The 57,671-nt window shown below is 60.7% G+C and carries 55 protein-coding genes and 1 tRNA gene (1 of these 56 running past the window's edge); 14 read left to right on the top strand and 42 right to left on the bottom strand.

Annotation, left to right across the window (positions count from 1 at the left end; all coding sequences use genetic code 11):
• Window positions 1-411: 411 nt before the first annotated feature.
• The 22 genes from NTZ43_02440 to NTZ43_02545 form a co-directional block, all read right to left on the bottom strand.
• Window positions 412-485, bottom strand: a tRNA-Lys gene (locus NTZ43_02440).
• Between the two features lie 296 nt (window positions 486-781).
• Window positions 782-1,783 (bottom strand): NAD-dependent epimerase/dehydratase family protein, encoded by a 1,002-nt coding sequence (locus NTZ43_02445; GenBank protein MCX5766070.1) that lies wholly within the window; start codon window positions 1,781-1,783, stop codon window positions 782-784.
• A gap of 99 nt (window positions 1,784-1,882) precedes the next feature.
• On the bottom strand, window positions 1,883-2,830 hold the full coding sequence (locus NTZ43_02450; protein ID MCX5766071.1) for a hypothetical protein: 948 nt from the start codon (window positions 2,828-2,830) through the stop codon (window positions 1,883-1,885).
• A gap of 747 nt (window positions 2,831-3,577) precedes the next feature.
• Window positions 3,578-4,288, bottom strand: a complete 711-nt coding sequence (locus NTZ43_02455; GenBank protein MCX5766072.1) for an SDR family NAD(P)-dependent oxidoreductase — start codon at window positions 4,286-4,288, stop codon at window positions 3,578-3,580.
• A 288-nt stretch (window positions 4,289-4,576) separates the two neighbouring features.
• Window positions 4,577-5,479, bottom strand: coding sequence for a GHMP kinase (locus tag NTZ43_02460; GenBank protein MCX5766073.1), 903 nt, complete (start codon window positions 5,477-5,479; stop codon window positions 4,577-4,579).
• 185 nt (window positions 5,480-5,664) lie between these two features.
• Window positions 5,665-6,882: an HAD-IIIA family hydrolase gene (locus tag NTZ43_02465; GenBank protein MCX5766074.1), complete on the bottom strand. Its 1,218-nt coding sequence runs from the start codon at window positions 6,880-6,882 to the stop codon at window positions 5,665-5,667.
• Between the two features lie 23 nt (window positions 6,883-6,905).
• A complete protein-coding gene (locus NTZ43_02470) occupies window positions 6,906-7,775 on the bottom strand; it encodes an NAD(P)-dependent oxidoreductase (GenBank protein ID MCX5766075.1) in 870 nt (289 codons plus the stop codon).
• A 5-nt stretch (window positions 7,776-7,780) separates the two neighbouring features.
• Window positions 7,781-8,329, bottom strand: a complete 549-nt coding sequence (locus NTZ43_02475; GenBank protein MCX5766076.1) for a dTDP-4-dehydrorhamnose 3,5-epimerase family protein — start codon at window positions 8,327-8,329, stop codon at window positions 7,781-7,783.
• A complete protein-coding gene (locus NTZ43_02480; GenBank protein MCX5766077.1) occupies window positions 8,326-9,570 on the bottom strand; it encodes a class I SAM-dependent methyltransferase in 1,245 nt (414 codons plus the stop codon). The genes NTZ43_02475 and NTZ43_02480 overlap by 4 nt, the downstream gene beginning before the upstream one ends.
• Window positions 9,567-10,610, bottom strand: a complete 1,044-nt coding sequence (locus NTZ43_02485; GenBank protein ID MCX5766078.1) for an NAD(P)-dependent oxidoreductase — start codon at window positions 10,608-10,610, stop codon at window positions 9,567-9,569. Before NTZ43_02485 ends, NTZ43_02480 begins: the two co-directional genes overlap by 4 nt.
• Window positions 10,607-11,149 carry an SIS domain-containing protein gene (locus NTZ43_02490; GenBank protein ID MCX5766079.1) on the bottom strand — a complete coding sequence of 181 codons (543 nt, stop codon included), beginning with the start codon at window positions 11,147-11,149 and terminating at the stop codon, window positions 10,607-10,609. The genes NTZ43_02485 and NTZ43_02490 overlap by 4 nt, the downstream gene beginning before the upstream one ends.
• Before the next feature lie 134 nt (window positions 11,150-11,283).
• Entirely contained in the window at window positions 11,284-12,267 is a 984-nt protein-coding gene (locus NTZ43_02495) for a hypothetical protein (GenBank protein ID MCX5766080.1), read from the bottom strand.
• Window positions 12,264-13,202, bottom strand: coding sequence for a glycosyltransferase family A protein (locus NTZ43_02500; GenBank protein ID MCX5766081.1), 939 nt, complete (start codon window positions 13,200-13,202; stop codon window positions 12,264-12,266). Before NTZ43_02500 ends, NTZ43_02495 begins: the two co-directional genes overlap by 4 nt.
• Entirely contained in the window at window positions 13,199-14,704 is a 1,506-nt protein-coding gene (locus NTZ43_02505; GenBank protein ID MCX5766082.1) for a hypothetical protein, read from the bottom strand. The genes NTZ43_02500 and NTZ43_02505 overlap by 4 nt, the downstream gene beginning before the upstream one ends.
• Window positions 14,705-14,841: 137 nt before the next feature.
• Window positions 14,842-15,762, bottom strand: a complete 921-nt coding sequence (locus tag NTZ43_02510; GenBank protein MCX5766083.1) for a hypothetical protein — start codon at window positions 15,760-15,762, stop codon at window positions 14,842-14,844.
• Entirely contained in the window at window positions 15,762-16,325 is a 564-nt protein-coding gene (locus tag NTZ43_02515) for a GNAT family N-acetyltransferase (protein ID MCX5766084.1), read from the bottom strand. Before NTZ43_02515 ends, NTZ43_02510 begins: the two co-directional genes overlap by 1 nt.
• 240 nt (window positions 16,326-16,565) lie before the next feature.
• The gene (gene pseF / locus NTZ43_02520) at window positions 16,566-17,333 is read right to left on the bottom strand and encodes a pseudaminic acid cytidylyltransferase (GenBank protein ID MCX5766085.1); all 768 of its coding nucleotides are present in this window, start codon (window positions 17,331-17,333) and stop codon (window positions 16,566-16,568) included.
• Entirely contained in the window at window positions 17,330-18,487 is a 1,158-nt protein-coding gene (gene pseC, locus NTZ43_02525; protein MCX5766086.1) for a UDP-4-amino-4,6-dideoxy-N-acetyl-beta-L-altrosamine transaminase, read from the bottom strand. Before pseC ends, pseF begins: the two co-directional genes overlap by 4 nt.
• Window positions 18,484-19,521, bottom strand: coding sequence for a UDP-N-acetylglucosamine 4,6-dehydratase (inverting) (gene pseB, locus NTZ43_02530; GenBank protein ID MCX5766087.1), 1,038 nt, complete (start codon window positions 19,519-19,521; stop codon window positions 18,484-18,486). The genes pseC and pseB overlap by 4 nt, the downstream gene beginning before the upstream one ends.
• Window positions 19,518-21,377, bottom strand: a complete 1,860-nt coding sequence (locus NTZ43_02535) for an ABC transporter ATP-binding protein (protein MCX5766088.1) — start codon at window positions 21,375-21,377, stop codon at window positions 19,518-19,520. The genes pseB and NTZ43_02535 overlap by 4 nt, the downstream gene beginning before the upstream one ends.
• Entirely contained in the window at window positions 21,370-21,891 is a 522-nt protein-coding gene (locus NTZ43_02540) for a hypothetical protein (protein ID MCX5766089.1), read from the bottom strand. Before NTZ43_02540 ends, NTZ43_02535 begins: the two co-directional genes overlap by 8 nt.
• A gap of 141 nt (window positions 21,892-22,032) precedes the next feature.
• Complete coding sequence (locus NTZ43_02545) at window positions 22,033-22,353, bottom strand: MarR family EPS-associated transcriptional regulator (GenBank protein MCX5766090.1); 321 nt, start codon at window positions 22,351-22,353, stop codon at window positions 22,033-22,035.
• Between the two features lie 191 nt (window positions 22,354-22,544).
• Between NTZ43_02545 and NTZ43_02550 the strand changes: the two genes are divergently transcribed.
• Window positions 22,545-23,471, top strand: a complete 927-nt coding sequence (locus NTZ43_02550) for an alpha-1,2-fucosyltransferase (protein MCX5766091.1) — start codon at window positions 22,545-22,547, stop codon at window positions 23,469-23,471.
• Between the two features lie 55 nt (window positions 23,472-23,526).
• On the opposite strand, the gene NTZ43_02555 is transcribed toward NTZ43_02550, so the two are convergent.
• Window positions 23,527-24,030, bottom strand: a complete 504-nt coding sequence (locus tag NTZ43_02555; GenBank protein MCX5766092.1) for a hypothetical protein — start codon at window positions 24,028-24,030, stop codon at window positions 23,527-23,529.
• A 138-nt stretch (window positions 24,031-24,168) separates the two neighbouring features.
• Complete coding sequence (gene wecB / locus NTZ43_02560; GenBank protein MCX5766093.1) at window positions 24,169-25,236, bottom strand: UDP-N-acetylglucosamine 2-epimerase (non-hydrolyzing); 1,068 nt, start codon at window positions 25,234-25,236, stop codon at window positions 24,169-24,171.
• A gap of 220 nt (window positions 25,237-25,456) precedes the next feature.
• Here wecB and NTZ43_02565 point away from each other — a divergent pair, with 220 nt between their 5' ends.
• Complete coding sequence (locus NTZ43_02565) at window positions 25,457-26,698, top strand: glycosyltransferase (protein ID MCX5766094.1); 1,242 nt, start codon at window positions 25,457-25,459, stop codon at window positions 26,696-26,698.
• A gap of 6 nt (window positions 26,699-26,704) precedes the next feature.
• Here NTZ43_02565 and NTZ43_02570 read toward each other — a convergent pair whose 3' ends face one another.
• Both NTZ43_02570 and NTZ43_02575 read right to left on the bottom strand, forming a co-directional pair.
• Window positions 26,705-28,114: a phospholipid carrier-dependent glycosyltransferase gene (locus tag NTZ43_02570; protein MCX5766095.1), complete on the bottom strand. Its 1,410-nt coding sequence runs from the start codon at window positions 28,112-28,114 to the stop codon at window positions 26,705-26,707.
• A gap of 37 nt (window positions 28,115-28,151) precedes the next feature.
• Window positions 28,152-29,924 carry a nucleoside-diphosphate sugar epimerase/dehydratase gene (locus NTZ43_02575; protein MCX5766096.1) on the bottom strand — a complete coding sequence of 591 codons (1,773 nt, stop codon included), beginning with the start codon at window positions 29,922-29,924 and terminating at the stop codon, window positions 28,152-28,154.
• Between the two features lie 289 nt (window positions 29,925-30,213).
• Between NTZ43_02575 and NTZ43_02580 the strand changes: the two genes are divergently transcribed.
• Window positions 30,214-30,855 carry a sugar transferase gene (locus NTZ43_02580; protein MCX5766097.1) on the top strand — a complete coding sequence of 214 codons (642 nt, stop codon included), beginning with the start codon at window positions 30,214-30,216 and terminating at the stop codon, window positions 30,853-30,855.
• Between the two features lie 46 nt (window positions 30,856-30,901).
• Here the strand turns inward: NTZ43_02580 and NTZ43_02585 are convergent, their stop codons facing one another.
• Window positions 30,902-31,591, bottom strand: a complete 690-nt coding sequence (locus NTZ43_02585; protein MCX5766098.1) for a hypothetical protein — start codon at window positions 31,589-31,591, stop codon at window positions 30,902-30,904.
• On the opposite strand from NTZ43_02585, the gene NTZ43_02590 reads away from it, so the two are divergent.
• From NTZ43_02590 to NTZ43_02615, 6 genes are read left to right on the top strand one after another with little or no spacing between them, the layout of a single operon-like run.
• Window positions 31,584-32,012 carry a DegT/DnrJ/EryC1/StrS family aminotransferase gene (locus NTZ43_02590; protein MCX5766099.1) on the top strand — a complete coding sequence of 143 codons (429 nt, stop codon included), beginning with the start codon at window positions 31,584-31,586 and terminating at the stop codon, window positions 32,010-32,012. The two genes, NTZ43_02585 and NTZ43_02590, sit on opposite strands and share 8 nt — an antisense overlap.
• Complete coding sequence (locus NTZ43_02595; protein MCX5766100.1) at window positions 32,009-33,043, top strand: thiamine pyrophosphate-dependent dehydrogenase E1 component subunit alpha; 1,035 nt, start codon at window positions 32,009-32,011, stop codon at window positions 33,041-33,043. Before NTZ43_02590 ends, NTZ43_02595 begins: the two co-directional genes overlap by 4 nt.
• On the top strand, window positions 33,040-34,029 hold the full coding sequence (locus NTZ43_02600; protein ID MCX5766101.1) for an alpha-ketoacid dehydrogenase subunit beta: 990 nt from the start codon (window positions 33,040-33,042) through the stop codon (window positions 34,027-34,029). Before NTZ43_02595 ends, NTZ43_02600 begins: the two co-directional genes overlap by 4 nt.
• An 8-nt stretch (window positions 34,030-34,037) precedes the next feature.
• Complete coding sequence (locus NTZ43_02605) at window positions 34,038-35,159, top strand: glycosyltransferase (GenBank protein ID MCX5766102.1); 1,122 nt, start codon at window positions 34,038-34,040, stop codon at window positions 35,157-35,159.
• Window positions 35,149-35,841: a class I SAM-dependent methyltransferase gene (locus NTZ43_02610; protein ID MCX5766103.1), complete on the top strand. Its 693-nt coding sequence runs from the start codon at window positions 35,149-35,151 to the stop codon at window positions 35,839-35,841. Before NTZ43_02605 ends, NTZ43_02610 begins: the two co-directional genes overlap by 11 nt.
• Window positions 35,835-37,214, top strand: coding sequence for a hypothetical protein (locus tag NTZ43_02615; GenBank protein MCX5766104.1), 1,380 nt, complete (start codon window positions 35,835-35,837; stop codon window positions 37,212-37,214). Before NTZ43_02610 ends, NTZ43_02615 begins: the two co-directional genes overlap by 7 nt.
• On the opposite strand, the gene NTZ43_02620 is transcribed toward NTZ43_02615, so the two are convergent.
• The 9 genes from NTZ43_02620 to ffh form a co-directional block, all read right to left on the bottom strand.
• A complete protein-coding gene (locus NTZ43_02620; GenBank protein MCX5766105.1) occupies window positions 37,211-39,052 on the bottom strand; it encodes an O-antigen ligase family protein in 1,842 nt (613 codons plus the stop codon). The two genes, NTZ43_02615 and NTZ43_02620, sit on opposite strands and share 4 nt — an antisense overlap.
• A gap of 99 nt (window positions 39,053-39,151) precedes the next feature.
• Entirely contained in the window at window positions 39,152-39,631 is a 480-nt protein-coding gene (locus NTZ43_02625; protein ID MCX5766106.1) for a hypothetical protein, read from the bottom strand.
• A gap of 128 nt (window positions 39,632-39,759) precedes the next feature.
• Entirely contained in the window at window positions 39,760-43,017 is a 3,258-nt protein-coding gene (locus NTZ43_02630; protein ID MCX5766107.1) for a hypothetical protein, read from the bottom strand.
• A gap of 306 nt (window positions 43,018-43,323) precedes the next feature.
• Complete coding sequence (locus NTZ43_02635; protein ID MCX5766108.1) at window positions 43,324-43,947, bottom strand: ribonuclease HII; 624 nt, start codon at window positions 43,945-43,947, stop codon at window positions 43,324-43,326.
• Between the two features lie 37 nt (window positions 43,948-43,984).
• On the bottom strand, window positions 43,985-44,359 hold the full coding sequence (rplS, locus tag NTZ43_02640; GenBank protein MCX5766109.1) for a 50S ribosomal protein L19: 375 nt from the start codon (window positions 44,357-44,359) through the stop codon (window positions 43,985-43,987).
• Between the two features lie 229 nt (window positions 44,360-44,588).
• A complete protein-coding gene (trmD, locus tag NTZ43_02645; GenBank protein ID MCX5766110.1) occupies window positions 44,589-45,245 on the bottom strand; it encodes a tRNA (guanosine(37)-N1)-methyltransferase TrmD in 657 nt (218 codons plus the stop codon).
• The gene (gene rimM, locus NTZ43_02650) at window positions 45,245-45,802 is read right to left on the bottom strand and encodes a ribosome maturation factor RimM (GenBank protein MCX5766111.1); all 558 of its coding nucleotides are present in this window, start codon (window positions 45,800-45,802) and stop codon (window positions 45,245-45,247) included. Before rimM ends, trmD begins: the two co-directional genes overlap by 1 nt.
• A gap of 31 nt (window positions 45,803-45,833) precedes the next feature.
• Entirely contained in the window at window positions 45,834-46,142 is a 309-nt protein-coding gene (rpsP, locus tag NTZ43_02655; protein ID MCX5766112.1) for a 30S ribosomal protein S16, read from the bottom strand.
• Between the two features lie 194 nt (window positions 46,143-46,336).
• Entirely contained in the window at window positions 46,337-47,665 is a 1,329-nt protein-coding gene (ffh, locus tag NTZ43_02660; protein MCX5766113.1) for a signal recognition particle protein, read from the bottom strand.
• 138 nt (window positions 47,666-47,803) lie between these two features.
• Between ffh and NTZ43_02665 the strand changes: the two genes are divergently transcribed.
• From NTZ43_02665 to NTZ43_02680, 4 genes are read left to right on the top strand one after another with little or no spacing between them, the layout of a single operon-like run.
• Window positions 47,804-48,091: a type II toxin-antitoxin system Phd/YefM family antitoxin gene (locus NTZ43_02665; GenBank protein MCX5766114.1), complete on the top strand. Its 288-nt coding sequence runs from the start codon at window positions 47,804-47,806 to the stop codon at window positions 48,089-48,091.
• 17 nt (window positions 48,092-48,108) lie between these two features.
• A complete protein-coding gene (locus tag NTZ43_02670) occupies window positions 48,109-48,543 on the top strand; it encodes a type II toxin-antitoxin system VapC family toxin (GenBank protein ID MCX5766115.1) in 435 nt (144 codons plus the stop codon).
• Window positions 48,544-48,576: 33 nt separating this feature from the next.
• Window positions 48,577-51,009, top strand: a complete 2,433-nt coding sequence (gene lon, locus NTZ43_02675) for an endopeptidase La (protein ID MCX5766116.1) — start codon at window positions 48,577-48,579, stop codon at window positions 51,007-51,009.
• The gene (locus NTZ43_02680; protein MCX5766117.1) at window positions 50,954-51,961 is read left to right on the top strand and encodes a DUF445 family protein; all 1,008 of its coding nucleotides are present in this window, start codon (window positions 50,954-50,956) and stop codon (window positions 51,959-51,961) included. The genes lon and NTZ43_02680 overlap by 56 nt, the downstream gene beginning before the upstream one ends.
• Before the next feature lie 15 nt (window positions 51,962-51,976).
• Here NTZ43_02680 and NTZ43_02685 read toward each other — a convergent pair whose 3' ends face one another.
• Genes NTZ43_02685 through NTZ43_02700 form a run of 4 tightly spaced genes read right to left on the bottom strand, consistent with a single transcriptional unit; the run spans window position 51,977 to window position 55,756 of the window.
• Window positions 51,977-52,885, bottom strand: coding sequence for a hypothetical protein (locus NTZ43_02685; protein ID MCX5766118.1), 909 nt, complete (start codon window positions 52,883-52,885; stop codon window positions 51,977-51,979).
• A 35-nt stretch (window positions 52,886-52,920) separates the two neighbouring features.
• Window positions 52,921-54,180 carry a hypothetical protein gene (locus tag NTZ43_02690; GenBank protein ID MCX5766119.1) on the bottom strand — a complete coding sequence of 420 codons (1,260 nt, stop codon included), beginning with the start codon at window positions 54,178-54,180 and terminating at the stop codon, window positions 52,921-52,923.
• Entirely contained in the window at window positions 54,180-55,001 is an 822-nt protein-coding gene (locus NTZ43_02695; protein ID MCX5766120.1) for a prepilin peptidase, read from the bottom strand. Before NTZ43_02695 ends, NTZ43_02690 begins: the two co-directional genes overlap by 1 nt.
• On the bottom strand, window positions 54,998-55,756 hold the full coding sequence (locus NTZ43_02700) for an RNA methyltransferase (protein MCX5766121.1): 759 nt from the start codon (window positions 55,754-55,756) through the stop codon (window positions 54,998-55,000). Before NTZ43_02700 ends, NTZ43_02695 begins: the two co-directional genes overlap by 4 nt.
• A 113-nt stretch (window positions 55,757-55,869) precedes the next feature.
• On the opposite strand from NTZ43_02700, the gene NTZ43_02705 reads away from it, so the two are divergent.
• Window positions 55,870-56,637 (top strand): M48 family metallopeptidase, encoded by a 768-nt coding sequence (locus NTZ43_02705; GenBank protein MCX5766122.1) that lies wholly within the window; start codon window positions 55,870-55,872, stop codon window positions 56,635-56,637.
• A 16-nt stretch (window positions 56,638-56,653) separates the two neighbouring features.
• Here NTZ43_02705 and NTZ43_02710 read toward each other — a convergent pair whose 3' ends face one another.
• A complete protein-coding gene (locus NTZ43_02710) occupies window positions 56,654-57,478 on the bottom strand; it encodes a purine-nucleoside phosphorylase (protein ID MCX5766123.1) in 825 nt (274 codons plus the stop codon).
• Window positions 57,475-57,671, bottom strand: partial view of an adenosine deaminase gene (gene add, locus NTZ43_02715; protein MCX5766124.1) — the final stretch only. It continues 850 nt past the right edge of the window; only the last 197 of its 1,047 coding nucleotides appear in the window; the start codon falls outside the window, past its right edge — the gene reads right to left on this strand; it ends in the stop codon at window positions 57,475-57,477. The genes NTZ43_02710 and add overlap by 4 nt, the downstream gene beginning before the upstream one ends.

Raw genomic sequence — 57,671 nt, forward strand, 5'->3', positions numbered from 1 at the left:
TCGAGGTCAATCACCACCGCCTTGCTGGCGTGCGACACATAGAGCCGGCGCGCCACGGGGTCTACGAGGGCGTAGTCCCACCCGCCCTCCCCGCCGACGGGGATCTTTTTGACCACGTGATAGCCGGCCGCGGTCTGGGCTGAGGCGGCACTGGCCAAGGAGAAAATGGCGGCGCCGAGCAGGGCGGCGCGTTGGTGGAATGGGCGCCTGTACGGGGTCCGGACGAGGGACGAAAACAAAATGGAGACCCCGGCGTCGGGGTCTCCATAGAATGTCCTGAGGGGATGTCAGGAGGATGACAGCCGCTTGTCACGGTTCCCCAGCATTATGCTGACCGTCGAAGCGAACCGATCGCCCAGTTTGAATACAAAAAGGACCCCGCTCAATGTGGCAGGGCCCCTCTCTGCTAAATGTCCCGACTGAGAATCGAACTCAGAACCTACGCATTAAAAGTGCGTTGCTCTAACCAATTGAGCTATCGGGACGGACCATCCAAACCACGTCTGGAAGCTCCTCAATCCGTTCTAAGGGGCAATCTACCCCTTAGAGGACCCAAGGGACCACCTAGCCCAAAACGGTCAAAACCTAAATAAGTTCCTAATGTTATTAGGCGTGTTCTTGCAAGTTCTTGCCTTGCAACATTTTACAAGATGGCCCTATCGGATTAAAAGTCGGTTGCTCTACCATACTGAGCTACCGAGTCAAAAATGAGCAGCCAACCACTCAACAATTCTAACAGATCGCAACACTAATGCGAAGCTGTATGGCCTGAGCCAACCCTCTATCGCGAGCCGGCGGTACCCGGGGGATCCTGACTCATTTGGGATTGAATCCAGTCGAAGGTCCGATGCATTCCGTCACGCAGCGAAATGCTGGGTGCCCACCCGAGTCGGGCCCGGATGAGAGCATTGTCGCTGGAGCGACCCCGAACCCCCTTCGGAGCGTCGAGACGATACGATCGCTTGAGCTTCACCCCTGCAATCGCTTCGACGGTGTCGACGAGCTGATTGATCGAAACCATCTCATCGCTCCCCACGTTGATGGGTTCATCAACGTCACTGTCCATCAGCCGCAAAATGCCTTCGATACAATCATCGATGTACATAAAGGATCTGGTCTGCCCCCCATCACCCCAGATCTCGATGCTGTTGTCACCGGCGAGCTGAGACGCGATCACTTTTCGGCAAATCGCAGCCGGCGCCTTCTCTCGGCCACCGTCGTACGTACCGTACGGCCCGTAGACATTATGGAAGCGGGCGACTCTGCACGTGATGCCGAAATCCTCGCTAAAGTGGCGACACATCCGCTCACCAAAGAGTTTTTCCCAGCCGTATCCATCTTCAGGATCAGCCGGATACGCATCCTCTTCCTTGAGCCCTGGGATCGTACTTTCTCGCTGCTTATAGCCGGCATACACACAGGCGCTCGACGCAAAGAAGTACTTCTCGACACCGACGGCCCGGCACGCCTCAAGCAAGTGTGTGTTAATGAGCACGCTCAACATGCAGAGCGCTTTATTGTTCTCGATAAAGCCCATGCCACCCATGTCGGCGGCGAGGTTGAAGCAAACGTCCGCACCTTTCAGGGCAGTCAACGCGTCGTCGCGGAACTGCAAGTCGAGTGTGAGATTTTCTACGTCATCGAATTGCTGATACCACTCCGAGGCTGGTTTTCGGTCCACAGCGCGAAGCTTCCGGAACCCTCGTTTCCGTAGTTCAGCAACCAGCGCGCCACCAATAAAACCACCGGCACCACACACCACAACGCTGCTCTTGGAATCCATGAACACTCCAGTAATGCCGCTCAAGTCTGAGGCACCGCGCTCGAAAACCTCAAGCCCTTCACGGAGATAGTCTGTATCGTAATTGACTGTAGCGCTACGCTACCCGCGCACGCGACGGAGCAGGAGCGTGATACGCGTCAAGCCGTCTTCACCAACGAGCCGCCGCAAGCCAGCTTTGATCCCGTCTCTCACATTGCGCTGCACGCGCTGCCATGGCGTGTCCTGATCCGGCGAGCGGTCGCTGACGAAGTTAACCAAACGAGGATTGATGAATATACGGTACCCCAGATCACGTAGCTCTTGATGCAACGCAATGTGGTCTGAGACCTCTTCACCTTGGGACGAGAGTCCGCCGTACGACCCTCGCACAATCGCGTCTCGTCGGTAAACCGCCAAACCGCCAAACGCGGACTCAACCTCAATCCAGGCTGCAGCTTCGGGAATCTCCACCATTCGTGAATAGACTGCAGCAGATTCCGCCTCCTCCTTCGAAACGCCAAATGCAGTCATAACACGAACCTGCTCCCAGCAATCATTCGGGGACCAAAACGGATGCCTCAGCGTCCAAATGTCGTAATACGGACCACGCTGATTCGCACCGCAAACATCCCAGTCGTCGCGCTCCCAGCACGACGCGAGTCCAGCTGAGGTCAGCGCGCCAGTCAGGCCATCCAGATCAACGACCAAAACGTAATCCACTCCGCTGTATCGCGGAGCCGCCTTGATCTCGCTCAGGTACGTGTTGCGGCAATATGCCAAACGTTCAGTTCGAAGCGGAATGCGATCTCGAAGCGTACCAAGATGTCGAACCTCGAACCGATCGATGCGTTTCGCAAGCCTGGCTAACTGTACCCGAGAATCGTCATCACTGTCAGACTCAACAAGAAGCCACTGAATATCCTTAAAACAGGAAAGTGCCGCTCGCAACTCCTCAATGGTTTTTGCGATCCATTTTCCGCAATTTCGCACGTTCCCCACAACAACAACGGAGCTTTCGGCAGGCGCCGAATGCTTCCGCGCAAATGGAGCTTCAACTAACTGAGACATTCGTAACTGTTCCCAAGTCGAGGTACTCGTTATCCAAGGAACCCTTGGTCACAACATGTTCGAAACCAAGTTCCCCCAGGTTCTGGCCCAGCGCATGCGCCGTAAAGTAGCTACAGTCTCGCGGGAGAACGCCATCAGCGACCAGCGCCGGACAATTCACTCGCAGCACGCCACTTCATTAATACCGCCTCGACCGTTGCGCGAAGTTCCCGGCGACACGCCGTCGGATCCGCCTACGGATCGACGACGTGCCATAGAATGAAGAGGTCGGCCGGTCGGCCGAATGACTCTGGATCGAAAAAGCTGTGTATCAGGATGATTCCTGCTGATCAGACGTTGCGAACGGAGACAGACTAGGGCGAAGCCGCACCCGCCGAAGTCCGCGTGCGTCGACGAGTGCCGCAGATAGTCTCCGTCGCCACAGTCGATCTCAACAACCTTCCGTTCTTCCAGGTCAAATCGGGTCGCGACCCGCCCACCATCTCGCGAATCCGTTTCCCCACGGCTGGCGAAGGCTGCTGCGAGCTTTCGCAATCCACGAATGTATATTCCATCCGTGAGGGGTCGAACGCAGAGACGAAAGTGAACGCGCGGCGATTGAGAATCGAAAATCGAGGTCACCTGCCGCTGCGTGTAGCGCCATATCCTGCGTGTCATGCCGCTCGAGGCTATCCACCGGCATCGACTAGGGCGCAAAAAGATCCACAAGGTCGGTGAAACATGACACGGGGAAAATTCTGGAGAGCATCACCATGGAATGTGGTCACCTGAGTGAGTCAGAAACTTGCCGGATTGCTCTAGCCTGAGCGCCAGAATCAGATTCCCGAGAATCGGGACAACATCGTTGAGCTCGAGCGAGGCATGGGGACCGCCAATGTCAGTCTTAATCCAGCCAGGGTGAATAGCCGTCGCGACGAGCGACGGGAATTCGAGGCAGATAAGCCGCGTGAGCATGTTCAGCGCGCATTTGGACATCCGGTACCCGTACTGGTCCGCCGCGGCGGTCGTCAGCGCAAGCGACGCGGCACGTGATCCGATGTTTGCAATTGTTCCCCTCGGCGAATTCAGTAGGAGTGGAATAAGCGCACGCGTCACGCGCACGGTGCCCAGCACGTTGACGTCGAAACATTCGAGCACCTCGGCGTCAGTCGTGGTCAGAAGTCCGCCTGATCGGTTCGTCAGGACACCCGCATTGTTGATTAGTACATCGATAGCGTGAATTTCTCGCCTCTCGAGCTCGCCGACGAGGCGCAACACACTCTCCGGCGCAGTGACGTCGAGCTCGAGCACGACAAGGCGCTCTGTGCGAGCCTGGGACAGTTCAACGGCGTCAGCGCTACCCAGCCTGCGATGGCACGCGATGACCCTGTGGCCAGCATCGAGAAACTGGTCGCAGAGCGCCATTCCAATTCCGCGACTAGCGCCGGTAATGAGGATGGTCCGAGTATCAGTGTACATAGGGCTGCCGCGACCGTGACCAATTGTCTTTCGCCTTCCCGCGCCGGACTAATTGCACAGCGCATGACACCTTTGGGGAATCGCTACCTGCGGGGGCTCTAATCGGCGTCGAGTCATCCGGTACTTGCGTGCGAACTGAGCGTGGCGGAGAACTAATGCGACTGGCCTTGCAGATGGAATGTACTCCAGACTCTACGACCGGAGCGCACACCGTATTCAGCAGCTCGACCTCATTGCCTTTCAGCTGTCGATTTTCAAGTGCGTGTGGAATTGACACGTCAGGGGTTATCATTCCGGAACACGAGAAAGTAGGCGCGCTCCCCTCGGCTCATAGCTGACGCTAATGTCAACCATTTCCGGGAGTGCCGCGCGAACGGCGCCTTGCCGTTCTGGCGGCACCACTAAATAAAGGAAGCCGCCGCCGCCGGCGCCTGTGATCTTCCCGCCAAAGGCGCCAGCAGCGAGAGCCCGCTCGTAATAGACATCGATTTGCGAAGAGCTAATCGTACTTGCCAAACTTCTCTTGGCACGCCATCCCGAGTCGATCAGTGCGCCCAACCGCTCTGGATCGTTGGGATATTGCTGCAGGATATCTCGGCATTCCGTGGCCTGATCGCGCATTCTGATAAGAGTGTCGCCCGTAACGGCGATGCGCGACTGTTGCTCCGCTAGAACCGCCCCTGCCTCGCGCTGCGTCCCAGTCCAAAACAACATACTGCTTTGGAACAACGCCTCGGCTCCGTTTCCAGCGAGCCAAATATGCTCAAGTTGCACGCGGCCGTTCGCCTGAAAGGTGATATAATTCAATCCCCCAAAGGCGGCGGCGTACTGATCTTGCTTTCCAATCGGTCGTTTTAACACGTCAATCTCGACATGACACGCCTCTTCAGCGAGTTGACCAGCGGAGACGTCCTCGCCCCGCATCGCATGTAGCGCGTAAAGTAGTCCAACAGCGAAACTGCTTGAGGATCCGAGTCCTGACGACGCAGGTACGTCCGCTGCGGTCGCAATTTGGAGGGGCGGCTCCACGTGTACCAATCGGAGGCACTCTCGTGCCACATCGTTTTCAATCGCATCGAGCGACTGCACATGTTCCGTCGTCGAGTAGTTTAGACGGTACGCTTCGTTGAATAGCGGGCTGTGTCTTTTCACGGTAACATAGATGTACTTGTCAATAGTGGCGCTGATCACGGCCCCTCCATGCACACTAAACACCCCAGGAAGGTCAGTTCCGCCACCAGCAAAACTCACACGTTGCGGAGTGATGGTGGTAACAGCTCGAGGAAGCTTGGCGGCTCTTGGCATGCGACAGTACTCGTAGTGAGTTTGGGCAATGTGCCCGTGACGCACCGCAGTAGCGCGGCGCTGGCTCCCAATCAAGGCATCGACTCCCACGCTTCGTATCGTGCAATAATCCAACCCTCTATCTCTAACATGGATTCGGCGACACGGTCCGGCTGATCCATCCTTCCGTCGGCGCCATGGCGGTCAGGTCCAATGAGCACACTGCTGCAACAGGCATTGAACGCCGCTTGGCTGTCCCGTGGATCGTCGCCGATATAAATAGTACGATCGAGTCGAATTTGGTGCGCTTGTGAAGCCTGAAAAAAAAGGCCCGGCGCTGGCTTTCGGCATTCGCACCCAGCGTCCCAGTGGTGAGGACATACGTACGTGGCGAGGACATCGACGCCCCGCTCTCTCAGCGCCTCACACATATGGGCGTTGATCTCTGCCACGGCGCTCGCCTCAACCGCGCCCCGCGCGATCCCGGCCTGATTTGACAGAACGATGAACCTGAATCCGTGAGCCGCCAACCGCTGCATGGCCTCGACGGTCGATTCGAGCCAACGAAAATCCGCCCATCGTCTCACGTATTCGGCGCGCCCGGGGCGGGCGTTGATAGTTCCGTCACGGTCCATTAGAACGATTCGTTTGGGCGCGAGGTACCGCTCGGTTAGCCGCAGTCGATCCATATCCGAAATACTGTGGTAGGGATCTCGACTAACCAAGCCGAAGACGTTGCCGGCCGCTGCCAAACGGTGTAGCGCGGTCGACAAACTGACATCCTGAACATCCAGAAAACCGACCACCGCATCGCGCTCCACTATCATGTAGCCGATCTCGACAAATTCGAGGCCTGGCGCCGTTCGACTCGCATCATAGCGATCGACGCGCCCGGCGGCAGTCATTCGTATGTTCGGCCGTTCGCTAGGCTGCACGCTCAGTGTGATCGCCGCGCTCTGCAACCGGTGGAACTCCGCAAGCCGTTCTAATCGAAACGGCGCATAGTTGTCCGCGTAAAGCAACAGGAACGTCGCGTCGAGCGCTGCCTTCGCTTCGCAGAGGCGGCGGCCGGTTTCCCACTCCGTTGGGCCCTTCGAGTACGTTATCTCGACGCCGAACGCCGTCCCATCGCCGAAGAATTGTTGAATCGTCTCGCCGAGGTAGCCGGTGAGGAGCAGCACCCGGCGGACTCCCTGATCCTTCAACTGTTGCACGAGATACGAGAGAAACGGCCGGCCATTTACGGGCGCCATCGGTTTCGGAATGGTACTGGTGAGCGGACGCAGCCGCGTCCCCAGCCCACCGCACAAAATGACTGCCTGCTCTGGCCTACTCAATGCGTCGCATCCATCTCGCGAAGCGTGGAGGCCAATCCCTCGTTCAAACCGATTTCCGGGCGCCAGCCCGTAGCGGCTGTAATGCGAGTTGAATCCGCCCAGAAACCGGATCCCGGCACGACAGTCGTTCGGGATGATGTAAGGCCGTAGTAGCGTTCCACGAGGTCCGCAATCTCATCTGCTGTCGACGGATGACCGCTGCCAATATTGAACACGCCTGATGGTGCATCGCACTGAGCGAGCATAAATAGACCGCGGGCCACGTCATCGACATGCACAAAATCCTGCACGGCCCCTGGTGTGCGTAGGTCCGGCAACTGCCCAGCACGAGCGGCGGCACGTAAGTGGGGCACAAGCGAACTGGTCCGCTGCCCGGGGCCGTATGCAAAGAAAACGCGAGCCCAGCGGTATTCGAACCCAACTTCGCGCGACGTCGCGTCGAGCAAGGCACGACATGCATGCTTGGCGGCCGCAAACACGCCGTAGTCGATGGGCAGCGCGTCCTCGCGCACGGCGCCTGACGCGCGTCCGTACTCCCAGCAACTCCCCGCCACAATAACGCGCGCGACTTTCGCCTGTACCAGCGCCTCGAGCAGTCCGATGCTGGCGTCCACGTTCGTCCGACAGTTGGCCAGCGAATAATCGGGAAGGCCAGACCAAGCCAAGTGAAAACACCAGTCGGGCGCAAATTCCGCGACCTCTGCCTGCCAGTTTCCATCGAGCGTGATATCCCCAGTCACTTCGCGCACATTTTGCGCATTGCTCTCGCCCGCGGTCCGCACCAGGCTCATCACATCATGGCCGGTGAGTAGCGGGAGGAGCCGCCGTCCGAGAAAACCACGCCCCCCTGTCAGCAATATGCGCACTGGGTTTAGTCGGAGATGAGCGACGAAGGATCAAAATTCGGAAAATTCGCATCTCGCCTTGAGATGATAATCGGTTCTCGAGGCCATCGAAAACCGAACGCGGGGTCATTGTACCGCAAACCGCGATCAGCATCCGAGCGGTAGGCAGCGCTCATGTAGTAGTGCACCAAGGTGTCCGGCGCGGTGGTCAGCCAAGCATTTGCGCAGCCAGCCGGCACATGGAGCATCCGGCGGTCAGATGAGGAAACTTCTACAGATATCCACTGTCGGAACGTCTGCGACTCCGGCCGCAAGTCAAGCACGATGTCGAATAACGATCCCGTGAAGCACGTGAGGGTCTTCGCCTCCCCAAACGGCGCAGCTTGAAAGTGGAAGCCCCGCAAAGTTCCCTCGTGCGGATTTTCCGATACGTTACCCTGCACCGCGTCCGCGGCAAGGCCATGTGCGGCAAACTCCGCCGAACAGTACGTGCGTCGAAATGCACCCCGCTCGTCGCGGAACAACTCCGGTTCGATCAGCCAAACACCGGCCAAACCCAGTTCAGTGAACTTCATGCGAACGTCAACAGTTGAGGGTCGCCCGGCAACGGTACAATCACCTCGCCCGTCCACGAATGCTCGTCCCTGACTTGCGTAAGAATCTCCTCGCGGAAGTTCCACGCTAGCAACAACACCGAGTCCGGCTTTATGGCAAACGCACGTTCGGGCGGCACAATAAGAATGTCCGTCCCGGGAGTGTACAGATCATGTTTCAACTCCGAGCGGTCGGCCACTGCATCGAGCAGTGTGTGATCAATCCCGCAATAATTGAGCATCGTCGCGCTGCGCGCTGAGGCGCCGTAACCGATAATCCGCTTCCCTGCCTCGCGCTGCGCAGCAACCATGGCCCGGAGCTGGATGCGATGCCGCTCGCAGCGACGCGCGAACTCCAGCCACGGCGCAGCGTCGCCAACCCCCAGCACATCTTCCTCGCGCATTGCGGAGCGGAACTCCGCACTTTGCTCCCTTTCCTTTTTAGAAAAGAACACCACGTACGAACCGCCGCTGATCGGGCTCGTCGCGACGTCGAACGGGCGCAAACCGTGCCGCGCGAGCATCCTCCCGATGCTGTGTAACGAATGAAAGTACAAGTGCTCGTGATAGATCGAATCGTAGTGGAGTTCCCGCAGAATAATATCGGCGCGATGAAATTCGATCGCACCCGTTCCGTCGGCCTGCAGACAGTGCGCCATGCCAGCCACCACATCATTCGCGTTCGCGACGTGGGGAATGACGTTTCGGGCAAACACCACGTCGGCTTCGCCCTGGCGAGCGACGATATCGCGCGCCACAGCCAGCCCGAAAAACTCGGCCCGGGTGGTCACGCCGTCGGCCTCAGCCATTGCCGCTATATTCTGCGCAGGATCAACCCCCAGCACCTGATCGCCTCGAGCGAGAAACGGCTTGAGGAACGTGCCGTCGTTGCTTGCGACCTCCACGACCCGCAACCGGCCCGGGCGGACGCGCGCGACAATGCGGCTCGCGAAAACCGCAGCATACCGGCGTGCCCCTTCGGATGTTCCCGTGACCCACACGTAGTGTTTGAACAACACCTCCGGTGCGACGGTTTCCGTTAGTTGCACCGTTCCGCATTCGCCGCACCGGCAAATGATTAGCGGGAAACGCTGCAACTCCTCGTCGAGACTGCTACGAAGACTATTGGCGAGGGGTTGATTGCCGAGATTCAGTATCGTTTCGATGCGACGGCTGGCGCACACGCGGCAGCGGTCGATCGTACTGGAAAGTGGGCCCGTCATGTCCAGCGAAGTTCGGCGTCGAGCGCACCACCGCCTCTCAGTTGTTTCAGCTGGGTGAGTCGGTTCGTCGCCGCGCCGCGAAATTGTTCGGCCGCAAACCCGGTGCGCTTAAACATCGCCACAAGGTCGGCCCCTCCGCGATCGAGCGTCCATTCGGGGCGATACCATTCCTTGAGTTCGGTCAGGATGCGCGCAAAACTCACTCGATATGAGCGCGCATCACCACCGTGCTCGCCCGTGTAAACGATTTCACTGCCAGGCGTCACGCGCCTAGCCGCCTCCGCCAAATCGCGCACGGTGAAGTTGCCGTCCGGAATTCCCACGTTGTACGAACGCCCGCCCACGAGCGACACAGGTGCTTCGAGCCCTGCGATGAACGCCGAACTAACATCGCGCACGTGCACAACCGGTCGCCACGGTGTGCCGTCGCTCTTGATCTCGACACGCCCCGTGGTGTACGCGCAGGCCACCATGCTGTTGAACACAATGTCACAGCGAAGGCGTGGACTCGCACCGAACACTGTAGAGGGACGAAAGCACACCACCGTAAACTCCGGCGTGGCCATCGCCTTCAGGGCCAGTTCTGCCTGCCACTTGGTCTTCGCGTAAGTTGTAATGGCGTTCTTCTCACTGTCATCTTCGTCGAGTTCCGCATCCGTCGTCGAGATCCCGTACATGCTCTGCGATGACGCGTACACGAAACGCTTTACACCGGCCTCCCGTGCCGCAGACGCGAGCCGGAGAGTTCCGCGCAGGTTAATAGCGGCCGTGAGATCCGGCGAAAACTCCCCAAGCGGATCATTGGACAGCGCCGCGAGGTGGATGATCGCGTCCACCCCCCGAAGCGATGCTGTTGTGATGTCACGAATATCACCGGCCTCGGACTTGTAAGTGTCGGCGGCGACATCCACGAGACAGTCGCGGTAGTACCCGGCGTCCAACCCCGTGACCGTGAATCCCCGCTCCGCGAGCACGGTCGTCAACACGGACCCGATATACCCCTTGTCGCCGGTCACAAGAATATTCTGTAGTCGCGTCACGAGACAGGCTCCACGCCAGCAATCTGATCCACCGCCGATATCAGCCAGGACTGATGAGTGGTTTCAACGACGTTGTAGTTGCGGCTGTTGACCCAGAGGTTAACCTCCCCGACGGTACGCAACGGATTCTCGGCGTCGAACCCCGACAGCGTCACCACACGTAGGCCTTTCTCTGTCGCGCGCCTTGCACCATTGAGAATGTTGGGAGACCGTCCGCTGCTCGAAACAAACACCCCCACATCACCGGCATCCCCGTAGTAATCGATCGCCTTCTCGACCCACTGTTCGTATCCGAAGTCGTTCCCGAAGCATGTAATCAGATCCGCATCATTGAACGTCATTGCGCGCAGGCCGGCCGCCTTTGTCAAGTCGACAGCGACATGGCTCGCGATCGCGGCACTCCCGCCATTGCCGACCACGACGATCTTCCGACCACGCGAGCTTTTCAGAACATCACACAGGGACAGCAATTGAGCAGCGTTCGCGTCGGACAGTCGCTGACCGAGCTCGCGGAAATACTCTTCGAAATAATTCATCATTGGCATGCGATCTATTTGAGATATTGGTCGTTCATCGAGTGAGAAACGATCACAAACAGTGCTGTGATGTATGGCAGCGCACATTGTCTACGCACGGAACAACGCCAGTCCCATACCGACCGGCGATTACCCAACTAAAGACCGGACTCGTCGTCGACGTTGAGCACGACCGGCGAATCGGCTCTCCATTCTGGCGATAGTGTTTCCCTAAATGCGCCAAGAATCACCTGCTCCTCCGTTCGAACGTCCACGACCGGCATTGACGCGATGGCGGCCTGCCGGGCCAGTCCCGAGGCGTAGTTTAGCTGGCCTGAGGCATCCCGACCCTCTCGAAAACGCGACGGAAACAGCCACCGATGGTCCAATGATTCAACGATTGGAGCCGCCAGGTCGTTACGCACAAAGAACGCGTTGCACCCATGCATGTTGGTTCCGACACAGGTGTAGCCTTTTCGAGCAGCAAGTACAATAAGCGCTCGGATTGACGCCCCAAAATACAAGTTTGAATAGTGCGCTCGAGTGCGCTGAAAGTTCTCTGCGTACGGTACGGTAACGGACTGAATGTCGCCGAATAGCGCATTGTACTCGCACACGACAATCGCCGGTGTTACGACGTCGATGGCTTCCCACACCCAATAGTCGTTTCCGTCGATGTCCACACTCAGGAGTCCGATGTCTCCGTGAAACCCTGCACCGGAGATAAGACCATTGATGTTTTCCCGCGTCACGAAAGCGCGTATCGCCTGCAAGTCGTACCGCCACGACAGGTCGTCTGCCCGAATCGCGGCGATATTCTCGTCCGATCCGTCGATTACGAGTCCCCTCCAGTTTCGAAGGGGCAGAAGGAGCCGCGAGTTTGACTCGCGGTAGTCATCAGCGCCGAATTCGACGAAGCTGGTCGGAGTGAATGGCAGCTGCGACACGAGCCAGTCGATGATGCCGTCCTCACCCCACTGCGAGTACGCGCAAAACTCAGCGTCGTGCAGTCCCGACAATCTTCTGCTTGTGCGATTACGCTGCGCGCAGGCCCGCGCTTGCAGCACCAGCTGCCGCTCCGCGAGTCGTTCCAGCCTATGGTTTCGTATGAGGCGCGACCGCATTTTCCCAAGCAGACTCATGGCGTGACTCCTCCGTCGCCGCTAGCCAGTGACACAGCGCGCAGTCGCCGCAGCCGAGACGCTACGCGACCATAGGTCGTTCGAAGATTCAGATCAGCCAGTACCATAAACAACCGCCAACGCGCGCCAAGCGGCCACGCAGAAGAACACGACATGGCGTAGGCACTGAACTGGAAGAACGGAAGTAAATACTCGATCCATCGCGTGCGCGACTGCCGATAAATCGTGTCGGATGAACTGTGACCCTCCGCACCAAACACGGCGAGCCCCTTGCTGGTCCTGTGTACACCGCCGCGACTGAGCAAATACAGGTCATGAGCCCAGTCCAGCGCCAGATAGTGCCGAAGCGGAGGCGCGTCCAGCAGGACATCCCGCCGCGTCAAGGAATAGAATATTCCATGGGAACGCCAGCAGTTTCTATAACGCCGTCCACCAATGATGGCCGGAGCAAAAAACGACGAGAATCGCTCCTCGACGGTCCCAACGGCGTTGAACGTGACGAGAAACTCCGCAGTCACCGGCTGCCCTTCCATTACGTGTGGACTAGTGGACGCCACGTAGTCCCGGTTCATGTCGAGAAAAACTACATTCTCCGATAGAAACTCACTGGATCGGACGTCGTCGGCAGACGCCCACATGAAGTATCTACCGCGCGCCTGAGTTCGCACGAACTCGAAGTTAGCCACCGCTCCAATGTTGCGCGCCTGGCGGATGTATCGCACACGCCGATCGCGCGCCGCGTACTCCGCACAGACATCTGCGGTTCCGTCGGTCGAGTGATTATCCGAAATGATCAACTCGAAATCCGTGAACGTTTGAGACAGAATCGAATCAATCGCTCGATGGAGCGCATCACCACCATTGAATACGGGCATGCCGACAGAGACGACAGGGACGGCCGTGCACTTGCTCTCCAGCTCACGATCGTCACTCATGCCTTGGCTGGAGACAGCGTCATACCGGCGCTCGACCGGATGTGCCGCTCGTCCATGCGAAAGTCGCCCGATTCAACGAAAGCCCTCAATGAATCCAATAGCGCCTGATGACGTTCGGGCGTCCATTGTTCGAGCCATTCGCGGTAAACGGCCGGCGTGAACTGCCGCGCATAGCCGCCCAGACGGCGGATCGTATCATCGTAGTGGGGTAGGAAGATATTGGTCGTGTTGTGGATGAACGCCATAAAGTAGTACTCGTACACCTGAGCTAGGTCGACAGGGTGAGAGAGCGTGTTGAGATGAAGTAGCAGCTGCCGGTAGTGTTCAACATCCACGGCGTGCACGTTGAAATCGTAGGCAATGTGGGGATTGTTCCGGGAGGCGTTGATCACGGTTACCCCGAGGGCCGCATACTCAAATCCAATCGTACCGTGGACGGTTAGCGCAACGTCCAGCCCCTCTTCAATGATTTGGTGATGCGAGGAACTCGCGGGAAGAAGCGTCAGCCGAGGATAACGCGCCACGAAATCTTCCACCACTTTCCTGCTCCCCGGCAGAAAATCCGGGTGGGTCTTGATGTACCAGTCATAGTCAGTGTTATCTGTCATCTGCCCCAGAAATTCCATCCAATGATAGAAGTCGGGGAAAAGGTTGTTTCCATAGGAATGAGGACTATCGAAGAAACAGTGCGCCGCAATCAGTACTTTTGTCCGGCCGGACTCTCGAAGCAGGCGCCCAGCGCTCCGCGAGCCGAAAGCCGATTTAGTAGAGTAGGACATGTCGACGCCGACTTCTCCTGAGAAGCGCCGATCTATCCGCTTCCTTGCCTCGACCACCCCTTCGGATCGCACCTCAGACGGCAGCGCTACGAACCGGTTTCGAAAATAATGAAAATCGGTGTAAGCAAACAAATGATTTGAGTCCAACCTGTACGCATGGGTCAGGTTGATTTGATACGCGGGGATGTTACGGCTGACTGCCACGCGCAGCGGAATGGCGTTCCTATACACACAGTGACTGACGTTGACCGCACGAACGTCGTGTGAGGTAAAGTACTCATCCCAAAAAACGTAACATTCAATCGACTCGCGAAGCGAACGTGCGAACTCCGGAGATGACGTGACGATCGTCGGCTTGCTGAACTCGCGCAGATACGCATCGAATACCAGATCCCCTATCCACACGCCATTAACCTGAATCGCCTCAACTTCGAGGGCCGTTCGGAGGCTCGAGAAAACCTTGGTAAAAAGGGCCTCCGCACTCTTCGCTTGCTTGCGGGTGAGCGTCGGCACCACCAATTCCGTGGTACCAAAGGACGCATACGCCCCATACTCGCCATAATTTAGTGCACGCTTGACCCAACGCCGCAGGTCGCCTTGCCACGTCCGCGCCACTGAGGGAAGGTACCCCACAATGCGCGCCCCATACCGTTCCGAAAGAACATTCGCCAGATAGCTATACGCGATATGCGCGGAGTGCATCGCGTTCACTTCAAACAACACCTCCGGTCTACGCGTACGGGCCGTAGCCGGCCAACGGAAGTGGCGCTCGTTATGCGACCTGAACTGCCGTAACGACCTCGATAGCCCTTTCGGAAGGACACGCCCGACGAGCGCTTGTAGCCATGACATCGACGCTCTCATTCGGATACGCGGACTCCCTGCGGGGAGCCGTGTGTAACCAATAGATCTTGAAGATGCTCAATCTCTCGGTGGGGCAACGCGCAGCGGTGACCTCCTGGCGGAATGCAGCTGACTACCCGTTTGCCGCCCAGCAGCGCCACCACCAACGCCATCGATTCGCATCCGACGACCATATCGGCATCAGCGATTTCTGATACGAGCGCGCGAGAACCACCTTCTACAATTGGCAGACTGAATTCCGTGAGGGCCCAGCGATACTTGCCTGCCGACTCCGCAGGATGCGAGCGTATCGTGATGCTTGAAATCCACGGATCCACGGCCGCCGAGTTGGACAGAAAGTAGCGTAACGAATCCTCTTCCGTGTACCCGAAGTAGCGTTCGTCGCCGAACTTCAACTTCCCATGTTCCCGGATTGGTTCAGTTACATAGAGGACAGAGGTTCCTGTCGTCCGCAATGGTCCGCCTCCAGCGATCGCGAGAAATTCTTGTCGTACTTCTTGAAAATGCAGATTTGGCTCGAGCCGTACGACGGTACTAGGGAACGCGGCAACCGCTAGACGCTCAGCGTCCGAATCACCGACCCAGATTTCGTCCGGCAGACACAGCTGGCCATTTCGAACGAACCGCTCGGCGTAGTTCACCCAGTGATCGAGAAATGCAACAGTGCGCATGCCCCGAGTTCGAAAGTGTGCGATGGCATCAATTTCGAGCGTCGACTGCCAACCCGTCCCGCATAGTAACTCGTCGGAGGTCTCCAAGGCGGCGCTAATCGTAGAGACCGTCAGGGGACCGAGCTTGCGCTCGAACACCTGACGCGCTGGGCCGCCGAGCACGTAGCACGAGGGAGCTGGGTGCGCGCGCACATAGCTACTGAGCACCTCAGCGCCGCCTGCATCGTGCGATACAATCGCGCGCATCAGCTCGGGTCGCTCGTGAACTCGTCACGCTGAATACCAAAATCAACGACGTCTACCCGCGCACCCTCAAGGAAGATGTGCCCGCGTCGAGTGCCTTCGTGCGTCATACCCAACTTCTCGGCAAGCTTTCGCATTCCGATATTAGTCGAAGCAGTAGAGCAGTAAATCCGGTAAAGGTCAATTTTACTGAACCCGTGATGCAATAAAACGCGGCCAGCTAGGAGTCCCAACCCTTGACCCCAGTGGCGCTTGTCGCCAAGTAAGATGGCGAACTCCGCCGTACGATTGACAGCAGAAATGTCTTGCAAACTAACATTCCCGACGTGTCCGTCCTGCTTGTGGCAAACAGCCCAAACGATGCGACGCTCCTGCGCACTGGCAGCGACATAGTCCCGGTAGTACTCAATCGGATGACAGAATTTTCCGTGTGAGTTGTATCGGCACACCTCCTGATCCTGAAACCACGTGGGGTACGATCCGAGGAGGTCAGCTTCCTCCAATGGTCTCACAAAATACGATTCGCCTATCTCGTAGATCACTCGAGGACCTCCAGGTGACTCCATTGTTCATGATACGTAGCGGCGATTGAATCCACCTCACGGTCTATCAGCTTGCCATCGCACATAAACAAGGCCGATATCTGCTCCGAACTCAACTCACCGACGAACCGCGCTGACCTAGCCCAGCAATCAGACGAAGAAATACTAGATGAGATGCCGACGTCTCTGCAGTGTGCCCGCAGCGCGAGATCAAGCCTTCGCCGAAGAACCCCGCTCAGACTTCATCCCGTTCTGTTTGCAAGTTCATTTTGGATCCACTGCTCGAGAAGCGGCGGGAGTCGCGTTTGTCACGACCGACGGATGAACGAGCCGCATTTCAGTTAGCCTGAAGATCTCCTCTGCCCGGGCCCAATCTTCGAGCGAGTCGACGTCTTGAACTCGACTATGCGGCATGAGGTGCATTCGGCTTCGTTCCGTATAGACGGGCTTTTCAGCCAACCATGATTCGCGGCGTCCGATATAGAACTGCCCCGCGTCGTGAAAGGCGAGTTCCAGATCCTGCGTACGACTGGCAGCGAACTGAGGTGCTATCATCTCGCAGCCCCCCGCAGGAAGCTGGCGGAGGGCGCGCTGTATGGGATGATGGAAATCGGTCGCCGTGAAAACGTAATCGATTCGTTCGTCCTCGCTAAGTACACGAATGGCGTTCGCATAATCTGCCGGTGCCACAAAGACGGCTCCCGGATAAACACACGCTATGAGCGGTGCACTCACACCCTCGGCCTCACAAGCCTCGACGGCATGGGCCATGACGGCTGATGTTCCGGTGCGGTCGTCGGCGAGCGAAGGGGGCCTGCGCCACAGGTATTCCGCGCCGGCCGCGACCGAGACTCGAGCGATTTCGTCGTCATCGGTCGACACCACGATGCGATCAAATTGCTCCGACTCCAAGACGAGCCCAATCGCGCGCGCCACTAGGGGCACACCAAACATTAAGCGCACGTTCTTTCGCGGTATTCGCTTGCTCCCTCCCCTGGCCGTGATCACGGCAATCGCTCGATTCGATTTCACGCGACCAACCCCGAATGCCCCAACGCTATACGAACGCAGTCGATGACGCGATCGCAGTCGGGCGATGTAAGCCCGTGCCACATCGGCAAGGACAGCAATGACGCGTACGCCGACTCGGTCACTGGGCAGAGCCCTCGCGCATAACCAAGCGATTCGTAGCTAGAGTGCCAGTAGACAGGTCGATAATGTACGTTGACGCCTATTTTATGTCGGCGCAAATCATCATAAAGAGCCGCACGCGCTTCAGACGGACCATCCGTGATGAGTCGCACAGGATACAGGTGATATGCGTGCGTGCGATCCGGAGGCACAACTGGAAGTGAGAGGGGCAACCCTGCCAGGCCCGCGGAATATCGCGACGCTATCGCCCGACGGTGCCCAAGCCATCGCGATGCATGCTTCAATTGCGACAGGCCAAGGGCGCTCTGAAGATCGCTCAGTCGATAATTGAAGCCGAGCATGGTCTGGTCGTATTCCCAAGTACCCAACTCTTCACGTTGCCTGTGATCCGTCGTGATGCCGTGATTCCGAAGTATGCGAATTTTGGCGGCCAGTTTCGGATCGTTGGCGGTCACCATGCCACCTTCCGCCGTGGTGAAGTGTTTTACCGGGTGAAAACTGAACGTTGTCAAGTCGGCGATGCCGCCAACCTTCCTTCCCCGGTACTCAGCTCCCGGCGCATGGCACGCGTCCTCAACTAGGAAAAGTCCATGCCGATCACAAATGGCGCGCAAGGCATCGAGATCGGATGGCAACCCCGCGTAGTCGACTGCGACAATCGCTTTGGTGCGAGGCGTCACCAGGGAAGCCACAAGTGCTGTGTCTATGGTAAGCGTATCCTGCCGCACATCGGCGAAAACCACGGTCCCACCCACGTAGCGCACGCAGTTCGCGCTTGCCGCGAACGTCAACGCGGGCACGATAACTTCGTCGCCGACGCCGACCCCCGCGGCCAACATACAGAGGTGCAATGCCGCAGTTCCACTTGACACTGCAATGGCGTTTTCCGCGCCAACATATTCAGCAAATGCCGTTTCGAACCTTGCGACAGTCGGACCGGTCGTCAGCCAGTCACCGCGCAATACCTCCATGACAGCGGCGACGTCGTCATCGTCAATCTCTTGTCTACCGTACGGGATAAACCGCTCGGTCACTGGGGCAACTCCACCTGACACTCGCGCGAAATAAGTTCACGCAACTCAGCCACCGAGAGGAAGCGCTCGTTATTTGCGCTGTTATAACTGAACCCTGGCGCGCACCGCCACCCGGCCTGCGTAGCGCTCTCGGCAACAAATTGTTCAACGTCCCACAGGGGCGTCGACGGGAGTATCACGAAGTGGCCGGCAAACTCGATCGTGGCCAATGAATCCGTGCTTGTGACCATCTCTTCGTGCAGCTTTTCGCCTGGCCGAATGCCGACTACGTGATGGGTAGCACTCGGCGCAATTGCTCGTGCGACGTCCGTGATTCGATAACTCGGAATCTTTGGCACGAACAGCTCCCCACCCCACAATCGACCCAGCGCTCCGAGAACCAGATCCACGCCTTCCTGCAGCGTGATATTGAATCGCGTCATCGCGGAGTCGGTAATCGGCAGCACCCCAGACGAACGGCGTTTCAAGAAGAACGGTACGACAGAGCCGCGGCTACCGAGAACGTTACCGTAGCGCACGACACTAAAACGAATATCGCGATCACCACGATGGTTGTTGGCGGCAATGAAAAGTTTGTCCGACGCAAGCTTGCTCGCGCCGTACAGGTTAATCGGCGCGGCTGCCTTGTCCGTACTGAGCGCGATCACCCGCCGCACACTCGGGCTACCGAGCGCGGCCTCCACGACATTCTGAGCACCAAGAATATTCGTCTTGATGCACTCGAAAGGATTGTACTCGGCAGCGGGGACCTGCTTGAGCGCCGCCGCGTGAATCACGACATCCACGCGCTCCATGGCCTTGCGAAGGCGCGCCTCGTCTCGCACGTCGCCAATGAAATAGCGCATGATGTCCGCGTGCTGCGCAAACGGTTCAGCATTTTGCATGTCGAACTGCTTCAGCTCGTCTCGACTGAACACTATGAGTCTGGCTGGCCGAAACCGTTCCAACACCGTTTTGCAAAACCGCTGGCCAAATGAGCCCGTGCCACCGGTCACAAGGACGTGCGCGCCATCGAGCGAGAAGGGTTCAGTCACGACATAGCCTCAGGAGACACGGCCTGGAGAGGGTGAGCGTCCACAGATACTGGCCGCCGAAGCAAAGATTGGAACTCCACCGACGAGTGCACCAAATCAGCATACGGGCCATCCGCTACGATTCGGCCCGCATCAAGCACCACGATTCTGTCGCACGCTTCGACCGTGCGCAGTCGGTGCGCGACGAGGACCACCGTACGCTCTTTCGACAGCCCCCGAACGGCGTCCATCACGGCTTCTTCCGTCATGCCGTCCAGTGCGCTCGTCGCTTCGTCAAACACCAGCACCGCCGGATTACGATACAGAGCGCGGGCGATGCCCAAACGCTGGCGCTGGCCGCCGGACAAACGCACCCCGCGCTCCCCAACTATCGTATCGTATCCGTTGGCGAGCTGGATAATAAACTCCTCGGCCTGCGCCATCTGCGCGGCGCGGAACACCGCTTCGGCATCAATCAAATCGGCACGGATACCGAACGCGATATTGTCTCGCACCGAGGCGTTTGCCAAGAAGATGCTTTGCGGCACATACCCGACGAACCGGCGCCACGACCGCACGTTTTTCGCGTTGAGCGCAACGCCATCCACGCAGATAGATCCAATCTCTGGCACGTAGAGTCCGAGGAGGAGATCGGCGAGCGTACTTTTCCCCGCTCCCGTTCGCCCGACAAGTCCGATGCTTTCCTTGCGGGAAATCTTTAACTCGATATTGCGGAGGGCGGGGCGCGGCGCGTTAGCGTACGTGAACGTCACGCCGGAAACGGAAAGTTCTCGCTCAAACGGCAACGCTCTCGCGGCCTCGCCGTCAAGCTCCTCACCATTGTCGCGGGATCGCACGCGAGTAAGGTCGCGTTCAAGCGACGTCACGGAGGCTTCGTTGAACCGAAGACTGATCGCGGTGGAGTAGAGCTGCTGGAGCGCCGGCATCAGACGGTAGCCCGCCAGCGAGTACAGCGCCAACGTTGGAATAGCGGTGCGCACATCGCCGACTGCGAGCAGCACGAGTGTAATAGCGACAACGCCGCCGAACGCGACAACTTCGATCAGAGATTTTGGTAGCTGCGTCATGAACGTGCTCGCCGCGTGCGCCCTCCCGAAGCGATCGAACGCGAGATGAAACAGTCGCACTGGCTCATCCTCTCGACCGAGCACGCGCAGTTCCTTGACTCCCGCCAATCCCTCAAGGCCGATGCGCTGACGCTCGAGCGAGGCCGCGTTCACGATCTGACCGTGCCGACTTTGCCGGACGCGCACGTAACGATACACAATGAAATAGCTGCCACCCAGCAAGACAGACGTGGCAAAGGCCACGACTGGATCACGCGTGACCACGAGCCCAAGGAGCAGAACCGCCACCAGCCCCTTTGAAATGGCATGGAGCAACGGCGTCAGGAAACTACCCAGCGCCACTTCGATATCGTCAAACATGACCTTGACGAGCGACGCGGAATCACGTTCCACATGAAACGCATAGGGCATTCGCATATAACCACCGAACAGTTCCGTCGAAAGCGCTGTGCGCGCACCCATGAGAAAGCGTTGCTGCACCCAGACGTTGACCGCCGTCGCCGCATTCCCCAATCCCAATACAGCGATGGTCGCGACACCGATGAGCATCGTGGCACGAGCCGGCGAGTCCGCGCCTATCCAGACGAGGAGATCAGCAACGGGCCCATAGCGCTGGATTGCCGTCGGATCCATCACAACGGCCATAAACGGAAGAATGGAAGCGACACCTAACGTCTCGAACACGGCAGTCACAAAACTTGACACCACCACGAGGACGAGGGCCCGCTGTTCAGTCGGTGCCAGTAGCCCGATCATTCGAGCTAACGGCGTGCGGCGACGCTCAGTCATGTGCGGGCAACACCTTCGCCATTCCAATGGTGCAAAGCATCCCCTTGCCTATGGCTTCCACCCAGATCAACAGTCGTCTGGCACCACGAACTTCAACCACACTTCCTCTTGCGCCCGCCAGCGGCCCTTCTTGGACGATTACTTCATCTCCAGGGGAAACGCCAAGAGGCAGTGACTCAACGGGCTCGGGTAGGCCCTCAGGAGCCGCGACGATCGAACGCAGTTGCTCGACAAAATCGTCGTGTAGAACCGCTGGAATGCCTCCCTGCTTTACGAGCGTCAGAACCCCAGGAGTCTGCAACAATTCCCTCCAACCACCGTTCGCCGTCTTCGCGAAGAGATATCCCGGGAACAGCGGCAACACGACCTCCTTCCATCGGTCACTCCAACGCCGCTTAGTCGTATAAGTCGGAAGCCATACCTGATCGCCCCGCGCTGCGATACGCGAAGCCACCTTCTTCTCCGCGCGCGGCGCGGCCCAAATCACGTACCAACCGACTGCATTTGCGACCATCGAGACTCGCACTCTCCTGTGTACCGGGCACACGCCAGCATGGTCAGTCACAGAGCGTGAGAGACCGACACCGGTGCGAACATCCCGTAAGTTACGCTCATCACAGCAGTTACAACAGCAAGGGCCGATCTAGCTGATCTCCTACTCTCCGGCCTCACGACGCAACACTTCCAGCTCTGCCGTCAACGCATCGTACTCGTGCATCTTCCGAACCAAAAAACGCCGCGCCATCTCGCCCTTGGCGGCAATCCCGCTAGGTGTCAGGATGTACAGATAGGCTGCTTTATTCTGGCTTGTGCGGTAGTTCTCGGCCTTGACCAAGCCGCGGCCAATCAACCCGCGAAGGCAGTAATTTGCTTTCCCCAAGCTCACGCCCAGCAGCTGCGAGAGCTGCCGTTGCGTATGCACGGGATGTGCTTCTAGGAGTCGAATCAGCTCGAGCTGGGTACTATCGGAAGGAATGGACGTATCCTAGTATATGTTCAATGCTTGAACGTACTGAGTTTCCGCGAGGCAGTCAACCATCCAAAAGCCGCTCAGTCATTGCCCCCTAGACTGGGCCGTATACCGTTGATACACTGGAACTTACAGAATGTTTCCACCGTGCACATCAACCGCCCTAATCCGCTCCCGACCTTGGACAGAATCGGCGCATGAAACGCAAAGTCATTGTTCGGCTACGTGGCGGCCTTGGCAACCAACTTTTCGGCTACGCTGCGGGTAGGTCGCTCGCCATCCGAAATGATGCCGAGTTAGTGCTCGATACCATTTCCGACTTTGCCGTCGATCACACCTATCAACGCACATTCGCATTGGGCGCGTTCAATATTGCGGGCCGTCCAGCAACGTCCGGCGAGCGTTTGGAGCCCCTAGGCTATTGGCGACGCCGCGCCGCGCGCTGGGTCGCCAGGCGCAGCATGTTCGAACATCGGCGATACGTTGTGGAGGATCACAGAGGCTGGAACCCAAGCTTCCTCGAACTACCGGCGGACGGAACGATCACTCTCGACGGCTATTGGCAAAGCGAGAGGTATTTTCAGGCTATCGAAGGAATTCTGCGGTCGGAGCTGCGGCCGTCAACTGGACATGGGTTTCAACGTGAGTTGCTCCCTTCACCACACGAGGGCAACCGGGCTCCGGAGCCGTCGAACGCTTCGACGCAGCCACTGATCGCAGTTCACTTTCGCTGGTTCGGGGACCACCTACCGGACTCCCTCGAGAACATTCCGGTCTCGTACTACGAGCAGGCCGTCGCGCTATGTGAGACGAAGTTTTCGTCGCCACTCTACGCCCTGTTTTCTGACGACATTGAGCTGGCAAAGGCGCGTCTTCCTTTCCTGCCGAAGGCGCGGACCATCGTTGCATCTACTCCGGCGTCAGATCCAACCGGGGTAAGGGAACTCCTCCTTATGAGCGCCTGCCATCACTTCGTCATCGCAAACAGTACGTTCAGTTGGTGGGGGGCATGGCTGGGGTGCGCACAAGACAAGGTTGTCATCGCTCCGCACCCCCGCAGGCTTCATAGTGGGAGCTTCTGGCGGGCGCCTGAGCTTCTGCCACCAAAGTGGATATTGCTCTAGCGAGACAGAGCGACGCTTGGTGGGAGCGGGATCGCCGCCCCCCTACGATCCCAAGTCAGCGGAACTGCACCTGTACGATGTAGGCATTTGGTGCACCGAATGCGGCAGAGAACTTCCATGACTTCGACGCCTCAAGCAAGCACTCATCCACGAGCCCACCCGCTCGTGACGTCCACGTGCTCTCTTCGACACGAATGACGTCGGACCCCACGACTGACATATTAATCCAGAAACTCACCGTGCCGGCGAGGTAGGGATCGAACTTCTTCCCCCGCTCAAAGCAGCCGTGTTTAGGGTCACGGGCCAACAACGCAACGGTATCGCGGAGCGTCACACTCCCAACCTCGTATTTTTGCCCGAGCTTCTCGGCCACTTTCTTCGCATTAGGCACCGACTGCAGTACCGAGTCGGCAAAGGCCGCCTGCTTTCTCTTGTATGCCTCCACATCAACAGGCTTCGGCTTGGCGTCGTCGTCACCGTTCGACTTGTCCTTTCGACAAGCGCCTACGAATAACACGGTCAGTCCGAGCGCCATCACACTAAGTGTTTGCAGTCGCATAAAGATTGACATCCTGTAGAAAGTCCAACGACAAGTTTAACTTACCATACTCCGTTCGGGAACTCGCTGGGGCGACCTTCCGGCCAAGTGTCCTGCTCGCAGAAGCGGTGCCCGCCGGCGCAAGCGCTCGACGGGGCCTTACCGAGAGATTCCCGCGATATGTCCAGCAACCCTCTGCGCCGCAGCCCCATCGCCGTAAAGTGGTATCTTGGCCGGCAACGCATCGCGTAGGGCCCCTTCGTAAGCACTGACAATCGCATCTGACCGCTCAGGATCGGCAAGCCGGTTCCAACCCGCTTCGACAAGTTCCACCCACTCCGTCTCCCGCCGTATCGTCACACAGGGGACTCCTTGGAAAAACGCTTCTTTTTGCACGCCGCCGGAGTCAGTCAGAATGACAGCGGCATCGCGCTCTAATCGTAACATCTCCAGATAACCGACGGGCTTGAGAATCTGAATCCCCTCTACCAGCGCCGGATTACCTTCAATTCGAGCTCGGGTGCGAGGATGGAGCGGTAGGATGACGGCACACGAACGAGCGATCGTTCGCAATGCATCCAAGATGGCTGAGAGCCGGCTGGGATCGTCTGTGTTTTCAGCCCGGTGGATCGTGGCGAGCACATACGGAGCGGCGATGTATCTCGATGGGCTGACTCGTTCCCTAAACGAGAGCGCCGCATCGTACATCACGTCGCCAACCTCAAGAACCCTCGGCGCCAATATCCCCTCCGCCGCGAGGTTCTCGACAGCACGAGAGGTGGGTGCGTACAAGACGCTCGCCAACGTATCAGCGACCACCCGATTCACCTCTTCCGGCATCGCCCGGTTGAAGGAACGCAATCCAGCTTCGACGTGCAGCAGTGGCACTCCGAGCTTCGCCGCCGCCAGCGCACCGGCAAGAGTGGAGTTCGTGTCACCGTACACCAGAACCGCCCGAGGGTCAGCGTCGACGATCGCCCGCTCAATCGCTACCAGCATTTGCCCCGTCTGCGCTCCGTGCGAGCCCGACCCAATCTGCAGGTTCAGGTCGGGTTCACGAATTCCGAGTTCCCGAAAAAACACACTGCTCATGTTGTCGTCGTAGTGTTGGCCAGTATGTACCAACACTTCTTCGACGCCGCCGAACGCCGAAAGCGCCCTGGATACCATGGCTGCCTTGACGAACTGCGGACGCGCGCCAACAATAGTGAGTATACGATTGGGCAAGACGGGATCTCCTCAAATCGATGCCTGCAGATCGCCACAACAGCACCGGACGGCCTGCACGCCCAGCATTATATTCTCTGCCGGGGATCAAACTCGGCAACCGCTCGCATTTTGCCGACCTCGGTTGCAATACTATACCACAAATCGACGCCGGAGTGCCCCTCCAGCATAACGCGTCGCTTTCCGCAACGTCCGTTCGTTTTTGCCCACTGGAGTAGGCATGGCCCTGAACATCTGGATGCTGTGTATCGGAGAGCCCCTTCCCCTAGGGCCCGTCCGAGAAAACCGCACCTCGCTCCTCAGCCGAGCACTACTGGGGCGCGGTCACTCCGTGCTCTGGTGGACCAGCGCCTTTGACCACTTTTCCAAGTCCTGGCATTTCCCCGAAGACACGCGCGTAGCCGTTGGGGACAAATGGTCCCTTTTTGCACTCCATGGGTGCGGCTATCAGCGAAATGTGTCGCTTCGGCGATTCGTCGACCACCGCCTGATCGCACGAAAATTTGCCAAGCTGGCGCTTGAAGAACCGGTGCCAGACCTCATCATTGCTTCGCTTCCCGCCCACGACCTCGCGTACGAAGCGTCGCGTTACGCCACGAAACACGGCGTCCCCCTGATCTTGGATTTGCGCGATCAGTGGCCAGACCTTATCATCGACGCCCTGCCGTCGGCCGTGCGCTGGCTTGGGAAAATCGCACTATATAAGGACGCTCGGATGACCGCGGTCAGCGTCCAAGATGCCACCTCTGTAACGTCCATGTTGCCGTCCGTACTCGAGTGGGGACAGCAGCGCGGCAAGCGCGCTCCGACTCCGCTGGATCGCGTCTTCTACCTCGGAGCCGAGGAAGCACAGGCCACCGACGCACCCGATGCGCCGAAACTCCGCGAGATTGCCGACCTGCCGAAACGTCCGATCGTCGCCTTCATCGGAACCTTTGGCCGTTATTATCACCCAGAGATCCTCGCTCGGGTCGCAAGACGGATGGCGGATACCGACGCGCTATTCGTCCTCGGCGGAGACGGCGAGTTCATGCCGCAGGTCACGGAAGCCTGCCGCGGGCTTCAAAATGTGATTACGCCAGGATGGATGACAAACCGCGACATCGGCTGGCTACTGGCGCGCAGTACCGTCGGTGTGATTCCCTGCAACATCGACGCGGATGCCCTCCCGAACAAATTCTTCACGTACATCTCCGGCGGTGTGCCGATCGTCAGTAGTCTCGACGGAGAGGCGCGACGCCTGCTGGAGCACGAGGGACTCGGCCGGTACTACCGCACGGGAGATGAGCAAGGACTGGAGGCCGCACTTCGATCACTGCTCTCATCGCCCGAGGAGCTGGTCGCGATGAGCCAACGGGCGCGCGCCTTCTTTGACGCGAACCTGCGGAGTGACATCATCTACGGGGACTTTGCCCGCCACGCCGAGCAGGTGGCGACGCTCCGAAACTCGGCGGCGAAGTAAATCACCTTAGGGTTGTCGTTCAATAATCCATAAACGGTGCGTGACTGCGGCCGAGCTCAGCTCGCGCCCGTACGCCATCGGCGCCAGGTAAACAAACACCACCGCCATTAGTCCCACGGTACCCCAGTAGCCGAACCGACTCCTAGGAGAACGAAACCCCCACGCGCCGGGTTCCGAGGCACACCATCCCACCAGAGGCCCCGCGCCGATACCCGCAATTAAGAGACTGAAAGTCAGCGGCGTCAGGTAGTGGTAGAGGTACATCGGCCGATGGATCAGCGCGAAAGGCGCAAAGGCTATGACGTACCCTGCAAGAAGCAACGCGAGCGCCCGTCGACTCCCCTGCAGCTCACGCTTGCGACGCAAGACGGCAATCATCGCCGCTGCCATACCGAGTACCGCGCCAAACCAAACGACGGGATTCCCGAACATCAGAATCCAACGCTGGCGCGGCGCGACTAATCCATCAGGGGCCCACATCACAATCGAATGCTTGGCAATCGGCCACGTGTACCACGGAGAGGCCGGAACGCTTTCCTGTTTTCCGATCGCGACGTTCATGTCTGACATTGCGTGGTGGATGTCTTGAAGTGAGCGCCAGAACGAGAGACGCGCACCGTGAACATGATTCACACTCCCCTCAAGGGTCTTCGTGAACGGTTCGCTCATCCAGCCGTCACCCGGCCCCGAGTCGGTCAAGATCGCGAAGTGCAGCCAAAACGACCCGCAGTAGACAAGCGTAGCGACCCCCGCGAATCCGACGCCGTCGCGTACCACCGACCAGATGGTCCGTTCGCGCATGACGAGTGCAACCAAGCGCCGCACTCCAATCAGCCCGAGCGCAGAAAGGCCAGTCCATTTGATGCTGACGGCGATTCCCGCCCCCAGCGCCGCTCCCAGTAGCCAGAACCACCGAGCACGGGCAGACTCAGCCGTATCACTCTGTAAGTCGCAAAGTACCGCCGTAAAAACCGCCAGCAATAGGGCGCTATCGGTAAGAGCGAAGCGCGATTGCACCAGCAGTGCATGGTCGAGCAGCAATGCGGCCGCAACCAGCGCGGCCACGGGGCGGCTTCCACCCAGCGCGCGCGCCAGTGCGTAGACCACCGGCACAATCAAAGCGCCCAGAATCGCGGGCACGATACGCACGAGCGGCGCCGCCGTACGCTCCCAGAGCGCGGTGCCATTGTACCCAAAGAGCTTGGCCGTCGCAGCGAGCATCAATCGACCGAGCGGCGGATGCACGTCCACGATATACGTGCCATTCAGGTATGCACCCATGAAGTACGTGTAGTGGTGTTCATCCCACACCACGACCGCCGGATAGGTGACGGACCAGAGCCGAGTCAGTAGCGCCAGCACAGTCAGCACGACGATTTCCGGGCGCCGGCTCATCGTTTGGAGTAGCTGGCGCATCACGCCCGGAATCCGCAAACGCGATCGAAGACCGGCGTCACGACGCCGTCGACTGCGGCACCGGCCCGAGTTCTGGGATGACGCGGTGCAAGAGTTTCACGAGCCGCTCGTCAGATTCTCCGTCGGACAAGAGCGATTCGAGCTGCGCTAATGCCGCGGCATCTCCGAGTGCGGCGTCGGTGAGACGGACGACATTGATACTGGAGTGCGCCGTCGCCTCAAGTGCTTCGGTCTCTGCAATGAGAGCCTCATGCAGTTTCTCGCCAGGACGCGTTCCAGTAAAAACAATCTGCACATCATCATCAGGAGTCATTCCGCTTAAGCGAACGAGATCTCGTGCGAGGTCCACGATCTTGATCGGGTTTCCCATGTTGAGCACAAAGAGCTCTCCCCCTCGACTCAACACAGACGCTTGCAACACCAGTTCCACGGCCTCAGAAGTTGCCATGAAGAACCGCGTCATCTCGGGATGCGTCACGGTAATGCGGCGCTGCGTCTGAATCTGTTCGAGAAACAAAGGCACCACGGACCCGCGAGAGCCCAGTACATTGCCGAACCGCACGGCCGAGTAGACCGTGCGAGACTTTCCTGCGCGCTGCCACATCAGCAGTTCGGTGAGGCGCTTGGTCGCCCCCATGACGCTCGACGGGTGAACCGCCTTGTCGCTCGAAATGATCACAACGCGCGGCACGCCGAGCGATTCGCACAGCGTGAGGAGCGCTAGGGTCCCGCCGACATTGTTCACAAGGGCGGCAACCGGATTCTGTTCCATCAGAGGAACATGCTTGTACGCAGCCGCGTGATAAACGACGTCTGGGATGAGGCCAGCAAGCTGCGCGCGCAGGAGCTTAGCGTCGCGTACATCTGCGACGATCGGCACCACATGAAGCGATGGATAGCTCGCTAGGAGCCGGCGCTGCACCTGGTACATCCCATCTTCGTTGTGATCCACCAGCACCAAATGCGCCGGTTCGCAACGCGCACACTGACGCGCCAGCTCTGAGCCGATCGATCCGCCCGCTCCCGTTACCATCACCGTCTTACCGCCGACCAACGCCTGTACGGCCGCTAGGTCGCTTTCTACCCTCGGCCGGCGCAGCAAGTCGTCGATATCAACCGTCCGCAACGCCTGCATCACCTTTGTCCCGGCGGCAATCTCACTCGGAGCAGGCATCAACTTCGCCACAACCCCGGCTGCCGATGTCGCCGCCAGAATGCGCCGGACCAGCGCCCCATTCGGGTTGCGAATGGCGATGATCACCAACTCGGCCTTGTGTTCGCCAATAAGAGCTGGCAGCGAATCGACTCCGCCGAGCACGGGCACCCCGCCAAGGGATCGTGCGTGCTTCGAGGCGTCGTCATCGACGAAGCCCGCGACATCAATCGTGGTACTAGCGGTCCGGAGATCCTGCAGCAACAGTTGCCCCAGACGCCCAGCTCCAACGATCAACGTCCCGCCCGATCCTCCAGCTCGACTCGCGGCACCCGCGTTCACAAGGCGACGCCAAAGCCGAGGCGCCACCACCGCAGTAACCGCAAACGCGCAGTCCATGAAAATGATCGCTAACGGAAGTCGCCGTCCGAACCCCGGCGGGATAAACCGAACGAGCAACCCGCCGTGTAACAAGCAAAGAGCAGATGCGACAGAAACGGCAATGAGCAGACGGCTCACATCCACCGCACTCGCATAGTTCCAGAGCGCCTTGTACGCACCTCCCCGCCAGTTCGCGACCAAACGGATAACGAGAGCACCCAGCGTGTACTTCAAGTAGAGCGCAAACACGTCTGGCGGCAGCGTGAGCGACTCCACTCTCACTCCAAACGCCAAGTACGGTGTCGTGATCAATAAAAGCACGTCCAGCGCCAAGTAACTCAACGCTGAACGGGTCTCACGAGGCTGCGCTGATGCGTGCGTGTCGAGCATCTCGATCCGGTGGTTGATCGTATGGGGCAGACCCAGCGCGCGGATCGGATTGCGCCCCCGACCGCACTGGTGCTAATTTATACGCAAGTTACTCTCCTGCCAATACTTACGGGAACTTTGCGGGGGACTTCTTGGCGGCACACGAACCATCACCGCAGACTCCCAGAGACACCCTGTGAAGCGGACTTTTGACCTGGCCGCGGCCGCCCTCGGCCTCATCGTCCTCTCCCCACTGTTCCTGCTCCTCGCCCTCTGGATAAAGCGCGACTCCCCAGGCCCCGTCTTCTACCGCGGCGTCCGCGGCGCCCGCGGCGGCGGCTCCTTCCGCATCTTCAAGTTCCGCTCGATGGTCCAGAACGCCGACAAAACCGGCCAGAGCTCGAGCGGCTCCGACGACGCCCGCGTCACCCCCAGCGGCCACTTTATTCGCCGCTTCAAGTTCGACGAGTTCGCCCAGCTCATCAATGTGTTCCTCGGCGACATGAGCCTCGTCGGCCCCCGGCCCGAAGTGCTCAAATACACCGAGAATTACACGGGCGAGTTCCGCGAGATCCTCACCGCGCGCCCCGGCATCACCGACTGGGCCAGCATTTGGAACAACGACGAAGGGGCGGTGTTGGCAGGGTATCCCGATGCCGATCTCGCCTATGAACAGCTCATCCAGCCCACCAAATTACAGCTCCAGCTCCGCTATGTGCGCCACCGCACCTTCGGGGGCGACATCAAGATTTTGTTCAGCACGGTGTGGGTGCTCGTGAACCGCGATTTCTATCCGCGCGAACTGCAAAGCACGCCCCGCCTTAAAAAGCGTTTCTAGCTCGCACCACGCTCCGCCACACCGTCGCAGACGCCACGCCTTCACTCTACGCACTCCCATGACCGCCACTCGCGAAATCCCGTTCTTCAACTACCGCGGCACCTTCGCCGCCATTGAGCAGGAACTCACCAGCACGTTCCACGATGTGCTCTCGCGTGGCGCGTTCATCATGCAAAAAGATCTGCGTGACTTCGAAACCGCCTGCGCCGAATACCTCGGCGTCAAACACGCGTTTGGGGTGGGCAATGCCACCGACGGCCTCCACATCGCGCTGCGCGCCGCTGGCATTCAACCAGGAGACGAAGTCATTCTCCCTGCGCACACTATGATCGCAACGCCAGCCGCCGTGCACTTCGCGGGCGGCGTCCCCGTCGCAGTGGACATCGGCCCCGATCACATGATGGACGCCGCGACCATTGAACCGGCCATCACCAAGCGCACCAAGTTCATCATGCCCGTGCAGGTGAACGGCCGCACCTGCGACATGGACGCCATTGGCGCCGTCGCCAAAAAGCACAATCTCACTATTGTCGAAGACGCCGCGCAGGCGCTCGGCTCCCGCTTCAAAGGCAAACTCGCCGGCACCTTCGGCGCTGCGAGCGCCTTCAGCTTCTACCCGGCCAAAGTGCTCGGCTGCCTCGGCGACGGCGGCCTCGTGGCCACCCGACAAGCTCCACGGCCTCCGCGACCACGGCCGCGACCGCGACGGCGAAATCACGGCGTGGGGAATGAACACGCGCCTCGACAACCTGCAAGCCGCTTTCCTGCACTTGCAGCTCAAGACGTACCAGAACGTCATCGACTACCGCCGCGACATTGCCAAGGCCTACCACGAAGAACTCGGCACCCTCGCCGAAGTGACGCTGCCGCCGGCGCCCGATGCCGACCCGCGCCACTTTGATGTGTATCAGAACTTTGAGATGGAAGCCGACAAGCGCGACGCGTTGCAGCTGCACCTCAAGGCCAATGGCATTGGCTCGCTGGTGCAGTGGAGCGGACGCGCCATTCACCAGCACCCCAAGCTCGGCCTCAAGGCTCACGCGCCGGTGACCGACAAGTTCTTCACGCGTTGCGTGATGATCCCCATGAATGTGCTCGTGACGCGCAGCGACGTCGCATACATCTCGCAGGTGATTCGCGGGTTCTACGGCAAGTGAACCAGTCGCTCACTTCTCTCGCCGACGCCAAGGCGCATCACGAACCCATTGCGTTCGGCGATGCCGATCCGGTGCCGTTTGTGCAGGCGCTGCATCGCATGGTGCGCATCCGCCGCGCCGAGGAGCGCATTGCGGAGAATGTGGCGACTGGGGTGATCAAGTGCCCCTGCCACCTCGCCATTGGGCAGGAAGCGGCTGCAGTGGGCGTGGCGATGCATCTGCGCAGCACCGACCGCGCCTTTGGCGCGCACCGCTCGCACGCGCACTTCTTGGCAATGGGCGGCAGTCTCGACGGCCTCTTTGCCGAAGTACTCGGCCGCGACACCGGCGTGTCGCGCGGCATGGGTGGCTCCATGCACCTCGCCGCCAAGGAAGTCGGCTTCTACGGCTCTGTGCCCATTGTTGGCGCGAGCATTCCGATTGCCGTCGGCGCCGGGCTCGCCGCGCAGATGGACAAAAAAGGTGACGTTGGCGTCAGCTTTTTCGGCGACGGCGCAGCGGAAGAGGGGAGCTTTCACGAGTCCATGAACCTCGCGTCGGTGATGAACCTCCCCGTGTTGTTTGTGTGCGAGAACAACATGTTCGCGAGTCACCTGCACATCAGCTTGCGCCAGCCTAAGAATGTGGTGGCACGCTACGCCGTGGCGCACGCCATGCCGCACGCGACAGTGGACGGCAATGACGTCGTGGCCGTGTGGAGCGCCCTCAACGCCGCCGCGGCCGCCTGGCGCGCCGGCACCGGCGGGCCCTTCTTCCTCGAGGCCGTCACATACCGTTGGCTCGGGCATGTGGGCCACCGCGACGACCAAGACGTAGGCGTCGCCCGCAAGGACGACCTCAGCGATTGGAAGGGACGCGACCCCGTGCGCCGACTCGCCGAGTCGCTCGCAACGGTGGGCGTGCTCAGCCCCAAGGAATTCGCCGCTATGGAAAGTGCCATCAGCGACGAAGTGTCCACCTCATGGGCCAAGGCACTCACGCAGCCCTTCCCCGAGCCCAACGCCCTCCTCAACCGAGTGTGGGCCAAGTGACCGCCACCGTGAAGACCTCATACGGCGTTGCCATTCGCGATGGCTTTGCGCATTTGCTCGCCAAGCACCCAAAGGCCTTTGTGATGGGTCAGGGCCTTTGGAGCCCGTGGTACGTGGGCAACTCCATGACGAACCTCGAGATTGAGTTCGGCAAGGAGCGGGTGATTGATGTGCCCGTGAGTGAAGTGGCCACGACTGGCGCAGGCATTGGCGCCGCGCTCAGCGGCTACCGCCCCATTGTGGTGCACCCGCGTGTGGACTTCATGATGCTTGCGGTGGACCAGATTGTGACGCAAGCCGCCAAGTGGCGTTCGATGTTCGGCGGCGACGTGAGTGTGCCGCTGGTGATTCGCGGCATTATCAATCGTGGCGGCGAGCAGGGCGCGCAGCACTCGCAGAGCTTGCAGAGCTGGTTCGCGCACATCCCAGGGCTTCACGTGCTGATGCCCGCCACGCCACGCGACGCGCGCGACATGCTCATTGCCGCCACGCTCTGCGACGACCCCGTGCTCTACATGGACGACCGTTGGTGCTACGAGTTGGAGGAGGAACTGCCGCCAGCTGCGGATGTGAGCATCAACGACATTGCTCCGCTGCGTCGTCGCACGGGCAAGGACATCACGCTCGTGGGCTGTGGCTACACCACCAAGCTCAACCTCGAGGCCGCCGAGTTGCTCGCCGCGCTGGGGATTGAGGCCGACGTGATTGATTTGCGGTTGCTGAATCCGCTCAAGCCCGCGCTGGTGCACGAGTCTGCGGCCAAAACCGGACGCATGTTGGTAGTAGATGGCGACTGGCGGTCGTGCGGCCTCGCGGCTGAGATCATTGCTGGCGTGGCTGAACGGCCCGAGCTTCGTGCCGGCGTGCACTGCGCGCGCATTACACACCCCGATGCGCCGGCGCCGACCAGCAAGCCGCTTGAGCAGGCGTTTTACTTTACGGCCGCGGACATTGTGCGTGAGGCCCGCACCCTTTGCGGGCGCTGAAGACACGTATGCGACTTCTGTTTCTCGCCCCCGCCAACTCGGTCCACAGCGCACGCTGGATTCGGTGGTTTGCGGGGGCCGGTCACGAGGTCACGTGGATCTCTGCGCATCCAGCTGAGGTCGCCATTCCCGCGAACGTAACGCTGCACGTCCTCCCGCAGGACGCGAAGGTCACGCGATGGCCGCGCTGGCTGTTGAATGTTCGCCGGATTATTCGAGCGGCAAATCCGGAGGTCGTACACGTGCATTCGCTTGGCACCTACGCCCTTCTCGCCTTCGGCGTACCGAATGGAATCCCGATGGTTGCGACACCTTGGGGCTCTGACATCATTCTTGATGCGAACAGCTGGTGGCGCCGCGCGATTGTACGACGCACCCTGCACCGTTCATCGATATACACCTGCGATGCGCAGCATATGGGACCGCGACTCGTAGAGTTCGGAGTTGACGCAAAGCGCATACGCTTTATCAACTTCGGAATCGAGTCCGAGCGGTTCACTCCACTTGCGGCGACGCGCTTCGAAAAGGCAGGGCCGGTTGAACCGACTGAGCGACTCGCCGACGCGACACCGCTACGAGTACTCAGTCTCCGTAATCTGGAACCAGTTTACGATGTCGCCACATTGATTCACGCAGCCGCGATTCTCGACTCCGAAAAACTGCCCGTCGCCGTGTCCATTTACGGAGGCGGGTCGCTACGAGCCGAGCTCGAAGCGTTGGTTCGGGAGCGAGGCCTTGAACACTGCGTCAGTTTTGGTGGCCGTTACTCCCACGAAACGCTACCTGGAATCTTGGAAGCGGCCGAGGTTTATGTGTCGACCTCTACGTCCGATGCCGGGATTGCCGCTAGCACGGCGGAGGCAATGGCGGCCGGGCTACCGGTAATCGTCTCAGACTCCGGCGAGAATGCCATATGGATCACAGACGGTGTGAACGGCCGCTTATTCCAGGTCGGGGACGCCGCGGCGCTCGCCAAGGCCCTCGCGGAGGCCTCCCAGAGCCCCGCCAAACGCCGAGGATGGGCGGAAAGGGGGATGCGCACGGTGCTCGACCGCAACGACTACCGAACCGAAATGGGCAAGGTGGAGTCGCTGTACCGATCGGTTTCGGGGGCTCCGCATGACCGCTAGGCACCTCCTGCGGATTGCCTTTCGACGACTCCCCGGTCGCCAGATTCTCCGGACTTTCGCGTTTCGCAGTGGGGCTATCAAATGGTGGTGGCGATACCGGCATTTCCTCGACGGTTCCTATCGCGAAGCGCCTCCACTTGATGATGCTGTAGCGCCCCATCGGCACCAGCTTTGGTCGCTGATCTCACCGCTCTCGGCCACTAGCTTGATCGAAGTTGGCTGTGGAGACGGTGGCAATCTCGCCCTCTTCGCTTCGCACAGCCAGCAGATGCGGCTGTGGGCAGTCGACGTGAACCCTTTAGCCCTCGGAATTGCAGAACAGCGGGTGCGTCGTCAGGGAGGAGCTACCGGAGAATTTCGCGTGGCGCCGGCTAATCATTTACCGATGCCGTCTTCATGTGTCGACATCGCACTGTCGGACGCGGTCTTTATGTACCTTCCTCAGAGCGTGGCAACTGCCGCGCTCCGCGAGATGCGTCGCGTCGCGCGCAAAGCGATCATCGTGCACACGTTTGCAGATATGTCCCTAGCTGAGAGCGCCGTGATCGGCGGGAACTGGGTACACAACATCCCCGTCCTCATACTGCGTGCCATTCCTGGGGCCACCGTGACCCAGCACAAGTCGCGCGTAGATCACGGCCAGTGGGCCGAGTACGGCACGGTCTTCACCATCACATGGTAAACGCCACCACGGGGTCCAGTACTCGCGCGACACCCGGCATCGGTCGGCGGCGCCTCCTTGTCATTGCGGACCTGCGCCACGCATCGCCACGCTGGCCCGCGTTGCTGGGAGGACTTATGCTACGTGGTTGGGAGGTCGTCGTGGTAACGGCCCCCCTCGGCCCAGACGCAAACGAAGCATTAGGATTCCCTCGCATCTTCACCGAGCGCGCGAGGATCGTCGAATGCGGGCCGGCCTCGGACGTGTTGGAGCCAATCCGCCGGTTACTCTGGCTACTTGGTCTTCGGCGGAATCGTAGTCTGACGGAACAAATCAAGGCGCAGCTCCCTGCATCCGGCTCCCGTACCGCCTTCGAGCGAGCGTTCCAGACGCTCATCGCCATCATTGGCTGGCCAGATCTCCAAGCGCCGTGGAAGCGAGCCGCAGTGCGTGCCGCCGAGGCTTTGCTGACGGAACAGCACTTCGACGGTATGGTCAGCTCTTCCCCGTATCCAACCTCACACTTAGTGGCTGCCATTCTTAAAGACCGCCACCCCTCACTTCGGTGGGTGGCCGATTTTCGCGATCTCTGGGCCGACAATCATAGCAATCAAACGCCCGCGTGGCGGCAGTGGATTGATCGCCGTTGGGAGCATCGGATACTGCGCTGCGCCGACGCACTCACCAGCCCAACCGAGAAATGGGCGGAGCAGCTCGCCCGCCTTCACGGCAAGCCGGGATTTTGCGTTCCCAATGGATTTGTCGATTACGAAACAGAGGAATCAACAGCACCCGCCTTGTCGCGCAAATTCGAGCTGCTGTATACTGGTGTGCGCTACCCGAAGCAGCAGTCCATTCGCCCTCTGCTCGAAGCGATCGCATCGTTACAGGCGGAGCGCTTCATCGACCCATCGTCGTTTCGGTTCCGATGGATAGGACCGTTTGATTCCGAAACATCGCTGATGGTCAGCGAACTCGGCATAGCCTCCCTCGTCAGCCAAGAGTCCTCCGTCGGCCGACGAGAAGCGAGAAAAGCACAGGCGAATGCTCACGCCGTCCTCTTCCTGCAATGGGAGGACGCTCGCACGGATTGGAGCAGTTCGTTAAAGTTGCATGAATACGTCGGGTGCGGTCGCCCAATTCTCGCCCTCGGCGGCCATCCAGAATCCAACGTGTCCGCGCTATTGCGCTCCACCGGTCGCTCGGTACTCGCCGTTACCGCTGACGAAGCAGCCACAGCACTCAGGCAATGGGTGGGAGAGCTACGTATTACCGGAAGCATTCCTGTTTCCGAGGACTGGAGGTCCATGGCACGCACGCTCAGCGGGATTAGCCGCGGAATGGCGCGACTCGAAAGCCTGTTCGATTCCGTTCCTAGCCCTGGAAGCCTCTAGTTTCTCCAGTTCATCCGACGGCCCATGACCACCACACCCCGCCCCAGCCGGTCGTGAAGCAGGTGCATGGAATCCACGGAAACTCCGTACATCACTCCGAGCGAATCAACGTGCGAGCCGGCCGAGCGTAACCGGACCGAATCTCGTACCCACTCCGCTGTAATCTGACGCAGCAGGCCGAGGGCAAGGGATCTAGGGAATTGCTCGGCCAGCGTATCGTACTGCGCCATAGCGGTTTGGGCGCTCCCATGCGTCAACTCAACTTGTGCGTACAGGTCCCTCAGTCGCATTGCTCTCGGCTTGCGGCGTAGGCCAGCCTGCAACACACGCGCCGATCGTTCCACATCTCCGTTGGTCGCAGACGCATACGCAATCCGCTCAAGCCACTCGTAGTCGTTCGGCCGACGATCAGCGAGAGGTTCAAGTTTGGCGAGAGCCACCCTTGTTGCGACACGATACCGAACTGCCGCCGCCGTAGCATCTAACTCACTGGCCGTGTTCCACAGGCGAGTGAACTGCACCTCAGTCACAATACGAGGCATAATCACCCACGTGGCGACTGCCATGATGAGAAGAACGCCGCTCCAGTGGCCTCGGCCAGCCCGCGAAACGTCAAAGGGGGCAACACCTGTCCCAGGGCTGGAACTTCGCTCCACGCCACGCTCTAGCGCACCAGCTAGCAGTATGCCGGCGCAAATCCAGCCCCATAGGCTTACCGCCGCAGAATACGGCGAGAAATTATCCTGTAAAGCATATACAAACCAGCCCGCCGCAGCGGCGCGCTCAGCTGCCCGTCCTCGGGCGAGCGCCACGAAAGCCAGTGGAAGAATCGCCGCGAATGCACCGACGTACAGAAGAAAGCCTACCAAACCACTTTCAGCAGCCTGCTGCAATGGACCACTATGCACCTCATCGACGAGTCGGAAAACATCGCCCATTGCATCGCGAGCCGTCTGATATGCCTGCCAGTGGTATGGCACTTGCGACACCCCCACCCCGTGCAGAGGATTGGCGATCGCCATCTTGACCGCCGTGCTCCACATGGCGACTCGATCGCTTGCACCGTGGTCAACCAACACAAACCACACTGAGGCTCCCAGAGCTCCCAATACCATGGCCGCCAAACCGAGGCTCTCCTGCCACTGCGCCAGCGCTCCCTGGCGCCACCGCGAGTAGCCAAAGCTCAGCCCCGCGATCAGCACAACGCATGCGAGTAGAAACTCCCCCTGCCGGCTCGTGTGGTTCGCGGTGCGAAGGCACAAGGCGATCATTATGACCGCTAATCCAGCATCCACCCAGAAGGCCCAGTTCCGGTTCTTCCACCGATCCACGTCCACCACCTGCGTGGCCATCATACTGGCAGCAAGCGCAAAGAATGAACTAGCCTGATTCACGTTTCCGAATGTAGCTACGTAGCGAGTATCAACATCCCAACTCACCATATCTATGCCAAATGCCTGCATCGTTGCGTAGACGCCGACGAGCAGGGCGGAGAACCGCACCGCTCGCATAAACGATCTACCGCTCTGAAGTGGTGGGAAGAGGGCGCAAGACAACCCCATCCCAATGATGGCAGCTCTACTGAACAGGCCATTGCCACGGCTGCTATTGCCCCACAGCGCCTCGTAACGGTCCGCCTGTGGCCCTGAAAGGATTAGCAACGCCTGCCAGAGGAGAAAGGCTCCAGCGAATGCATAGGCAGACTTCACAAGGACAGGGGCACGGCGCAGCGGATCCCATGCACGTGGGCCCAGGTGGTTCCACTGCACGCACAGGAGAGCGACAGCCCCAATGATGGTACCCAGCTGCTTAGGGGGAACGCTCGGCCACGGCGACATAAACGGGAGAAACGCAACCGCAACCCATATCACAGTGGATACGAGCACCCAATCGGCCGTGCTCGTGCCGCGTATGACAGGGGAAGGGAAGTCTGACACTTATGGCTTCTTGGCGGCAGGCGGGACTGGAAGCGCCATCATCTGTTCCAATCCAAGGCGCCAGCCAACCTTCTTCAGGTTCCAGATTGCCTTGAATGCGAGTACCGTGTCACGCTGCGTCTTTTCGTCCTTATTGAGCAACGTGAACTGTACGATTCCCGTATCCGTGAGCATCGCTTTCTCCAACGTTGAGCCGACGATCTTGTGTCGGATGGAAGTTATGCGGGCTCCCTTCCCTACCTCGGACCAAGTCTTGATGGCACGGTCCAGTCCGCTTACCTCGACGCTGTCGAGCTTCAGGTACACCGAGTCGTCTACCAGCGAGAGCAGAACCACTCCCGCACCTACGTGACCGGTCTCGGAGAGCAGGTCGTAACCCATCTTGCGTGTGTCTTCACTCGGTGCCGGCGGCGCAGTCTTGCAAGCACTAACCACTCCGGCCGATAGCACGGCTGCAACAACCCATTTCTTCGTTTTCATAAACGTTCTCTTCATTTTCTGGCGTTTTTAGTGAGGTCATGGTGATGTACTTGGGGGAGGGACCGGGCATTTGCCCAGTCCCTCCCCCAAGAATACCTCACCCAGCTGTTACAAGATCCAGCGAAATACTACTTGAGGTCGACAAACGGTCCGGCCTTCACAGCAGCCTGACCCGACGCGCCCTGAATCACGAACAGGAGCTGACCGTTGGACCAGTTGGTCGCCGGAGTACGCGCCGACACCGACCAAGTCATCGTGTAGGTGCGCGTATCCGTGTCGTCGCAGAAGCCGCTCGTGTTTGCGTTGCCAACAGTGTTCGAGTTGGACATCGTGCCCACGTAGCCCCACGAGGCGCCACCGACCAGCGGAGCGTAAACCATCACCGTCGGAGCAACGTTCGAAGCCGGGACGCGGGTGCTCGTGATCTGGCTACCAGCAGCCATGACCGATTCCGTCGTGCCGTCGGCCGCAATCACGTACGTCACGCCAGTGGAAGCGTTGGTTCCGCAATAGTTATTCGCCTGCTTGTAGGCCAAGGCGCGAACCATGTGTCCGGTCTTGTCCTGATAGCGGAACATCTTGATGTCGACGCGGAGCGCCTTCGTCCGGGTGTAGCCGGCGTTGGCGGTAGCAGCCGCATCCGTTGTCGCAACCTTGACCACCGAGCTGGCAAGCGCGCCAGTCGTGCCAGCATCAGCCGTCGTAACGTCCGAGGCATTGATGAGGCCGTTGCCGACCAACGCGAAGCGCGAGGCCGTGCCGAACGTGGAAACCGAGTCAATGATCGTGCTGGCTGCGTACGAGCTAAGCGCATTGTTACCAACCTGATCGTAACCGCGGAATGCGAACTTCGTGCGGAAACCGTTGATCAGCCCAAGGCCGTCGTCGCCGGAGTTACCCGACGTCGTGCTGTGGACGTTATTCAGCGCGAGCGTGTCGCCATTCGCCGCCAACGGATAGAGATACTCGTTGGCCGTTGAGCCAGACACCGCAACGTTGAAGAACCGCGAGGCAACCGGCACGCCGATCGACGTGTTGAGTACCGTCGGGGCTTCTTCAAGAACAGCCGCAATGCGGGTAGACGTGGACTGCGTCACAGGCAACGTGAGGAAACCGGCGCCCGAAGTGTATCCGACGCCCGTCATCGTGAGCGCATTGGCTCGCACGTCAACGAGATCGGAGATGTAACCAGCCGGAGCCTGAGTTGCACCAAGCGTCGTGCTAACCGACGTCGGCGTGCTGACCGTAGGCGCAACGTTGTCAACCAACACGTACTTCGTCAGAACCGCCGACGCAAAGCCAGCAGCGTCCGTCGTCTTGACATCAATCTTGTACACGCCGTTGGCCGTGATCGCAGCCTGGGCCCACTTCACAGCGGCCGTCGAGATGCCGTTGGCGACGCCGGAGTATGTGGCGTACGGGACGTACGTGTCGCAAGCCGTGGTCGTGGTGGTGGCCAGCGAGTTGTAGTTCGCCGGGACAACCGCGTTACCAGACGTCGAGTAGTAGCAGACCTTCACCGAGATCGTGCCGCTGCTGTTTGCTTCCGTCAGCGTCCACTTGAGGTCGGCGTCCTGAGCAACGCTAGCGACGGCCGTATCAGTCTGCGTGAAGTTCGTCGACTGCCACGTGAAGACCGGCGCCGTGTTGTCGATCGAGGCAACCTGCTGGCCCGTCGCCGTCGTGCAACCCTTGGCGACGATCGTACCAGCGGCGTTCACGAAGCTGTCCTGGTTGTTCACCGAGACGTTGCCCAGCGCGTCATACGCGCGGAGCTGCAAGCAGTACGAGCCCGTTTCGGCAAGCGTCGAGAGGCTCGTGCCAGCCGCGATTTCCGTCGTGGCGAGCAGGGTATCCGTGGCGGAGACGGCGGTGCCGCCAGCGTTACGGAAGGCCTTGAACGTCATGCCGTTCGGAACGGTCAACGTAGCGCCAGACGAGACGCCGATGTCAAGCGGAACCGTATTGATGAGCTTGCCCGAGTCAGCAACCGCGCTGAGCGAGGTCAGCGTCGGACGCGACGCGAACGACACAACACCGCGCATCACCGAGATGCTGGCGTTGAACGCCGGGTTCGACATAGCCGGCTGCGCCGGGCCCTGGTTGTCCGGGCGGATCGCAAGAGCGGTGGCGTTCGCGAAAGCGGCGCCAGCGATGCTCGAACCATCCGTGAAGTTTACAGTCACGGTCGGCGCAATGCCGTCCGCAATCTTGTTCGTGGTCGAGCCAGCCACAAACGCATGGTCAAACAGACCGAAGGTGGCCGTGTACGGCGCGGAACCGGTCACAACCTTCGTGAGGGCGGTGTCCTTGCCAGACGGAAGCGCCACGCACGAGGTGCTCGGAGTAACCGGGCAATACGCGGACGTCGCGTTGATGTAACCAACCGTCGCGCTGACCGTGCTGCCGAAAGCCACGGAAACCGACGAAGCCGTCTTACCGTTGTACGAAACCGGCGTGACCTTCAGCGAATAAACGCCGCCGCCGAGACCCTGCCACTGATAACCGAGGTTATCCGTAGCGTTGACAACCGTCGACGGGTTCGTCCAAGCGCCGTACACGGCATCCGTGTTGTTCAGCGTGATCGATGAGGCATAGGAAGCCGTCGACGTAGCCGTCGTGGCGCCCGTCACCCAAAGCTCAGCCTTGATCGACTGGCCAGCGGCGTTCGTGAACGTCGCGACACCCGTCGTGGCATTGTACGCAGCCGTGTTGGCCGTCAGCACAACCGTCGGCTGGGACACATCCTTCGAGACGCCAGCCAGATCGGCGGCATAACGAAGCGCGGCCGACTGAGCCGCCGAGAAGACCTGCGAGTCAGCGCGAACGCTACCGACCAACAGCACAACGCGCTGCACAACCTGCGTGCCCGGGTTGATGTTGACCTGAGCGAAGATCGTGCCGCTCACGTTCGTCGGAGTCACCGGGGTGGTGAGGTTCGTCTGGAACACACCAGCGATCGAAGCCGTCGCCGGCACCGTCGCCGAGGCAGCCGTCACGACAACCGCGCCGCAACCCTTCTTGCCCGTGTCAACAGTCGACGTGGCGCAGATCGAAACGCCAGGCGTCGCCTTCACAGCCGTCACGACGCCAGCGGTCGAAACCGTGGCGAGCGTGGCATCGCTCGTCGACCACGTCACCGTGGTGGCGAGGCCGGCGTCCGCGCTAACAGCGGCCGTCAGCGTGATGGTCTGACCAACAGTCAGCGTCGCCGTCGCCGGCGTCACCGTGACCGAATTGACCTTCGGCGTAGCCGTGGCCGTGGCCGTCGCGGTGGACGTTACAGTCGTCGTCGTGTTGACCGGCGCCTGAACGTTCACCTTGTCACCGCACGCAGCGACTACAGTCGCGACGACAGCAACGAGAGTTGAACGAAAGATCTTCATGAACGCTCCAAAAAGAGAGAAAAGTTACCTACCACCTGCCAATACACCTACAGAATACGACCCTGCAAATATCGCAACGGCAGAGACGGTGCGCAACCCCTTCCCTCAGGGTCGCAATACACCGCTGCCGAGCGATACTCAGGTTCATATTATCCCCCCACCACAAAACCCTGTGGCGGGACCCGTTAACATAGGCAGAGCGCTAACGGGTTCGCAAGAGTCGGAGCCCCCGATTCTGCGAGAGGGTCCCGGTGCAAGACGAACAGCCTCGGGAGGGGTAACGGAGGGGCGCCTTGGCACCCTTCTTTAAAGAGGGCGCGTCTTTTCCAGCGCCGACCGGCAGAATGCTACGCGGTGGTGCGACGTAAGCCCATGTTCCACAATCGCTTGGATGTGCTTTGGAGTGCCATACCCGGCGTTCTGAGGCCAGCCGTACGCGGGATACCGCTCCGCCAGCGCCGTCATCAGCCGGTCCCGGGCCACCTTGGCCACAATCGACGCACAGGCAATGGCATAGACCTTAGAATCCCCCCCAACCACGGCCTGGTGGGGGTAGCCGAGGGTCCGAATGGGCTTCCCATCCACCAAAATGGCGTCCGGAGAGGCCCGTAGACGCCCGATCGCCCGACGCATGGCTAGGGAGGTAGCCTGATAAATATTCAATTTTGCTATCTCGGCCACGCTCGCGGCCCCAAGCGCCACACTCACCGCCTCGGCGCGAATCAGCACCGCCAGCCGCTCCCGCTCCGCCTTCTTGAGCTTCTTGGAGTCGGCCACCCCGTCAATCTCCTCGCCGCCAGCGGGCATAATCACCGCACATGCGACAACGGGGCCCGCTAAGGGGCCCCGTCCGACTTCATCGACTCCAGCAATGCTCTGCGCACCCGCGGCGCGCAACGTCTGCTCGATGTCGCTCCAGCGACTGTCCACGCGCGTCAGCGTCTCGCTGCGCGGCCGTGTGCGCTGATTACTCAGCCGAGCCGGTCACCGGCACCGCGACGCGCACCTTGCGCTCCTTGATGCGGGCCGACTTACCAGTCACGCCACGGAGATAGAACAGCTTGGCGCGACGCACGCGACCACGACGCACGACGGCAATGCTCTCGAGCATCGGCGAGTGGTCGGGGAAGATGCGCTCAACACCCACGCCATTGGAGATCTTGCGCACGGTGAAGGTTGCGCTGACACCGGCTCCACGACGCGCAATGCACACGCCCTCGAATGCCTGAATGCGTTCCTTCTCGCCTTCCTTGACGCGCACGTTGACACGCAGCGTGTCGCCGGCACGGAAGGGGGGAACAGTCTTCATCCACTCTTTCTGGGTTTCGATGAACGGGTGCATAAGCTACTCCGGGCTAGGGACGCCCGATTTGAGGGTCTGGTGGTGAGCCTTCAAAGCTATCTGGCTTTTGGGGTTGGGGCAAGGGCTTGGGGACGGCAACTGCAGTAGGCGGTTTACCGTTGTCGGTTGTCCGTTGCCAGCAGGCTGGGGGTACAACTTCGGCGCGGGTGGGCAGGTGCGGTTGTACGCCTTGCCTGCTTGCAACGGAAAACGGCTAACGGAAAACCGTCTACTCGCCTTTCCCCTTCGTCAACCGCCCCCCTTCTTCTTCCCGCCACTTCTCAATCGCCGCGTGGTTCCCCGACAGCAACACTTCCGGCACCGGAAACCCTCTGAACTCCGGCGGCCGCGTGTAGCTCGGCGCCGAGAGCCCGCGATTGTAGAACGAATCCGTGCGCGCACTCTCGAGATCGCTCATCGCGCCGGGCAGCAACCGCACTACCGCGTCAATAATCGCGAGTGCCGCGGGTTCGCCGCCGCTCAAAACAAAATCGCCGAGCGAGAGTTCTTCGGTGGCGCAGTGATCGGCCACGCGTTGATCCACATCTTTGTAATGCCCGCAGAGCAGCGTGAACTCTTCGAGTGCCGCGAGGCGCTCGGCGTCGGCGTGGCCAAAGCGACGGCCGCGCGGCGAGAGAAGAATGATCGGCGCCTTAGCGCCAATATCTTCAACCGCTTCGAAGAACGGCCCGGGCTTCATCACCATGCCTGGGCCGCCGCCGTAGGGGGCGTCGTCTACGGTGCGGTGTTTGTCGTGTGTGTAGTCGCGCAGATCTACGAGCTGATAGCGCACGAGCTCTGCGGCAGCAGCGCGCGCGGGAATGGAGAGACCGAGCGGGCCGTGAAAGAATTGCGGAAAGATTGAGACGACGCGGATGGTGAGCATTAGGCGCCGCGCTCGAAAAATTCTTCAGGGATGTCCACCGTTATGGTGCGCGTCGCACGATCCACGCGCACCACAAACCTTTCACTGAACGGCACCGACACAATTCCGCGCGCGGTGTTCACATCGAGCAACAATCCCTGCGGCAACCGATACCACGCGGTCACGGCGCCGAGTGATTCGCCGTTGGTGTTGACCACGGCGAGCCCTTCGAGTTCGTGTTCGTACACTTCGCCGTCGTCGGGCAATTCGAGTTCACTCACGGGCACCAGCAACGTGTGATTGCGCCAGTGTTCGGCGAGCGAGCGATCGGTGATCGCGTCGAAGATCACGAGCATGCCATCTTGAAATGGCCGCGACTTGGTGACGGTGAGCGTGAGGGTTGCGCCGGTGTGTGCGTCGTGCCATTCGTCGCCGACGACGGTGCCCACGAAAACGCGACGGCCGGGCGCGAAGGTCGCGTCCGGCGCGTCGGTCATCGTTTCGACTACGACTTCGCCACGGATGCCGTGCGGCTTGCGAATGCGGCCGACGGCGAGCAGGCGGGGCGTGTCAGTCACGCGAGCTCCGCGTGAACGTCGTGCAGACGGCTCAGCCTTCGGCGAGCGGCACGGCGTTGGCCGTGAGCTTCGCGGCGAGGCGCTGCTCGTGACGCGACTTCAGGACGCCGGCCTTCCGGAGCAACGAGCGCACGGTGTCGGACGGCTGCGCGCCGTTGTCGAGCCAGTAGTTGGCGCGATCAACTTTGAGATTCAGCGCAGCATCACCCGTGCGGGGCATGTACTGGCCGATGATCTCAATGAACTTGCCTTCACGCGGGGCACGCGAATCGGCGACGACAATACGGTACGTCGGCGACTTGGTGCGGCCGGTGCGGCGGAGGCGGATACGAACTGCCATGTGATGCTCCCGAAATGGGGTGATGGGGACTGCGCCGAGCTCATCGCTTGACCGGAGGATCCGGACAGCACTCGGGGACTGCAACCGCTACTGACGTTAACAGTAATCGGTTATCGGTTGACCGTTAACTGAAAACTGAATACTGCACACGACTGACAACGCTTGCACTGACTGCGACCGTGGAGCGTCGCAGGTCAGCGCATTCCAAACATCCCCGGCGGCATTCTCCCTCCGCCAGCGGTCATCTTCTTCATCATCTTCTGCATATCGCGGAACTGATCGAGCAGCTTAGTGACTTCGTTGATCGGTCGTCCGCTGCCCTTGGCCACGCGCAAACGGCGCGGGCCGTTCATGATGTCGGGCTTCTTGCGTTCGGCGGCGGTCATCGAGAGGACAATCGCTTCGACGTGCCGCATGCGGCGCGGGTCGGCGTTGGCCTGCTTGAGCATTTTGCTGTTGACGCCGGGGAGCATCTTGAGCACGCCTTCGAGCGGCCCGAGGCGCTGAATCTGCTTCATGGCGGAAAGGAAATCATTCAGGTCCATGCCTTCTTTGCGGACCTTCTTCTCCATCTTTTTTGCTTCGTCGGTGTCGAACGCTTCTTGCGCTTTTTCGACGAGCGAGAGGACGTCGCCCTGCTGGAGAATTCGTCCGGCCATACGGTCGGGATAGAACTCTTCGAGTGCGTCGGTCTTTTCGCCCACACCGATGTACTTGATGGGCTTCTTGAGCACACCGTAGATCGAGAGGGCGGCGCCACCGCGCGCGTCACCGTCGAGCTTGGTGAGAATGACGCCGGTCACATTGAGTGCGGCGTCAAAGCCCTGTGCAATTTTCACTGCGTCCTGGCCGGTCATGCCGTCGGCCACGAGGAGGATTTCGTCGGGGCGCACCGCGTCCTTCAGGCGGCGCAGCTCGTTCATCATCTCGTCGTCAATCTGCAAACGGCCGGCGGTATCAATCAGCACCACACGGTCGCGCTCGTGCCGCGCTACTTCGAGTCCGGCGCGCGCGATCTTCACCACATCGGTCGTGGTACGATCGGCGAATACGGGAATGTCGAGTTCGCGGCCGAGTGTTTCGAGCTGATCGATGGCAGCGGGCCTGTACACGTCCGCCGCAATCAATCGCACCTGTCGCCCTTCGCCCTTGAGTTTGCGGGCGAGCTTGGCGGCGGTGGTGGTTTTGCCGGAGCCCTGCAAGCCGACCATCAGCACCACGGTGGGCGGCACGCTCGAGAGCTTGAGCCCTTCGCGCCGTTCGCCGAGCATGGCGGTGAGTTCGTCGTAGACAATCTTGACGAGCTGCTGCGCCGGCGAGACGGATTTGATCTGGCTGACGCCGACGGCTTTTTTCTCAACGCGTTCGAGGAACTCGCGCGTGAGCTCGAAGTTGACGTCGGCTTCGAGGAGTACGCGACGCACCTCGCGTAAGCCGTCCTTGATGTCGGCTTCGCTGAGGGTGCCACGTCCGCGGAGCTTCGCGAAGGCGGCTTCGAGTTTCTCGGAGAGTTCGTCGAACATAGAGCCTTAGAAGATAGGCAGTTGGGGGGTGGAAACCAAGGCGGTGGGGTGGGTTTGGCCCCTCGGTTGCGAAGCTAGCCAGACTAGCTAGCTTACCTCTGGTGGCGATTGGAAGCTGAGCCTGACCCGGAGGCACCCGTGACGCAGTGGACGCTGGAGAAGGCGAAGAACGGCTTCAGTGAGGTCGTGCGGCGTGCCCTGGCACACGAGCCGCAGGTGGTGACGCGCGGGGCCCGCGCCGAGGATGCGGTGGTGGTGATCGCTCGCTCTGATTACGAGCGGTTGGTGGCACCACGTCCGCTGACGGCCTATTTGGCGGCGTCGCCACTCGCGAAGGCAGTGGCGGAGGGGGCGTTCGGCGCGAGCGATGAGGCGGAGCTCTTTCCGCGATCGCGCGAGATGGGTCGCGACGTTGACCTCGGCTAAGCGGCACGCGCGCTGACGTGAGGTATCTCCTCGACACGAACGTGCTCTCGGAGCTCGTGAAGCCGAGCCCATCCGGTCGCGTGGCGGCGTGGGTGGACGCACAGTCGCCGTTGGATTTTGCGGTGAGCGTGCTCTCGCTGGGAGAAATCGAGAAAGCGATTGCGCGACTGCCGGAGGGGAAACGTCGCTCCGCACTTTTGCTTTGGGCGCAGCGAGAACTGCCGACGCAATTCGTGGGGCGTGTGCTCAGCGTCAATACGGCCGCGGCGGTGGCGTGGGGGGCGCTCCGTGCGAGTGGTGAGCGCGCGGGGCGACCGTTGCCGGTGGTGGACGGGCTGTTGCTTGGTACGGCGCAGGCGCACGGGCTGACGCTGGTGACGCGCAACGTGGCGGATTGTGCAGGGCGCGGGGTCGCTGTATTTGATCCTTGGCAGGGAATGCTGCATGACTGACGGCCTTGTGACGCTCACGCTAACTTCTCCCCTGTGACGACGCCCGAACTGCCCACGGAGCTCCCGCTACTCGCGTTGCGGAGCACGATCGTCTTCCCTCACGGCACGATTGCCGTGCAGATGGGCGCCCCCGAGAATCTCGCGCTGCTCAAAGAGCACCCGGAGCCGGGGAGTTGCGTGGTGCTGGCGATTGCCATGGGCGAGGATGCCGCCGACTGCTCTCGCCTGATAGGGCGCGTGGGGATCCTGGCGCGTATCAAAGACCGTTCGGATCCTGCCACGGGCACGGCGCAAGTCACGCTCGCGGGACTGCAGCGCGTGCGGCTCGACGCTCTCACGCAGCGGGTGCCGTATCCGGTGGTGTCGGTGAGCGCGGTTGAGGAGCTTTCGCCAACAGTGCCGCAGGCGTCCGAGATGCTCGAGCGAATTCTCAGTGCGGCGGAGACGTTGGTTGAGCTGAGCGAGCAGTTCCCTGCCGAAGTGCCTGGACTGCTGCGCCGTCAGGCGCGCGACCCATCACGCTTTGCTGATCTCGCGGCGGCCCAAGGGCAACTGCGCATTGCCGAACGCGATGAAGTGCTGCAGCAGCTCGACGTGCTCGCGCGGCTCGGCGCCGTGGCGCTCAAGTTCGAGAAGGAAGTAGAGCGCGCGCGCGTGCTCGAAGATGTGCGGCAGCGTACCGAGGTGAAGGTCGAGCAGCATCATCGCGAGTTCTATCTGCGTCAGCAGTTGCAGGCGATTCGCTCAGAGCTTGGCGAGCGCGATCCGTCGGAGAATGAAGCCGAGGAGATGGCGCGGCAGATCGACGCGGCCTCACTGCCGGCGAATGTGGCGCAGGAAGCGCGGCGCGAGTTGTCGCGACTGCGGGCGCTTTCCACCGCGTCGAGCGAATACCACGTATTGCGCAGCTATCTCGAGTGGGTGGTGGCGTTGCCTTGGCAACGGCGCAGTGGCGATGAAGACATTGCGATTGACCGCGTGGAAGCCGCGCTCGAGGACCGACACTACGGACTCGAAGAAGCCAAGGAGCGCATTCTCGAGTATCTCTCGGTGCGCAAGCTTTTGCAGCAGCACGGTGGCGATTCGCACGGCCCGATTCTCTGCTTTGTGGGGCCGCCAGGCACCGGCAAAACATCGCTCGGCGAAGCGATTGCGCGGAGCATTGGGCGCGAGTTTTATCGCATCTCCGTGGGTGGCGTGCGCGACGAAGCGGAGATTCGCGGGCACCGTCGCACCTATGTGGGATCACTCCCCGGACTCGTACTGCAAGCGCTGCGGCGCGTTCAGGTGAATGACCCGGTGCTGATGATTGACGAAATCGACAAGATGACGGGCGGTGGTCCGAGCGGTGATCCGCTCGCGGCGATGCTCGAGGTGCTCGATCCGCAGCAGAACAAGAGTTTTGTGGATCACTATCTCAACTTGCCTTTTGATTTGTCGAGCGCGCTGTTCATTTGCACGGCCAACAATCTGCTCGACATTCCGCCGGCGCTGCGCGACCGCATGGAAGTGATTCGCATTGCGGGCTACACCGTCGAGGAGAAAGTGGAGATCGCGTGGCGCTATTTGCTGCCGCGGCTCTTTACGGAGCATGGCATTACGGATCTCGATTTGCAGTTCACCGACGAAGCATTGGGCACCATCTCGAGCCGTTACTCGCGCGAGGCTGGGCTGCGCAACTTTGAGCGGAATCTTGCGGCACTCATGCGCAAGCGCGCGCGCCGCAAAGCGCAGGGCGAGTTGGGGGCGTGGATTGTAGACGGTGCGCGCATTGAAGAAGCGCTGGGTTCGCCGCGTTATGCCGCTGAGGAAGCGGAGATGGCGCCGGAGATCGGCACGGTTACCGGGCTGGCTTGGACGGCGACGGGTGGCGAGCTGATGACGATTGAAGCGCTGCGGATGCCAGGCTCGGGGAAACTGACGGTGACGGGGCAGCTGGGCGATGTGATGCGTGAATCTGTGGACGCGGCGGTCTCGTATGTACGATCACGGGCACAGTCGTTGCGCGTGGCGGATGCGGAACTGCGGGGGACGGATTTGCACATTCACTTCCCCGCTGGTGCCGTACCCAAGGACGGACCGAGCGCGGGAGTGGCGGTGACGCTAGCGATTGCGAGTGTGATGAGCCGACGTGCGGTACGACGTGACATTGCGGTCACGGGCGAAGTGACGCTGCGCGGCCGCGTGCTTGAGATTGGCGGGGTGAAGGAAAAAGTGCTCGCGGCGTATAGAGCGGGCCTGCGGGAAGTGATGTTGCCCGCCGCCAACGAGAAGGATTTGCGCGAGGTGCCGGAGACGGTGCGTGCGGGCGTGCGCTTTTCCTTTGTGGCGACCATGGACGACGCGCTCGACGTGATGCTCCTGCCGGCCGTCACGGCGGGGCTGGCCGATGCGGCGCCGATGATGGCGGATGCCGCCCTGGAAGTCCGACCACGCGACGACGACGCACCCAGCGCACGTGATTGACCTGACGGGGCACTGGACGCGTCTGGGGCTCGACGTGGTGCTGGGGTCGGTGGCGGGCGGCGTCACCAGCTGGGTGGCGGTGGTGCTGATGTTCCGGCCATACGAGCGGATGTTTGGCCTGCACGGCGCGATTCCCAAAAACAAAGCGCGACTCGCAAAAACCATTGGCAAAACCGTTGGTGAGCGACTGCTTACTACCGAAGACATTCTCGACGAGCTTCGCCGCTCGGGGCTGCGCGAGTCCATTGAACGCAAACTCGCCGAGCTGGCAGTGGAGTTGCTCGATACCGAGCGTGGATCGCTGCGAGAACTCTTGCCGCCCGCGATGGCGAGCGAGCTCGAGCAGGCGTTACGCACGGCCGGGCCTGAGGCTGGTGAAGCCTACGCGGCGTATGTGGCGCGCGAGGAGTTCGAGGCAATAGCGCGCGCGTTCGTGACGCGCTCGCGCGACGAGCTGAGCCGTACGCCGACTGCTGGTCACGCGGTCGACCTTCCGGCGGAGCGTCGCACCGGCATCGCGGCGCGCGCCTCGGGGATGGCGAGTGGCTTTATCAACGACGTGCTGGCGCGCTGGGTGGTGAAGGCGGCGCGTTCGCAACGCGCGCAGGCGATGGCGGCCGAAGCGGTGCGTGGGGGCGGGACGGCACTGCTCGACCGTCCGCTCGGCCGACTGAGTCGCTGGCTACCGGCCGACGCGCCGCGGCGTTTGGCTGAGGCCGCGGGACCCGCGGTGTGGGATCAAATTGAAGCGCAACTCCCCGCTCTGCTCGAGACCGTGGACATTCCCGGCATGGTCGAGCGAAAAGTGCTCGGCTTTAGCACGCAGCGCGTAGAAGAAATTGTGCGCGGCGTGACGCAACGCGAGCTCAACTTGATTGTGCAGTTGGGCTACGTGCTCGGCGGATTGATTGGCGCCGTGCAGTTTGTCGTGGAGATGGCGTTTACGAAGTAAGGTCGGGACTGCGCGTCAGTACTTGAACGACGTGACGTTGAAGCCGCTCCCTTTTCCGCCCCCGTCGCCCGTGCCGGTGAGCACGCCGCTGAACACGCGTGGCGGCCGGCCCTTCACGTTCACCGTCACCACGTAGTTTGTGGTCACACTCGTGCAACTCGACCAGTAATCCACGCGCACGATGTACTCTCCGCGCGGCGCGACGAGGCCGGTGGCCCAGAATATATTTTCCGCGCGCGGCCCATCAGAGGCGCACCCGGCATTGGAATCGAGGTCGAGTTGACCGCCGGTGGCTGACGAACGCCCGGCCCAGTAAATCTCCGCGCCGGAAGGATCGAGTACGTGCAGGTCAACGTCGGCCTTGGAATCCCACGTAATGTTCACTTGCACTTCGCCTGTGCCAACGGTGATCACGTTCACGCCGGTGGCCTGCACCGCGCCGTACGCGCCACCGGAGGAGCCGGCAAAGCGGAGTTCGAATGCGTTCTTGGGAATGTCCTGCGCAAAGACAATCAACAGCGGTGCGCTCGTAGTGGCGGCGGGAAGGGTGAGTTCCCAGTAGTCCGCGACGCCCGGTACCGCGATGACAACTTTTGTAAATGGCGTGGTGGAGGTCGCCGTTACTTGGATGGTACCACCGAGGAGGACGATGTCGGGAATGGGCGCAGTGACGACCGGGCCGCTCCCTGGCGCCGGGGTACCGGTGTGGAGCACAGCGATCGCGCTACCGGTGGGTGTCTGCACCGCCGCTACGTAGCGCGTGATCGTGAGGTCTTCGGCGGCAGTGGGCTGCTTCCACTCAATACACGCGGTTGTGGCGAGCACCACGGGCGCGCATAGCGCGAGCAGTGAGCGACGCGCGGCGACGGCGAGTGCTACGACTGCGGGACGACTGGCGTAATGGCGCGACCGGGGGGAGCGCATGAAGAGGCCCTCAACACGTTCAGAGTACACGAGCATTACTTACTGACTTTCACCTGCGAGAGGTCGATAACGCGGGTGGATGCCCCTGCTGGCACGTCGACAAAGAGGACGGCGGGATAACCGCCGACAGTTACCGCGGTGAGTTCAAGCTGGCGTCCCTTGCCGACAAAGCGGCGCGAGGTGCCTGTGCCGCCACTACCGTGTGGAGTGGCGAAACGCTTTTCGATGCTCTGCTCCATGAGGTCGCGGAAATCTGCGGCGTCGAAGGGCGTATCCCAGAGGGTGAGCCAGGCAACGCCTGCGCCCTGCGGCGTGTTGACCACATCAAAACGATCGCCGCCCCAGCCGGCCGCGCCGCGTGCGGCGCTGCTGACATCGCCGAGGTGCTGAAAGAGATAGAGCCGCGTTTCGAATTCGCCGAGGCCATTGGCATAGGTGAGCGTGGCGCCGATGGGCTTGGGCAACTCCACGTGCAATGGCGCGTCGACAGCGTCAAGCAACTTTTCTGGATGCAGCACCTGCTCGGTGGAGAGCGGCATCTGCGTAAAGGGCGCGGCACCGTTGCGCTTTTCCTTGAACCGCCGCACAAACTCGGCGCCGCTCAAGTACGGAAAGAGCAACGTCTCCTGAATGAGCATTGGCGCGTTGGCGAACACGGGCATGGCGTGCTGTGATTCGCGAATGGTCTCGCGCACTCGCTCCCAGCCACCGGGGAGATTCATGGCAAAGTTGCCGCCGCCGAGCATGGCGCTTAGTTGCTCGAAGGTGGCTTGCCCTTCCATCACGGCCTGCCCTGCGGCTTGGCGATCGTTGTCGCCGCGCTGCTTGGCGAGCGAATCGAGGTTCAGGTACTGGTCTTGCAGCGCGTGCACGAGTTCGTGCGTGATGGTGATGTTCAGCATGTCCGACGACGGCGCGCCCTTGGCGTTGCTTCCGCCATTCACCACATAGAGCACCTTCGTGGCGGGGTCGTAATAGCCAATCACCTGCTCCGCGAGGAGGGTGAGCATGAACTTGCGCAGGTCGAGCGAGTCGGGGAGCAGGCCGAGCAGTTTGTACGCGCGTTCCGCACCCGCGAGTTCGAGGGCCGGTTGGTCTTCGTCGAATTTCTTTTGGAGAAAGGCGCGCACGTCATCCTTGGAGCGCGTTTCCACCTTGGGCGGCGCCTTGAACGTGAGCCCCACCGAGCGTTCGATGGCCGGCACCGCGGTCGCGACTTCGCGCGCATACGGCGCGCCGCTATCCTGCTGACAGGCGGCGAGTGGCAACGCGAGCAGTACGGAGAAAATGCGCATTAGCGGAGGAACCGGTCGAGGTACCAGTTGAGCATTGGGTAGCCGGCCACGAGCGTGATCAATGCGGCGGGTGCGAGAAAAACACCGAACGGCACCAGCGGCGCCTCGAATGGCACACCGCGGCGCCGTGCGCGATAAGACCCAAGAGGATACACGATCAGAAGAAAGACGACGGCAGCGAGCAACGCGGCCACAAAAATCGTGAGCAGTGCTCTCGCGGAACCGAGCGATGCACCAGCCATTGCCATGAGCGTGGAGTCACCAAAGCCCATGGCCTCGCGCTTGAGCGCGACTTCACCGAGCCATCCGATAATGGTGATGGCACCCGCACCCACGCACGCACCGAGTATGGCGTCCACGGGGCCCGCAAAGGGGCCAGATTCGCCAATCCACGCGCCCGCCACCGCACCGATGGCGGCGAGGACGAGTCCGCTCACGGTGAAGCCGTCGGGAATGAGATAGTGCTTGAGGTCGGTGACAGCGATGCCAAAGAGGATCGTGGCCAAGAGCGCCACGCGCAGGCCCGTGAGGCTCGCCCCAAACACGGCGATGCTCGCCACCCAAAGAAGCGCGACCGTGAGTTCGACGGTCGGGTAAATAGCGGAGATGGGTTCCCCGCATCCACGGCAGCGACCGCGGAGCGTGAGCCACGAAGCGATGGGAATGTTGTCGAACCAGGCGATGCCGGCGCCGCACTTGGGGCAGCGGGAGCGCGGGCGCACGACCGATTCGTCGTTGGGCCAGCGCGCAATGCACACGTTCAAGAACGACCCCACGGCGGAGCCGATCGCGAAGGTGAACGCCGCAATGAAGGGGCTCATGGGCGCAGTGCGTAGAGGGTGATGCCCGCGGCGACCGCGACGTTGAGTGATTCCACGCCGGCCGCCATCGGGAGTGCGATCAGACGCGAGCATGCCGCCCGCACATCATCACTGAGGCCGGCGCCTTCGTTGCCAACGGCAATCGCGAGGCGCGCGCACTTCGGCGCGGCACCCACGTCCTCGCCGTCGGCGGCGGTGCCCCACAGCTCCATGTTCGAGGCGCCTATCCAGGCCAAAAACTCTGCGCTCTCGGCGTGGAGGGCGGGCACTCGGAACTGCGCGCCGACGGCGCTGCGGACGGCCTTGGCGTTCCACAGGTCAGCAGTGCCTGGGAGCGCGATAACCGCGCAGGCACCCATCGCAGCCGCGGTGCGCACCAACGTGCCGACGTTGCCAGGATCTTGGATGCCGTCGAGCACTAATAGGCGCGCGGTCGCCGGTACGGTCAGCTCGGCGAGCGTAAGCGACGGAGCCTCAGCGATGGCAAGTATCCCCTGCGGGTGTTCGGTATCGGCGGCGGTGACAAAGTCCTGCTCCGTCACCTCCAACAGTTCAACACCACGCGCCACACACGCCTCGCGCAGGGCGGACCCGCGCGGGGTGCGTCCGAGCGCCACAGACACGACGGCGCCCCGCACCGTCAGCGACGACTGCAGCAACTCTTCGACCGTGCGCACGCCTTCGGCGACGAAGAGCGATTGACGCTCCCTCGCCTTGCGACGTTGTAAGTCTCTCGCTAGGGTCAACAAACGCACGGCAGTCACCCCGATTTCACAGGCACAGCTAATCGATGTCGATCCCACATAGGGCCATTCGTATGAGGACGAGCAGGTGTGCCGTCACGTTTCTAGCCACCTCCGCGCTGGCCGTGACCCTGGCGGGTTGCGCCATCAACCAGGCGCAGGAAGTGGACATGGGGAAGAACTATTCCACCCAGATCGCCAAGCAGCTTCGGCTGGTGCAGGACCCCGACATCACGGCGTATATCAACTTCTTGGGCGACTCGCTGGCTCGGCTCACGGAGCGCCGAGACCTGGAGTGGCACTTTGAGGTGGTGGACGATGTGGACGTCAACGCCTTCGCTGTGCCCGGGGGCTACATCTACGTGAATCGGGGGCTCATTGAGCGCTCCAAGACGATGGCGCAGGTGGCCGGCGTTATTGGCCACGAGATTGGCCACGTGGTACGGCGTCACTCGGTGAAGCAGATGCAAAAGGCGCAGGGCGCCAATCTGGTGGTGACGGCGGGTTGCCTGCTGAGCCGTGTCTGCGACGGCAGCGTAGGACAGACGGCCATTCAGCTGGGCGGCGGTTTGGTGTTCTCCAAGTTCAGCCGCGATGACGAAGCCGAAGCAGACGCCGAGGGCGTGCGCCTGATGGTGCGCGCGCGCATTGACCCGCACGGCATTCCGGAGATGTTCCGCATTCTGCTCGATGAGCGAAAGCAGACGCCCGGCGTGACTGAGTCGTTCTTTGCCTCGCACCCGCTCGAGGAAAACCGCATCGCAGCCTCGTCGGCGCTGATCGCCACCTATCCGGCAGGCGACCTCAAAGGGCTCGCGACCGACTCGCCGTTCTTTCAGGCGTTCAAGAAAAAACTCGCGGCGCTCCCGCCTCCGCCCAAGAAAAAGAGTTGAGCGGAGGGAAACGGCGCTAGAGCTTGGCGATAAACGCCGTGACGAGGTTGGCGAAGCGACCGGCGGCCTGCTTTCCGACCTCTACGACATCCGCGTGACTAATCGCGTCTGCGGTGATCCCCGACGCGAGGTTGGTAATGAGGCTCACGCCGGCGACTTCCATACCGAGTGCCGCGGCAACAATCACCTCTGGCACAGTGGACATGCCCGTGGCATCGGCGCCGAGCTTCTCGAGCATCCGCACTTCAGCGGGCGTCTCGTACGTTGGGCCGAGCAAGCCTGCATAGACGCCGGCCGCAAGCGGCACGCCGGTTTCCTTGGCGCTCGCCTGCAGCAAGGCAATCAATCGCGGCGAGTACGGTGCGGACATGTCGGGGAAGCGTGTGTCGCCGTCTTCCACTGGCCCAATGAGCGGATTGCGGAACATCAGGTTGATGTGATCTTCGATCAACATCAGGTCGCCGGGCTTAAAGGTGCGCCGCACGCCGCCAGCCGCATTGGATACAAAAAGCACCTTGGCGCCGAGCGCACGCGCGACCCGTACGGGAAATGCCGAGACGCGCGCTTCGTGCCCTTCGTACATGTGAAAGCGCCCAGCGAGCGCGAGGATTTCTTTGCCGCCGAGGAATCCGCGAATGAGTTCGCCTTTGTGCCCCTCAACGTGCGTGGAGAAGAACCCCGGGATTTCGGAGTAGTTCGCGCGCGTGGGCTGCTCGATGCGATCGGCCAGCTCACCGAGGCCCGAGCCGAGGATGATCGCGGCGACCGGCGCCTGCACGCCAAGTCGATCAGACACAGACCTCGCCGCGGCCTTGGCCGCCGCACTGCCATGCAAGTTCACGGTGCTACCTCAGAACGGAGAACGGCGAACTCGCGGTCGACGCGTTCGAGCAGCTGACGTTTTTCGTCGGGCTCCAAGAAGGCGGCGTCGAAACCCATACGAGCCAGCCGGCACAACTCATCAAAACTGAAATGCAAATCCTGCGCGGCGTGTGCGTATTCGTCGGTGAGCGTGACGCCGCTCATGAGCCGGT

The organism is Gemmatimonadota bacterium, from assembly GCA_026387915.1.
Lineage (GTDB): Bacteria > Gemmatimonadota > Gemmatimonadetes > Gemmatimonadales > Gemmatimonadaceae > Fen-1231.

What these genes read in the sequence shown, in the direction of transcription:
- NTZ43_02445 (MCX5766070.1), bottom strand. Translation starts at nt 1,783, where the DNA reads ATGGATTCCAAGAGCAGCGTTGTGGTGTGTGGTGCCGGTGGTTTTATT.
- NTZ43_02450 (MCX5766071.1), bottom strand. Translation starts at nt 2,830, where the DNA reads ATGTCTCAGTTAGTTGAAGCTCCATTTGCGCGGAAGCATTCGGCGCCT.
- NTZ43_02455 (MCX5766072.1), bottom strand. Translation starts at nt 4,288, where the DNA reads ATGTACACTGATACTCGGACCATCCTCATTACCGGCGCTAGTCGCGGA.
- NTZ43_02475 (MCX5766076.1), bottom strand. Translation starts at nt 8,329, where the DNA reads ATGAAGTTCACTGAACTGGGTTTGGCCGGTGTTTGGCTGATCGAACCG.
- NTZ43_02480 (MCX5766077.1), bottom strand. Translation starts at nt 9,570, where the DNA reads ATGACGGGCCCACTTTCCAGTACGATCGACCGCTGCCGCGTGTGCGCC.
- NTZ43_02490 (MCX5766079.1), bottom strand. Translation starts at nt 11,149, where the DNA reads ATGATGAATTATTTCGAAGAGTATTTCCGCGAGCTCGGTCAGCGACTG.
- NTZ43_02495 (MCX5766080.1), bottom strand. Translation starts at nt 12,267, where the DNA reads ATGAGTCTGCTTGGGAAAATGCGGTCGCGCCTCATACGAAACCATAGG.
- NTZ43_02500 (MCX5766081.1), bottom strand. Translation starts at nt 13,202, where the DNA reads ATGAGTGACGATCGTGAGCTGGAGAGCAAGTGCACGGCCGTCCCTGTC.
- NTZ43_02510 (MCX5766083.1), bottom strand. Translation starts at nt 15,762, where the DNA reads ATGCGCGCGATTGTATCGCACGATGCAGGCGGCGCTGAGGTGCTCAGT.
- NTZ43_02515 (MCX5766084.1), bottom strand. Translation starts at nt 16,325, where the DNA reads ATGGAGTCACCTGGAGGTCCTCGAGTGATCTACGAGATAGGCGAATCG.
- NTZ43_02535 (MCX5766088.1), bottom strand. Translation starts at nt 21,377, where the DNA reads ATGACTGAGCGTCGCCGCACGCCGTTAGCTCGAATGATCGGGCTACTG.
- NTZ43_02540 (MCX5766089.1), bottom strand. Translation starts at nt 21,891, where the DNA reads ATGGTCGCAAATGCAGTCGGTTGGTACGTGATTTGGGCCGCGCCGCGC.
- NTZ43_02550 (MCX5766091.1), top strand. Translation starts at nt 22,545, where the DNA reads ATGAAACGCAAAGTCATTGTTCGGCTACGTGGCGGCCTTGGCAACCAA.
- NTZ43_02555 (MCX5766092.1), bottom strand. Translation starts at nt 24,030, where the DNA reads ATGCGACTGCAAACACTTAGTGTGATGGCGCTCGGACTGACCGTGTTA.
- NTZ43_02565 (MCX5766094.1), top strand. Translation starts at nt 25,457, where the DNA reads ATGGCCCTGAACATCTGGATGCTGTGTATCGGAGAGCCCCTTCCCCTA.
- NTZ43_02570 (MCX5766095.1), bottom strand. Translation starts at nt 28,114, where the DNA reads ATGCGCCAGCTACTCCAAACGATGAGCCGGCGCCCGGAAATCGTCGTG.
- NTZ43_02590 (MCX5766099.1), top strand. Translation starts at nt 31,584, where the DNA reads ATGAACACGCGCCTCGACAACCTGCAAGCCGCTTTCCTGCACTTGCAG.
- NTZ43_02605 (MCX5766102.1), top strand. Translation starts at nt 34,038, where the DNA reads ATGCGACTTCTGTTTCTCGCCCCCGCCAACTCGGTCCACAGCGCACGC.
- NTZ43_02610 (MCX5766103.1), top strand. Translation starts at nt 35,149, where the DNA reads ATGACCGCTAGGCACCTCCTGCGGATTGCCTTTCGACGACTCCCCGGT.
- NTZ43_02615 (MCX5766104.1), top strand. Translation starts at nt 35,835, where the DNA reads ATGGTAAACGCCACCACGGGGTCCAGTACTCGCGCGACACCCGGCATC.
- NTZ43_02620 (MCX5766105.1), bottom strand. Translation starts at nt 39,052, where the DNA reads ATGTCGCCGTGGCCGAGCGTTCCCCCTAAGCAGCTGGGTACCATCATT.
- NTZ43_02625 (MCX5766106.1), bottom strand. Translation starts at nt 39,631, where the DNA reads ATGAAAACGAAGAAATGGGTTGTTGCAGCCGTGCTATCGGCCGGAGTG.
- NTZ43_02630 (MCX5766107.1), bottom strand. Translation starts at nt 43,017, where the DNA reads ATGAAGATCTTTCGTTCAACTCTCGTTGCTGTCGTCGCGACTGTAGTC.
- rplS (MCX5766109.1), bottom strand. Translation starts at nt 44,359, where the DNA reads ATGCACCCGTTCATCGAAACCCAGAAAGAGTGGATGAAGACTGTTCCC.
- trmD (MCX5766110.1), bottom strand. Translation starts at nt 45,245, where the DNA reads ATGCTCACCATCCGCGTCGTCTCAATCTTTCCGCAATTCTTTCACGGC.
- rpsP (MCX5766112.1), bottom strand. Translation starts at nt 46,142, where the DNA reads ATGGCAGTTCGTATCCGCCTCCGCCGCACCGGCCGCACCAAGTCGCCG.
- ffh (MCX5766113.1), bottom strand. Translation starts at nt 47,665, where the DNA reads ATGTTCGACGAACTCTCCGAGAAACTCGAAGCCGCCTTCGCGAAGCTC.
- NTZ43_02680 (MCX5766117.1), top strand. Translation starts at nt 50,954, where the DNA reads ATGCCGCCCTGGAAGTCCGACCACGCGACGACGACGCACCCAGCGCAC.
- NTZ43_02685 (MCX5766118.1), bottom strand. Translation starts at nt 52,885, where the DNA reads ATGCGCTCCCCCCGGTCGCGCCATTACGCCAGTCGTCCCGCAGTCGTA.
- NTZ43_02690 (MCX5766119.1), bottom strand. Translation starts at nt 54,180, where the DNA reads ATGCGCATTTTCTCCGTACTGCTCGCGTTGCCACTCGCCGCCTGTCAG.
- NTZ43_02695 (MCX5766120.1), bottom strand. Translation starts at nt 55,001, where the DNA reads ATGAGCCCCTTCATTGCGGCGTTCACCTTCGCGATCGGCTCCGCCGTG.